Genomic DNA, 57,671 nt, shown 5'->3' with positions numbered 1-57,671 from the left:
ATGTTACAGTTTCACCTGCGTTAGTATCAAGCTTTTCGATGTAGATTGCTTGACCTTCTTCAACTTTGATTTGTTTACCACCAGTTTCAATAATTGCGTACATAATTGCACCTCCTCAATAGTCTAAGACTCGCCACAAATAGGCATGCTAATAATAGCAATTTAATACCTATTATGCGCGGTTGTAGCACGGGTGCGCTACAAACAATAACATTATGATGTTACCACGACGTATGTCGAATGTCAACAACTACTTCAGTTAATGACAGTTTCTAAATAGCTTGTTATTTCCTTGGTCGTACCAGTTCTAACTATATTATAAAATGGTGTTTTTGATGATATAATTTTTAAACAGATTTTTATAAACATTGCTTTTTCTAGTCTTTGAACATGATTATTTTGATCTCCATTTAACGCTTTCGCAACATCCTCACTACATTCAACAAGTAATGCCTCAATATCACGACTTGTTGAGAGTTCCCAAAGCGCTCTTTCTAGCTCAAAAACTGTCTGAACTGTGTTTTTTACAAGCCCACTACCATTACACTCAGGGCACTTTTGATGTGTTGCTTCGATATGTGAATGAGCTGTTCTTTTGCGTGTAAGTTCAAATAAACCAAGGTCAGAAAATCCAAATAGCTTTGTATATACTCGATCATTTTTAAACGCTTCCTTTAATAGATCGCCTATGCTTTTTTGCTGTTCAATGGACTTCATATTTATAAAATCAATAATAATCATTCCACCAATGTCACGAAGTCTTAATTGGCGAACAATCTCAATTGCAGCTAATTGATTTGTATGATACAGAGTTTCTTCACGATTATTTTTCCCGCTAAATTTACCTGTATTTACGTCGATTACTGTCATAGCTTCAGTTTGCTCGATTAGTAGAAATGAACCATTTTTTAACCATACAATTTGTTTAAAGGATTTCTCTATTTGTTCTTCAATTTTAAATGCTTCAAAAATATTTTCATTTCCTCTATAACTAATTATTTGAAGATCTTCAGGCAAATAATTTTGATAAGCAGCTAAATCATCAATGATTAATTCACTGATTGTATCTTTAGGATGCAATTTAAAAAACTTAGTAAACAAGGAATTCGCTTCCCATATACAAGTGATTTTTTTAAAACTTTGATTTTTTAATGACTCAAAAAATAGTTGAAAGCCTTTTAACTCATTTAAAATCTCGTCCGATTCGGCATTTTCACATGAAGATCTGAAAATTAGCCCCTCACTATCACTAGTGTAATCTCGACCTAATGAATATAATTTATTTCGTTTCGATTCTTTTTTTATTTTATTTGATACAGCAACTTGTTTTGTAAGAGGGAAATATACTACGTAATCACCAGAGAACTCAAGATTATTTGTTAGCTTAGGACCTTTCTCATCAAACGCATCCTTTATTACTTGAACCAAAATATATTGTCCTTTTTGGAACTTTTTTCGTATTAATTCATCTTTATTGATTTCAGATTCTTTACCCTCGATTGTATCTTCCAATCTCATGAAGCCATTTTTATTTAAACCAATATTTACAAAAATGGCATTCAATTTCGGCATCACTTCTTGGATTTGACCTACATATATATTTCCCACATGTGTATTTTTGTCAGCAGAAGAAAACCATTCTACTAGCTGGTCATTTTCAGTTACAGCAATTCTTTTCTCTGAATGTTTTACATTCATAATAACTTTCTTCAAATTCATCTTCCTAACTATGTATAGTATCTATCATTTTATTCATTTAAATAGAAAAAAGCTAGTTAATATAATCTAATTAGTTAGTCTACTCACATGAATATTAGAAATTGAATATTATATTAAGATTTCCCTTACGTTCATCTTTAAAGAGACGTTATTTTTCTCTTTGCTTTTGCTGTATTACCCTTTCTTTTACTTAATCCTGATATAGATAGGAGCGATTATATGGATATAATTCTATCAATTCTTATTCCAACCGTCCCCGAAAGAATGGGGTATTTAAATCGTATTATTAATGAATTAGATAAACAGAGTAAAACATATCCTGTTGAAATATTAGTACTTTTGGAAAATAAAAAAAGAAGCATAGGTGAAAAAAGAAATGTTCTAATTGAGCAAGCAAAAGGAGACTATGTAGTATTTATAGATGACGATGATCGGATAGAACCAAATTATATCGAATTATTGTGCTCAGCAATAAATGAAACGCCAAATGTTGACTGTATTGTATTTGACGTTTTAGTAAATTTTAATAACCAATATTCTAAAGTTTGTAAATATGGGAAAGAGTTTGCACATGGAGAAGATGATAATTATTATTATCGAAAACCAAATCATTTAATGTGCTATTCAAAAAAGATAGCCTCCACACATAAGTTTCTTAATATCAGTTTTGGTGAAGATGATGAATGGGGCAGACGAGTTTCAAACGATATAAAAATTCAAAAGAGGATCCCTTCTATATTGTATTACTATGACTATATTCCAAAAGACTCCTCGTGGTATGTATAGAAAGAACTGAATAAAACAAATTAAAAAAATGGCCTCACATAGAGACCATCTTTTTTTGTGCAAACTTTTATATTTTTTGGGAGTTAAGTAAAATTTATCAAAGTTGTTGGGAAAATCTTAAAATAAATGAAATCTAACTAATTAGTTCTTCAAGCGAATAGGTTGCTTTCTTCTCAGTAAAATAAGCATGTAATAATTCATTTTCATCTAACATTTGTTGATTTTTTTTATCAAGAGAAAAGACGACGTTGTATTTATACCCTTTTTGAAAATTAGAAAAAACTTGAAATAATTTTGTTTCTTTATTCAAGGAGATCGATTTAATTTTTTGGATATATTGTTCGTTTCCATAAAACCGTTCCATTAAAAATCGTATAACAACAAAATGCCTATTTTTCCATTCTCCCCATAAGGAAACGATTAAAAATAATAGACAAACCCAAATTGTAATATTCATAGGCTGAATTATGATCGTAAGTATTGAGGATAACACTAAAAATACAAATGATGAGTACAAGCTATATATATGGGCTCTAACGAACGGAAAGATCAATGAAAATAACTGATATATTAATTTCCCACCGTCTAATGGCCATATTGGTAATAAATTAAAACAAAGAATACTAAGATTGTAATTGATAAAAAGTGTATAAAGGTTTTCAGGCATTAAATTCATTTGAAATAGGAAGTTAGCGATTATATATAAAGTTAAATGTTGAATGGGGCCAGAGATTGTAACAATACACTCCTCGTAAGTTGGGCGATTTCCATGTTCATCAAGATCTACAACTCCACCAAAAGGAAGTAGCGTAATTTTATTAATTCTCCAATTAAATGAAGTAGCAGCAATGGCGTGACCTAATTCGTGACAGAAAATAATAATGGATACAAACAATACTGACCAAAAATTAGCTGTCATAATACCAATACATGCAATTAATAAATACAGTGGATGAACTGAAATTTTGGAAGGAAGAATTAGCCATTTATTCAAATGAAATCACCTGTTTCGGATCAATAAATTTTTCCCCCATTTTAATTGCAAAATAATAAGTTCCTAGATTCCCTTCATCATTAGATGATACAGTTCCGATAACCTTTTTACTATCCACTTCGTCGTAAACTTTTACGTTAGTTGTTCCTAATTTTCCGTACCAAGATTCTGAACCATCGGCGTGTTGAATAATGACCGTATTTCCTAAATTATCTTTCTTTCCTACAAAAAGGACTCGACCTTTTTTGATTGACTCTACTTTTTGGTTAGCTTCAGTTTGAATCAATATCCCTTGGCCGTCCGTTTTAAAGCTTTGTAGTACTTTACCGCTTGCAGGTACAGCATAATTATCATTTCCAACATTCTCTTTTTGATCATTTAATTGCGGTAAAAAAGCAATTGGACTTCCAAACCGATCTTCATACCATTTCTGTAATGAAGCAAATTGAAATTCACTTTCATAAACTTGTGATAGACCATGCCGAACTTGAGATGCCATAGGTGAGTTACTTTTTAAGATGATGGCTAAAGCTAGTACAATAATCGCGCATAATAAACTTCTAAACATAAAGTTAGAGTTATTCATTATTTTCTTACCTTGCTCTTCTACCAAATCATCATAAGTATAAGTGTATCCGCCCTCAGTATTTTGCATTTCTTTTACCGGAAATTTGCTCATCAATTGATTCTGATTTCCCCATTTTTCTTCTTGTTCACGCCGTTTAGCGATCCGCTTTCTTATATCATCTACGCGCTTACTCAAAGTGTCACCTCTCCTCGCAAACTAGTTAATTAATTTATATGAACGGGTAGGACAACTTATGAGTAGATAATTTAAAAAGTGGACAAAGGCATTAGGCAGAATTTAAGAGGACATTTGAAAAATGGATAAAAGAAAAACACTTCGTTTTTTACGAAGTGTTATCGGATACCAAATAATTTTTTCACTTTAAAGAAAATGCTCTTTTCAGTTTCTAATGATTGTAATGGTACAGATTCCCCTAGCACCCTTCTTGCAATATTTCTATATGCAATAGAAGCTTTTGAATTTGGATTCATAGCTACAGGTTCACCACTATTAGTTGCCTTAATAACGCTTTCATCATCTTGGACAATACCAATTAAATCTACAGCTAACATTGAAGTAATTTCATCAACATCTAAGCTATCTCTATTTTCCATCATATGACTTCTAATACGATTGATTACTAGTTTAGGAGGTTCAATATCCTCTTGATCTAATAATCCAATAATTCGATCTGCATCACGAATTGAAGAAACTTCAGGAGTTGTGACAACGATCGCTTTATCTGCACCTGCTACTGCATTTTTATATCCTTGCTCAATACCCGCAGGGCAGTCTATTAATATATAATCATAGTCCTTTTTTAATTCATCAACAAGCTCTCTCATTTGTTCAGGAGAAACAGCAGTTTTATCGCTTGTTTGTGCAGCAGGTAATAAATATAAGCATTCAAAACGCTTATCCTTTATTAGTGCCTGATGCGTTTTACAGCGACCTTCAACAACGTCCACTAAATCATAGACGATGCGATTTTCTAATCCCATGACAACGTCTAAGTTACGTAGGCCGATATCAGTATCAATTAAGCACACTTTTTTTCCAAACATCGCTAATGCTGTTCCTAAATTTGCTGATGTAGTTGTTTTACCAACTCCACCTTTACCAGATGTAATTACTATAGCCTCTCCCACAGTTACATCATGCCCCTTTCTAACCTTGTCAAACTAGGTCTAAGATGAGTCAGAAATTGTATGCGATCGACAATGATTTGGCTATCTTCGTTTATATACGCACATTCCATCTCATTGCCTTCATCACCATAATGATCCGGTGCTCTGTTCATTATGCTGCAAATTCTCAACTGCATTGGTCTCATTATTGATGCCGCAATAACTGCCTCCCTATTACCATTAAAGCCGGCATGAGCAGTACCTCTTAGTGCTCCCATAATAAAGATATTTCCACCCGCAATAACAGTTCCACCTGGGTTAACATCACCGATTAACAGTAAATCACCTTTCACTTGGAGAATCTGACCGGATCTTACCATTCTACAAATAGGTACAATTTCCTCCCTTTTCATCCATTCAATAGCATCTTGCTTCGAAATCACATTACTTTCGATTGTTTCAACCACAAGATTATTCTTTTTACGAACAATTGAACGAATAATTTCATCTTGTTCGGGAGATAAAAAACGATTTCCTATTTTTAATCGAACTGCAAGTAAGGGACGATCATTGCTCTCAAACAAGTGGGTAGACAGTCTTTCTTCAATTTCATCTACTAAAATTTGAAAAGAACATGTATCATCGAGGTGCAGTGTTAGACCATCTTTCGTTCCTTTTATTGTAACATATTGTTGCCTCTGTTCCATGATAAGTGTTCACCCCGATTGTATAATTCGACATGCACCCGAAAAATCCTTTATTTTTCCTCATTATTTTCACTAATCGTTCTTAATAATGATGAGAAAGGATATGCAAAAATTAATATAAATAGTGCATTCAGTAATAGTGTCGGAAATAATCGATGATTCAAAAAGTATGTATTATTCATATTAGTAAATCCGAATAACGCATTTAATCCGTATACTAAATATTCTAAGGCCGCTGTCCATATTAAAACAAGAATACTTCGAACGAATAAATTCGCGTAAAGTATTTTAATTGCTTGACTTATTAAAAAGATAAATAACGGAAAAGCAGCTAAATATATACCTATAATCTCTGTATAAACAATATCATAAACGAATCCAAAGATAACACCATAAATAAGTGCTTTCTTCGGATTGTAATATAATGTAATAAATAATAAACCAAAAAATAAAAAATGTGGAACAATTATCGTATTATGACCAAGAATGTTTGGCGATACAGTTGATACATAAATATTTTCTAATATAAACAGAAATGTTAAAAGGAGAGGTAAACCATACTTACTCATTTACTAATTACTCTCCTTTCTTTGACTGATCAATTGAACGCTTAACAGCTAGTACATGATTTATGTCATTAAAATCTGCTTGCGGTTTAATATAAGCTGTTTGTGTTAGCCCATGTTCATCAGGCACAACTTCCTCAACTTTACCTATTACTAGATTAGCTGGGAAAACACCACCAAGACCTGAAGTCACAACTGTTTGTCCTTTTTTCACTTTTGCATTTGAAGGAATTCGTTTAAATAATAAAGCTTGTTTCTCAACATCATAACCTTCTATCAAACCAAAAACCGTATCTTTTTCCTGAATTTTAGCAGAAATTCGATTTGTTCGATCTGAAGAACTTAATAATTGTACAGTTGATGAAAATTTAGAAACATTTTTAACTTTACCAATTAAGCCTTTAGAAGTGATAACTGCCATTTCTTTTTCAATTCCACCTATAGATCCTTTATCAATTGTAATGATTTGTTGCCATTTATCAGGATCTCTTATTGTTACTGTAGCTTGAAAAGTATCATAATCACTTAAACTTCTTTTGATTCCAATCGTGTCTTTTAATTCTTTGTTTTCTTTTTCTAATGCTTTTTCACGTACAGATAATTCAACATATTTATCGAGCTTACTTTTCAAAACTTGATTTTCTTCATATGTATCCTTTAAGTCCGCCATATTGTTAAATAAACCCGCAATAAGTTGTGCGGGCTTATTAAATACTTTTTCAGTCAAACTTACTGTATCTTTAATAAACTGCTCAGGAATTGAAAGGTTTCTATTACTTCTTAAAGAATAACCTAGAAGTGCCACTAGTAAGATAATAGCAGCTAAGACAATCATTAAACGTTTATTTTGAAAAAATTGTGGCATTCTTACACCCTCTTATAACAATTCAACTTTTTGTTCTAACGATTTCATGAATGTAATCCTCACTATCTGTAGCGAGGATTACAAATTTTAATTAATCTTCTTATTAAAGAACTTATTTGGTAGTTCAACTTTTTAGAAAACTAGCCAAATTTATTTATCACCAATCAACCTTATCGATATGAAGAGCTTGAAGAAGAATAATTCTTTTTGAAAATATCGATATTATCTAATGCTTTACCTGTACCCATTGCAACACAGTCAAGAGGGTCTTCCGCAACTATTACAGGCATATTTGTTTCTTGAGCAATTACTTTGTCAATATTACGAAGAAGTGCTCCACCACCAGTAAGAACGATTCCACGATCAATAATGTCCGCTGCTAATTCAGGTGGCGTTTTCTCTAAAGTATTTTTAACAGATTCAACAATTGCTTCTACTGTGTCACTTAAAGCTACTGCAATTTCTTCTCCATGAATTGTAATTGTTTTAGGTAAACCTGAAATTAAATCACGACCACGAATATCCATTTGCTCATCTGAATCAGTTTTAATAGCTGAACCAATTTCAAGCTTTAACTGTTCGGCAGTACGTTCACCAATTGATAAGTTATAGTTCTTTTTAATATATTGGATAATCGCTTCGTCCATATCATCACCAGCAGTACGAATCGATTGGCTAGTAACGATTCCACCTAATGAGATAATTGCAACCTCAGTTGTTCCTCCACCAATATCAACAACCATACTTCCAGTTGGTTCCATAACCGGTAAATTAGCACCAATTGCTGCAGCAAAAGGTTCTTCAATTAAGAATGCATCACGTGCACCAGCTTGTCTTGTTGCATCAATAACAGCTCTTTTTTCAACAGCAGTAATACCTGATGGCACACATACCATTACATAAGGTTTACGTGAGAAAAATCCGTTGCTCTTTTGAGCCTGATCAATATAGTGCTTCATCATTGTTGCCGTTGTTTCAAAGTCAGCAATAACTCCATCCTTCATTGGTCTAGTCGCAACAACGTTTCCTGGAGTACGACCAATCATAAGTTTTGCTGAACTCCCTACAGCAACAATTTGTTTCGTATCTGTTTTTAAAGCAACAACAGAAGGTTCTCTAACTACTATTCCTTTTCCTTTTACAAAGACTAAAGTATTCGCAGTACCTAAGTCTATTCCTAAATCACGAGTAAATCCACCTAATCCAAACATATGTATCTTCCTTTCTAAAACGTACAACTTAAATTCATATTTAAAGTATCTATACTATATTCTCTTATCGTTAGTAAATAACAGGTTTTTATCCATAACTTACATTATAAAACAATTAGCTACTAATGAACACCCTTAAACGTAACCTTTTTCTTTTAAACTGACATACTTATGTTCACCAATTATGATATGGTCTAGTAATTCAATTCCAATTATTTTTCCACATTCAACTAATCGTTTTGTTACTTCGATATCTTCTCGACTTGGAGTTGGATCCCCACTCGGATGATTGTGTAAACAAATAATCGAGCTTGCAGATCTACGAAAAGCTTCTTTAAAAACTTCACGCGGATGGACAATCGACGCATTTAAACTACCTTTAAAAATAGTTTCGCGGGCAATAACTTGATTTTTCGTATTTAAGTATAAACATACAAAATGCTCTTGTTCAAGAAATCGCATTTCATCCATCATAAATTTAGCACAATCATCTGGACTTTTAATCATAAATCTTTCGTCATATTGAAGTCGGTTAATCCTTTTTCCTAATTCAAAGGCAGCAATCAGCTGTACAGCCTTTGCTTCACCGATCCCTTTAATATTTGAAATTTCTTCAACAGACGCATTCATTAATAATCTTAGTCCATCAAATTTCAATAAAAGTTCGTTTGAAACTTTTAAAACCGATTCATTTTTTGTCCCTGTTCTTAATAAAATCGCAAGTAATTCCTGGTTAGACAAACTACCGGGACCAAATTTTAACAATCGCTCTCTAGGCCTTTCATCTTTCGGAAAATCTTTAATGAGAAGCGAATTTGGCAAAGTACCACCTCAAATCAAAAGTTAAAAATTTAGTTCACTTAGTTTTTTCTTAACTTTATTGATCGGAAGTCCAACAACAGAGTAATAGTCGCCGTCTATTTTCTCTACAAATGTACCACCATATCCTTGTATGCCGTAAGAACCAGCTTTATCCATCGGTTCATTCGTGTTGATATAATCAATTATATCTTGATCACTTAGTTCACTAAAGGTAATTTTTGTACATTGATAAAAACTACTACTTTTACCTTCATTAATAATTGAAACTCCAGTAAAAACCTCATGTGTTTTTCCAGATAACATTTTTAACATTGCAAATGCATCTTCTTTTGAGGTAGGCTTACCTAGTTTTTTATCATTATAAGTAACGATCGTATCAGCACCGATTACGACTGCATTTGGAAATTTATTGGATACATCTATTGCTTTTTCTTCCGCCAATTTCATTACAATCTCAGAAGACTGCAAGTTTTGCTCCATTACTTCTTCAACATCACTAGTTTCAATGATAAAAGGGATATTTAACATGCTAAGAAGTTCTTTTCTTCGAGGAGATGCAGAGGCTAATATAAGTTTTTTCATTTCATTCACCTATTATTTTTTTTTAAGAGGAAGGATACATGACTATCCTACCCAAGTAATCACTATAACACAAATTAGTAAAAAACACTTTTCGTTGTCTATTCGTTATTAAAATGTAATAAAAATGAAAGTTTTGTTAAGTATTAAAATACCCTAATAATAAAATTTCATTTTTAAATTTTTTATGTCTAAATCCCGTCTTTTCAGAATAAAATTTGCTTTAAATTTGAATAGATATAAATTACAATAAGAAATTTTTAATGATAAATATTAATTTCTTTGATTCAATTTGTAATAAAAAATACACAAACAAAATTTAATTTGTTAGTGTATTCAGGCTCTTGAAAAACAATCTTATCAATTAATTACCAAATTTTCGTAAAGGAGTAGTGAGGTTGGAATAAAAAAATTGCACAAACATATTAAAATTTAAAAGAATATATCAAACAATGATTTTTATTATTAATAAATGTTCACTTAATGCACGTTTTCCCTATTGTCCGTTTTAAATTTCAACAAATTAAAAATACACTAACAAAAATTAATTTGTCAGTGTATTTTTTTGTTCTTTTAATATTTTAAATAAGGATAACAAATCATCTTGGACTGATAGGGTTACTTTATTTAGATTTTGCTTACTACTTGAGGACATAACTTTTTCGATGTTTTGTAAATGCTTAAGTCCACTTAGCAATTGCTTATTTTTAATATAATCTTTTTGATTACTCAAAATTAACATCGTTGAGCTTATTTGTTCAAGCTGTTTCTCATTATTAAAGTTTTTTTCTGTTAAATACGATAACATAAAATTAAATGTTTCCACTTCAGCTTTATACATTTCTACTGATTGTTTTGGGCCTTTGTAAACTTGCCCACCAACTGTTTCTTCTTTTAAATAAGTACTTTTTAATTTTTTCTTAACTTCATCAGCTAAAAACGTGCTATCTTTCCCACTCAAAGCAATAACGACAAAAAACTTATCATTTTTTTCATAAATGACAGGGGTTAAGCCATTTGTAGATAATTCTTTTTCATTTTTCTTCGCTGATTCCATACTTTTATACATTCCAACTTGTGCCAAATCAAACTTCACTGCTGGAATCTTCATTTGTACTTGAGACGTTGCTGCATTAGAAACCGATACACTATTTTTAGTTGGGGTAAGTGCATCTGGCTTTGATTGTTTAAATATCCCTAAAAATACAAAACCAAAACATAGTCCTATTAAACTTGCACCTATGATCGAAATAATAATACTTTTCGAAGGTGACTTCTTTGTGAAAAAAGAAATCTTCTTTTTCACTTTTACCTTTTGCTCTGGCTTAATCTTTTTCTTCTTTTTAACATCATCTAAAACGATTACTTTTTTACCTAACCCATCAGGAGTTGGTAAAACCCAACCAAATTCCCAGTCCTTCTCTACCTGATCTTGAGATGTCACGGCACCTTCTTCAAACGCTTTTTCCTCGCCATTAATTTTTATTGATATCTTTGAGGACTTGTCCATATGAATCCTCCTACTACTTTATTTTAAAACGTAAAAAAATACTAACATATAATTCCAGAAAAACACGCCGACATTTGTCGAGGACAAACAGGTATCGTGCAACAAAAAATTACAAAAACTTGCCCGTTTCTTCTCTACACAAAAAAACCACCGTAGGATTCATGGTGGTTATTTGCTATACATTGCCACTTTATTTCTACCAGCATTTTTTGCTTTTGAATACATAGCTCTGTCTGCACATCGAATTAAGTCTGACGATTCACTCGCCACAAATGGTGCAACTGCTGCACCTATACTTGCTGTTATTGTTAATTTAATCTTTTGATCTTCGTTAGTCATATGATTTGTTATGTAAAATGGAATAATTTCAAGCGATTTTCTAATTTCTTCTGCTAAATCATATGTTTCTCTTTCACTATGATTTACAAGTAGAACTGAGAATTCTTCTCCACCAAAACGAGCAACTAAACCACATTGATTCACTACCATTTTAATCCGTCTAGCAACTTCAAATAATACTTCATTACCTGCTTGATGACCGTACCTGTCATTCACTCTTTTAAAATAATCTAAATCAAGTAGAAGTAATGAAATTGACTTTATCTTGAATGTTTTCAAACGTTCAAATTCATCTTTAATTTTAGATTCGAGATATTCAAAATTATTTAAGCCGGTTAAAGAATCAGTTTCACTTCTGATTTTTGTTTGTAAGTAAAACCTTGCATTTTCAATCGCAATTGCGAGATATAAAGCAAGTATTTCGATCAGCACTACTTGGTATTTCTTATAAGCACTTTTTTGTTCTGATGCAATTATGAGTACACCAACTACTTCTTGATTTTTTATAACCGGGATTGATAATAAACTTTCTGCTTCTAAAAATTTCAAATGATCATTTGTGTGCCATTGCGATCGTCTGTTAAAACTAAATCTTCTTTTTTCAAAAAATACTTTTTCAGATATTGAGCCTTCAAGCGTATCAAAGTAAGGACAACTAAATATTTTTTCATCACATTTATTTTGAAAATATCTTTTTAATTTAAGCGATTTATCTTCAACTATAAATAAATTTCCATATGAAACTGGAATTAAAGTAGTTAATTGTTCAAAAAATTCATCGATTACTTTCTCTTCTTCCATTCTTTGAGACAGTTTTTCGACTTATTTTCATCGCTTTCTTTAAATATTTGTTCATATTTAAAGCAGAGGATAAAGAGTTTAAAATAATCATTAAAATAATATAGTAAATTGTTATGTAAATGATCGTAATATATCCTTTTGTCTCTAACATTAAATAAAGACTTATTCCGATTGGATACATTAATAGATAAATAAACAAATCCCACTTAAATTCCCTATTAATCAATTTCATTTCTCTTTTATACAAGTAAATTGTAATAAAATAAATAACGATTTGATTAATCCAAAAAGAAGCAAGTGTGTAAATGAGGATTGGAATTAAGTTATTCAATATTTCCTTAGTCCCAGTAGGTTCATCTTTCCCCCAACTAAATAATAAAGTAGCGCACTACTAATAGAACAAAGTGCAAACATCATCGAATTAAGCGGCATTCGGAAGAGAGTTTTTTTTGTAATACTCAATCTTATATACAGAATTGTATAGGCTAATTGACTAATTAAAAGTTCTGCAACTAAACCATACGATAAAAAAACTAATATTGAGATTCCGAAAATAAAAGAAAGTGTAGCATCATTAATTTTAATCGGCATATTTGCTACAATTAGAAATAATACAATTATAATCAAAAAATTTGAACGATCTATCTGTCTAAGAGGGCTAACCATATTAGCATAATAAAATATGACAGGCATTAGAACAATCCATGCGATCCTAATCAACCAATTACTATGCTTACTAATCAAGAATATGGGGCGCCTCCTTTACAATTCTAAGCGAATTTTTTTAGCAAATATCTTCTTACTACTGAAATAAAATATAAAGAACCGGTTATTAACAATATCTCGTTTTCCTGGCTATCATTTATATTCTTTTCTAATGCAATAGATAAATCACTTTCATATTTTATATCAAGTGTATTAGCATTCGAAATTAATTCGTCTTTATTCATCGCTCTAGGAAAATCAAAAGTTGTCATTACAATATTATTTGTTATTTCTCGTAATTCTTTTAACATATCTTCTACTTTTTTATCTTTTAAGGCCGAGAACAGAATTTTTATTTCCTTATCATAAAAATGGTTATTCATCGTCTCCACTAAACTTTTAATTCCTTCAACATTATGTGCGCCATCAATATAAATGACAGGATTAGAGGCTATTTGTTCTAATCTACCTGCTTTATGAGCTATTTTTAATCCCCTTTTGATATTGTCTTCACTAAATTTCATTCCATATTTATTTTGTAATAATTGAACAACACAAATCGCGCAAGAAGCATTCCTAATTTGATGGTGTCCAAGCATTGATAACTCAATATTTTCAATTAACCTGTCAATGCCTTGGTAATTAAATTTTTCATTAAGTGAATCTTTCAAAGGAGAAGCAAAAAAATGTTTGCCATATTCAAAATAATCAGCTTCATTTTTGAATGCAGTATTTTGAATAATTGTTAAAGCTTTATCTTTCAATTCTGCTGTCACAATTGGAATTCCCTTTTTTATAATTCCTGCCTTATGAATAGTGATTTCTTCTATTGTTTCACCAAGAATTTGTTGATGATCATGGCCAATACTCGTAATAATACTAATTAAAGGTGTCATCACATTTGTGCAATCCTCTAACCCACCTAAACCAGCTTCTACTAAAAATATGTCATGTTCTTTTATTTTACCGAAATAGTAAAAAGCCATTGTTGTAATGATTTCAAATTCAGTTGGAGCACCACAAGGCAACTGTTCAACTTCTTCAACAACTGGAATCATACAGTTTACTAGTTGAATAAACTCTTGTTCACTAATCATTTCACCGCAGAACATGATTTGTTCACGATAATCTAATATATATGGTGATGTAAAAGTTCCTACAGTATACCCTGCATCTAATAAAATACTTTGAAGAAAAGTAATTGTAGAGCCTTTCCCATTCGTGCCTGCGACATGAATTGTTTTGACACTGAACTGGGGATTTCCTAGTCTAGCAAGCATTTCTTCCATTCTTTGTAATCCAGGTACAATGCCAAATTTTGTTCTGTTATACATCCATTTCAGAGCTTCCTCATATGTATTAACCATCTTAACCCTACCTTTATAGTAAAAAACGACGAATCATTAACTCAATTCGCCGTTTTTATTTTACTAACTTATATTACAGTCAATAGATTGACTGCTTAAACTACTTATTTACTTAGTTCTGCAATTCGAACTCTTACAGATTCTTGTTTTTCAAGATAATCTTTTTCTTTACGACGCTCTTCTTCAATAACTGCTGCAGGAGCTTTCGCTACAAATCCTTGGTTACTTAATTTCTTTTGAACTCGTTCAACTTCACTAGTCCATTTTTCTAATTCTTTCTCTAAACGTTTTTTCTCTTCTTCAAGATTAATTAAACCTTCTAGAGGAAGATAAAGCTCAGCCCCACTAATTACTGCAGACATCGATTTTTCAGGTGCAGTTAAGTTAGTAGAAATTGTTAATTCTTCTGGATTACAGAAGCGCTCAATATAAGAACGGTTTTCTTCTAATGCAGCTGCAATCGTTTCATCCTTTGCAGAGATCATTAGTTGAACTTTTTTGCTCATTGGCGTGTTTACTTCTGCACGAATATTACGAACTGAACGAATTAACTCAACTAATATTTTCATCGTTTCAGAAGCTTCTTTATTTGTTAATTCCTCTCTAACTGTTGGCCAAGCAGAAACTGTAATAGATTCCCCTTGGTGAGGTAGTGATTGCCAAATTTCTTCAGTAACGAAAGGCATAAATGGATGTAAAAGCTTCATTGTACTTTCTAATACGTGTGCTAGAACTGAACGAGTCATATTTTTTGCATCTTCATTGTCACCGTATAAAGGAATCTTTGCCATTTCAATATACCAGTCACAAACATCGTCCCAAATGAAGTTATAAAGTACACGGCCAACTTCACCAAATTCATAACGATTGATTAAAGCTGTTACACTTTCAATTGTTTCATTTAAGCGAGTTAAAATCCATTCATCAGCAACAGATTTTTCTTTCGTTAAATCGATATTTTCATATGTGAAGCCTTCCATATTCATTAAAGCAAAACGAGAAGCATTCCAAATTTTGTTTACAAAGTTCCAAGTCGCTTCAACTTTCTCAATACTGAAACGTAAATCTTGGCCTGGTGAGCTTCCTGTTGTTAAGAAGTAACGTAATGAATCTGCTCCATATTTCTCAATAACATCCATTGGGTCAACACCGTTACCAAGTGATTTACTCATTTTACGTCCTTGCTCGTCACGTACTAAGCCATGAATTAATACATCGTTAAATGGACGTTTACCTGTAAATTCAATACCTTGGAAAATCATTCTTGATACCCAGAAGAAAATGATATCATAACCAGTTACTAATACATTAGTTGGGAAATAAGCTTGGAAATCCTTACTTTCTTCATTTGGCCAACCTAAAGTTGAGAATGGCCATAATGCTGAACTGAACCAAGTATCTAAAACGTCGTTATCTTGATTCCAATTTTCAATATCAGCTGGTGGCTCTTGATTTACATAAATCTCACCAGTTTCTTTATGGTACCAAGCCGGAATACGATGTCCCCACCATAATTGGCGCGAAATACACCAGTCACGAATATTTTCCATCCAGCGTAAGTAAGTTTTTTCAAAACGATCCGGTACAAATTTTACGTTATCATCAGAATTTTGTAATGCTACTGCAGCATCAGCTAGTGGTTGCATTTTAACAAACCATTGAGTAGATAAATATGGCTCAACAACCGCTCCGCTACGTTCACTATGACCTACAGAATGCATATGCTCTTCGATTTCAACAAGAACACCCATCTCTTGTAAATCTTTAACGATTTGTTTACGGCATTCAAAGCGATCCATACCATTGTATTTTCCTGCTTTTTCATTCATCGTACCATCTTCATTCATTACAAGAATGCGAGGTAAGTCATGACGGTTTCCAACTTCAAAATCATTAGGATCATGAGCAGGAGTAATTTTTACAACTCCAGTACCAAATTCCATATCAACATAATCGTCAGCAATAATTGGAATTTCACGATTAACGATAGGAAGTGTAACTGTTTTACCAACCATTGATTTATATCTTTCGTCCTCTGGATGAACCGCAATTGCAGTATCCCCAAGCATTGTTTCAGGACGAGTAGTTGCAATTTGAATTTTTCCAGTTCCGTCTGTTAACGGATATTGCATATGGTAGAATGCACCTTGAACATCCTTGTAAATAACTTCGATATCAGATAAAGCTGTTTTTGTTGCTGGATCCCAGTTGATGATATATTCACCACGATAGATTAATCCTTTGTTGAATAGCTTAACGAATACTTCTTTTACTGCATCAGATAGACCTTCATCTAATGTGAAGCGTTCACGAGAGTAATCTAAACCTAAACCGATTTTTTCCCATTGAGAACGAATGTGGGAAGCATATTCTTCTTTCCACTCCCAAGCTTTTTCTAGGAATTTTTCGCGTCCTAAATCATATCTTGATAAGCCTTCTTCACGTAATTTCGCTTCAACCTTTGCTTGTGTAGCAATACCAGCGTGGTCCATACCAGGTAAGTAAAGTACGTCATAACCTTGCATACGTTTAGTACGAGTTAAAATATCTTGTAATGTTGTATCCCAAGCATGACCTAAGTGTAATTTTCCAGTTACGTTTGGTGGAGGGATTACGATTGTATATTTCGGCTTTTCTGATTCCACTTGTGCTTCAAAGAATTTCCCATCTAACCAAAATTGGTAACGATCTTTTTCAACTAAATTTGGATCATATTTTGTTGGTAATGATTTTTTTGTAGTTTCCATTCGGATTCATCTCCTCTAATAATTATTGAAAAATAAAAAAACTCCACTCATCCTTGAAAAGGACGAATGGAGTTGAATTCGCGGTACCACCTTTTTTTGTCAGAAAAAACTAGTGTTTAACTGACACACTTAAAAAAGATAACGGATCATCCGGTAACTTCTAATCACAAAAAGCTTTCGAAGTCACTGCTCAAGGGCGACATTCCAACTCTATTTTCTAGAAACCTCCCACCAAATGGTTTCCTCTCTGAAGAACTAGTTCGTTGTACTCTTCCCTATCAAAGCATTTCATTATGAATATATGTAATAGTCTACAAAATTTACTTAAGCTTAGTCAACAGTATTTCTTATTTCTTTCTAGATTATTCAATATGTGTCAATATAGTACCATATTTTTTAATACATAAAAAAAATACGAAAAATAATTGTAATGATTATTTAACATTCTGGTATACTAGAACTTATTTAATTATGCGATAATTATATAGTATGTAGATATAATTTTTAGGGGGATATTCATGGGTTTATTTAAAAATACATTAGCTCGTGTTCTCGGAATCGGTGGAACGAGAATCGATACAAAGCTTGAAAAAACAGAATATCAAGCTGGTGAACGAGTAAAAGGTGAATTATATATAAAAGGTGGACGAGTTAAACAAGAGCTAGATTCCGTCTTTTTACATGTAATGACTGAATATCAAGTTGAATCAAATGATAAGATTATTAATAAGAATGGTACTTTACAAAAATTTATCGTATCAGTTGATCGTATAATAAATGCAAATGAAGAAGTTGTTATTCCTTTCTTTTTCACCTTATCTGAAAATACACCAGTATCACTTCACAAATCCCATATTTGGATTAAAACTCATTTAGAAATAGAAAAAGCTGTTGACCAATATGATGCTGATGGAGTTCAAGTAGTTCCTTCAGTTGGCTTAAAAACAGTAATCCAAGCACTTCAAGAAGAAGGATTTGTATTAAGAGATAGTGAAAACAAAAAGAAATATGGAAAAATTATTCAAGAATTTGAATTTTATCCAATGAATGGCGAATTCCGTGGAAAATTAGAGGAGGTTGAAGTTAACTATTTAAGCTTTGACAAAACAGTTGACATAATTCTTCAACTTAATCAAAAACAAAAAGAAACAACAAGTAAGTTTTCTAAGTTATTTGGTACTGATGAAAATAATGTTCGAATCTCTTTTTCAAAGGATCATATTACGGACAAGGATTTTGTACGTAAAAGTGTAGTAAATGCTATTAAACGTCATGTAAAATAATAAATATAAAAAAACATCTATCCATGTACTCTCCAACACCATTAGTTGTTGCTAACATTAATGCGGTGATACATTTTTTGGATAGATGTTTTTATTTTTTCTAAACTATGCAGTCTGAATTCATAAATCATCTATAGATTTCGCTGCTTCAATATCCTCTTGAATTTTAGAGACAAAATATTCAATATTAATCATATGCCAATATGCATTTAATAAATCTCTTACATTATCTTTTTCATTATTAACCTCTGATCGCTTTAAATATTTGGAAATTTTTGAAGCAAACTGAGTTGGATATGCCATATAGCTTAAAAATAACATTCTTTCCTCTTCTCTTAATGAAAAATTCTTCTCATACATATTAAGCCAATTATTACGATCAGATTGCTGAATAGGATAGGTTTTAAAAGAATTCTTATAATAGTTAGCTAAGTCTTGAATTGGTGTAGTTTCTTGTGCATTTTCTAGATTGATAAAGACGCCTTCACCTCTTTTATTTACAAGAAAGTGCGAAATAGATAAATTTCCATGGTTCATGACAACTCTAGTATTTTCAGTTTCCTTCATTTTTTTAAACCATTCATCTAACTGCCCCTTAGCAAATTGATGTGCACTTAATATTTTATGAAAATACGTACAATAACTTAGTTCATAAGGTGACATATACCAATTGCCTTCAGCAGCTTCAATGAAATTTTCCAATACATCTTTATCTTTACTCCATCTTTTTGTTAACGTATCATAATGGATTTGTAATTGATCTTTATCTACCTTTTTCTCTTTTTGTGTACTGTTGTGCATCTTACCTAGTGAAGTAAACATTCGTTGAAAATGTAAATTCTCATCTGACTTTTCATCAACACTTTCAATCCATGGCATTAAATAATAATGCTTCGTATTAAATTCAACAATATAATCTCCGCTTTGGGTATGATAAATTGGTACAACATTTCGAAAGCCTTTATCTTGTAAAGAACGAACATTATCAATTAAATTATTTCTATAAACTCGATTTACATTTGCCTCTTTTAGTGCAAATACACCTTGATTCGTATAGATCTTAACTACTTTACCAACCGTTTCAAAATAATTTGGGACAATATGATACTGTGCTAAAATGACGCTTATTTCATCTTTAGGTTTTCTATACAAGATGCGTCACTCTCACTTTCTAAATGCGTAAAAGCCTTGTATTAGTAGACAAGTGTCTTAACTAATACAAAGCTCTCACCATATTGTTATTGTTTTATAGCAGTTACAGGAATATAAATGATTTGCCCTTCTGATAAAAATTCATCATTCAAGTTATTAACACGATTTAACTGTTGAGTTTGAAGGTTATATTTTTTAGCTACGGATTCAATTGTATCTCCATTTTGAGCTAAATATAATTTTAATTTAGTATAAGAATCTTCTCTTCCTTCGCCAGTAAACAAACTTGAAAGTAGATTGTCACTTTTAACACTTCTTGCTTCGCTTACTTCTTCTTTTACTTCCTTGTTTACAACTGGTTCAGCTTTTATTTCTACTTTTGGTAATTCAGGTGGTGCTACTTGATGCTCTACTTGAGCTTGATAATAATCCGCATAATAAGGTGGTGTTTGACGAACATCATTTGGATTCGCAAAAGAATTTTCTTGATTTACTTGAGGGAATGGATTTTGATAGAATTGTTGCTGATTTTGATTAGATGCAAATGGTGCTTGCTGAAATTGTTGGTTAACATATGGTTGATAGTTTTGCTCTAAAGTTCGATTATATAGTTCTTCATATTTTTCAATTTCTTTTTGTGCATTGCTTTCGTTATTAGCATTTTGCAAAGTGCTAAAATCATTATCTAAGAAGCTAGGTCTACTATTTAAAGAATTGTTTAAATAACTGTGTACATTAAAATCATTATTCAAGAAACTAGGTCGTTCATTATACGGATTATTTACATTGTTAGATACCTGTGCATCATTTTCACTTTGACTAGCTTCTGCATCATTATTATTCATTAAGAAGCTCGGGGTTTGATCAACGGCTTGTGGTTCCATTGCTTGCGGCTCCACTGCTTGTGGTTCCATTGCTTGTGGTTCCATTGCTTGTGGTTCCATTGCTTGTGGTTCCATTGCTTCAGCTGATATATTAAAGCCCCTAAATACTTCTTCATATTCTTCTTCCTCTTGAGCTTCTGATTGTTCTTCAAACTGTTCTGATTGCTCTGACTGAGCCATAATTTCAACATTAAATTGTTCTTCTACTTGGTGTTCCTCTTCAAAACTTTGTTCATTACTTTCTTCTAACTCATAGTAATGTTCCACTTCATTTTCAACTGCTTCGACTCGATCATCAACTACTTCTTCAGGCTGAAAAACCTCTAAGTAAGTAGGTTGCCCAGGATATGTGTCTTGTTCTTCTTGTTCATCATTTTCTTCAAGGGATTGAATCCAATCACTGCCATAAAGATTATCTTGTTCACTTGTTTCCTGTTCCGAAGTTGGTTGATGAAAGAACTGGAATTGTTCTTCTTGTTCTCTTTCTTGCTGATACTCATATCCTTCATTTCCTTCATTACTTGAGCGATATTCATTTTCGTATGAGTAGCTATTATATTGCTCATACCCTCTTTGTTCTTGATAAGTTTCTACTGCTCTATTATGGTCATGTAGACCAGAAATACATAAATCAGCAGCAATTTGAATACTTCCTTTTTCAGCTAATTGATAATCAAATGTCTCTACAGAAACACATAGATTTTCAAGATCAGTAATTCTAGTTAATGGTATTGAAATATCTACAGGGAACTGATGACTCAATTCACAACTTCCATCTTCAAGAGCGACTACATTTTCAATCATTCTTGAAGGTGCTAATTCTCTTAATGAGTAATAATCACCTTGATTCGCCAAATCAGGTGTGTAATTACCTTCTAAGGTTAAGACACCCTTCACCTGAACATATTCTTCAAATTGCTGTATAGTAATGTCTGGATTTAACGAGAGTGACCTAACCTCTTTAACTTCCTGTCCTTTTTGGAACCAGACAGTTTCTTTCAATGAAAAGCGAATATTTGTTTGATTTTCTGAAGACACCTTAATGTCCTCCTCTCATCGTCCAATTTGGTCTATGACATTACATTTTTATGAAAGAAACGGAAAATTTATGAAGAAAAGATTGTTATTTTATATTAAGAAAGGTTTAATAATCGCAGGATTAAAGAAAAACAGTGAAAAAGGAATAGGAAAAAGAAAAATCAAAAGCAAGATTTAGGAAGCACTGGACGAATTGTATCAGGAAAACTAAAGAGAAAAATGTCTAATCATATTAGCGATTCCATAATTTTATTTTTTCTTTGTAGTTTCACCTCAACTTTTTGCATAGATCGTCATCTTATTTGCAGCTTCTCCTCATCTATTTTTGCACAGATCGTCATCTTATTTGCGATTCTCTATATCTATTTGTTGCTTGAACTTCTCTATTTTTCTCTACAATCGTTCTACTGAAGCTTTACCAACTCTATTTTTCTATAAAAAAATGGTGCCTCTAAAAAGAGGACACCACTTTAAATTAAACTAATTGCGAAAATGCGTATTCAGCAGCTGCAATCGTTTTTTGAATATCTTCGTCTGTATGTGAAGTTGATAGGAATAGACCTTCAAATTGGGATGGTGGTAAGAAGACACCTTGTTCAGCCATTAGTTGATAGTATTTAGCAAACATTTCTAAATTAGAAGTTTTTGCTGCTTCGTAATTTTCAACTTTTTCATTTGTGAAGAAGAATCCAACCATTGAACCTGCACGATTAATACAATGTGGAATATTGTATTTTTCAGCTGCAGCTTTATAACCTGCTTCTAAAAGATCAGCTTTACGGTTAAATTCTACATAATCTTCTTTAGATAGCTGACTTAATGTTTCGAAACCAGCCGTCATCGCTAAAGGATTTCCTGAAAGAGTTCCAGCTTGATAAATTGGGCCACTTGGAGCAATTTGATTCATGATTTCAGCTTTACCACCATATGCACCTACTGGTAAACCTCCACCGATCACTTTTCCTAAGCAAGTGATATCAGGTGTTACACCAAAATGACCTTGAGCACAATTATAACCTACACGGAAGCCAGTCATTACTTCATCAAATATCAATAATGTACCGTATTGAGTTGTAATCTCTCTTAAGCCTTCTAAGAATCCTTCAACTGGTGGAACAACACCCATATTACCTGCAACTGGCTCAACAATAACCGCTGCTAGGTCATCTCCAAATTGTTCAAAAGCATATCTTATACTTTCTAAATCATTATAAGGAACAGTGATTGTATTAGATGCAACACCTTCAGGTACACCAGGGCTATCTGGTAATCCAAGTGTAGCTACACCAGAACCAGCTTTAATTAATAAGGAATCACCATGTCCGTGGTAGCATCCTTCAAATTTTAAAATTTTGTTTCGACCAGTAAATCCGCGAGCAAGACGTAATGCACTCATTGTCGCTTCTGTTCCTGAGTTAACCATTCGAACAACTTCTATCGAAGGTACTCTTTCGATCACAAGCTTAGCTAATTCTGTTTCTTTTAATGTTGGTGCCCCAAAGCTAGTTCCAGTTTCTGCTGTTCGTTTTAAACCTTCAACTACACGCTCATTTGAGTGACCTAAAATTAGAGGTCCCCATGATAGTACATAATCAATATACTCATTTCCGTCAATATCATATATTTTAGAACCTTTTCCATGGCTCATAAAAATTGGTGACATATTAACACTTTTAAAAGCACGTACAGGACTATTTACTCCACCAGGAAGTACTTGTTTTGCCTCTTCAAACGCTTTAATTGACTTGTTATATGATCTCATTTATTATTACTTCCCTTCTGATAACCATCTGCAAGCATCTTTAGCATGATAAGTCATAATCATATCTGCACCAGCACGTTTCATACTAATTAATTTTTCCATTACTACCTTTTCTTCTTCAATCCAGCCATTTAAAGCAGCAGCTTTAACCATTGCATATTCTCCACTAACATTATAAGCAACGATAGGTTGGTGATAGTTATTTCTGATATCACGAATGATATCTAAATACGAAAGAGCTGGTTTAATGATTAAGAAATCTGCACCTTCAACTGTATCTGATTCTGCTTCACGGAACGCTTCTAAACGATTTGCAGGGTCCATTTGGTATGCCTTACGATCACCTTGCCCTGGAGCACTTTGAGCTGCCTCACGGAATGGTCCATAAAATGCTGAAGCATATTTTACTGCATATGACATAATTGGAATATTATCAAATCCAGCTTCATCTAATGCATGACGAATTGTTGCTACAAATCCATCCATCATATTTGAAGGGGCAATAATATCTGCGCCAGCTTGTGCTTGGCTTACTGCTGTTTTTGCTAATAGTATTAACGATTCATCATTATTAACATACCCATCTTCTAAAACTCCACAATGTCCATGATCTGTATACTCACATAAACATGTATCTGCAATAACAATCATTTCAGGATATTGTTCTTTCGTTTGTGAAATCGCACGTTGAACGATTCCAGTTGCACAGTAAGCTTCTGAACCTACTGCGTCTTTTACATCAGGAATACCAAAGAATATGACAGATTTTATTCCTAATGATGCAATTTCATCCATTTCTTTTTTTAATTCATCTAACGAAAATTGAAATACACCGGGCATTGAACTAATAGGATTTTTTACCCCTTGTCCTTCAACAACAAAAAGTGGATAAATAAAATCTTCTTTATGTAAATGTGTCTCTCTAACCATAGAGCGTAATGCTTGTGTGCTTCTTAAACGGCGGTGACGATCAAACGGAATAGAATAAGTCATTTTTTTCTCCTTCTTTTTAAAGACGATCTGATCACTCAATATCATCTACTATTTTTTTAATTAAAGCCTCTGTTGTAAATTTACTAGGAACAATAATATTATTCAAACCTTTTTCTCTAGCTTTTTGTGCGGTTACTTCGCCGATACAAGCAATTTGAATGTTTTTTAAATCTTCCATACTAATTGCATTTCCAATCAAAAAACAAAACTGTTCTACACTAAATGGATTCAAAAATGTAATCACATCTAGCTTTTTATTTATTAATAAATTTAACAGTTCATTTTTAATACCTAGATTTGCAATGGTCTCATAAACAGTTAATAAATTAACTACATGACCATTTTCTCCTAGTATTTTGGGTACGTTATCACTCGCTAAAGAGCCACGTAAAAATAAAAATTTTGTTCCTTTTTCTACTATGTAACTTAACTCAGAAGCAAATGTTTTACCAGTAAATTGACTTGGAAGGAAAGCTACTTCAAATCCTTCTTCAATTAATCGATTCTTTGTTTTTTCCCCAACAGCACCAATTTTTTTTTGAAGAGTTTTTTGTTTAAGATCCTTTGTAATGTTTTGCACAAAGTAATTTACTGAATTAATACTTGTGAATAAAATCCATTCTGAATCAATAACTAATTTTTCCAATTCATTAATTGAAATATCACTTTTAACTATCTTTTGAAGTGGAAGATTAATAGGACATCCACCAAACTGATGAATTAATTGATTGAATTCATCAGCTTGTTGCTCTGCCCTTGTCACTAATATTTTCATTCCATTTAAGGAATTATTCATCCGCTGCCTCTTTTACAGTATCAATAATATCCTTTGCTCCACGTTCAATTAATAGATTTGCAGCTTTTTCACCAATTTCAGTTGGGTCAGTACCTTTTACAGTTTCTTTTAAGATAATTGTTCCATCTGGTTTAGCTACTAATGCAGTTAACGAGATTTCATTATTGTCATCGATCGTTGCAAATCCAGCAATAGGAACTTGGCAACCACCTTCCATTTTATGAAGAAATACACGTTCAGCTTCTACTGTTGTATATGTTAATTCATCATTCAGTCTATTTAATAATTCACGGATTTCTGTATCATTTTCACGACATTCGATAGCAAGTGAACCTTGGCCTACTGCTGGTACACAGATTGTTTCATCAATGTATTCAGTTATACTTTCTTCAGCCCAACCCATTCTTGTTAAACCAGCTGCTGCAAGAATAATCGCATCATATTCATGATCCTTTAGCTTTTGAATACGTGTATCAATATTTCCACGAATCCATTTGATTTGTAGATCAGGACGAACTGCTTTAATTTGAGCACTTCTCCTTAAACTACTTGTACCGACAATTGATCCTTCTTCAAGTTCCATTAATCCTTTTCCACTATTTGAAAGTAGTGCATCTCTTGGATCAACACGTTTTGGAGTACATCCAATCATCAAACCTTCAGGTAAAATAGCCGGCATATCCTTCATACTATGTACAGCTAAATCAATTTCACTCGTTAGCATTGCATGTTCAATTTCTTTAACGAATAAACCTTTTCCTCCAACCTTTGAAAGCGTTACATCAAGGATTACATCACCTTTTGTAACGATTTCCTTTAACTCAAATTCATAATCAGGTGCTACTTCTTTTAGTTTCTCTACAAACCATTTAGTTTGTGTTAATGCTAGTTTACTTCTTCTTGTACCAACTATTATTTTACGCATAGTTACATCTCCTTACGTACTCCATAAATGAAACTTTGAATATAGATTTGAAACAACATAATTTCCGAACAAAACTAAGAAGCAACAGATGTTAAATATGCAAAGAGATTTGCCATAGAAACGGTTGCTTACCTTTAAATACATAAATGTACTATACATGATTAAAACGAAAAATGAGCCTATTACTTTCATATCATACCAAACAAATGTGTGTAATCGAATACTTGCCCAAATAACACCTAAAATAAGGGAAGTTAGCATTAGTGGAACTCCAAATAAGTTAAATGTAATAAACATTTTTTCCAACTTACCTAAACTCCCCAATTTCTTTAAATGTGTAGACCATTTCTTCTTTTTTAGTAATACATATTGAAAAATGTACATAACTGAAAAAATAAAGGACAGGGTAAATGCACCGTATGCTAAGAAAGCAAGTCCAATATGGATATATAATAACTCCGATTTTAACTGATCGACTAATGTAGCTGTTTTACCCGCCTTCGGAATTAAAATTGATAATGAAAATACTAAAAATGAAACAACATTTGTAAAGAAAACTAAGTACTCTAGTTTTACTACCCAATTAATCACCATTGATAGTGATATTATGATCCATACATAAATATATAGCCCTTCCCTGGAAGTAATAAAGGAATATAAACTGTATTGGCTAATGGTGTAAATCATTAAAACAGAAGAAAACACCCAAACAATCGCTAGCAAATAAAATGCTACTCGACTTGCCATCCTATTTGTATCTATGAAATCTATAAAAGAAAAAACAATACTCCATGCAAACAATAAGATTAATAAGTGATAGATAAAACTACTTTCCAAAAGCGCCACTAGCTAAACCTCATAAAAAACCTAAGTTTTGTTTTAAAGAAATAGTCTCTTTTTCTTTGTTAGTTTGCATGTGTTTTTCATCTTTAGATTCTTGTAAAATTTCATCTAGACTAAATATTTCTTTAAAAAGGGCAATTTGTGCTTCTGAGTGTTTAGATGTACCCATTTCTTTTGCTTTCATTATTGGATCTCGTAAAAGTTGATTTACGATACTTTTTGTGTGCTTTTGAATAATTTTTAAATCTCTTTCAGATAAATGAGGCAGTTTTCTCTCTAGACTACTCATTGTATCTGCTTGAATATCTAGCGCCTTATCACGTAATGCAGAGATTACAGGAACAACACCTAGCATTGATAACCAAGATTGAAAATTATCAATTTCTTCAGTTATTGCCTTCTTAATTTTTACTGCCTCACGTTCACGTTCTGCTAAATTCTCTGCAACAATTCCTTGAAGATCATCAATATCATACAAGAATGCACTATCAATATGATGAATTGATGGTTCAATATCTCTTGGAACAGCGATATCAACTAAGAATAGAGGGTTACCTTTTCTTGATTTTTCAATTCGACGAATCATTTTTTCCGTAATCACGTATTCTTTTGATCCAGTTGAACTAATAACGATATCTGCTTCTTTTAAAGCATTTTCAAGTGATTCTAACCCTTTTCCGATTCCATTAAATTGGTCTGCAAGTCTAACAGCATTTTCGACAGTTCGGTTAATAACTGTAACTTTCCCTACACCTTGGGAATACAAGTTTTGTAAAGCTAAGTTACTCATTTTCCCTGCTCCAACAATCAGTACATTGCAGCCTTTTAAATTGCTAAAAATCTTTTTTGAAAGCTCTACAGCAGCATAACTTACAGATACAGCATTTTCACCGATTCCAGTTTCTGAGTGAACTTTTTTTGCAAATGTAATTGCTTGCTTAAATAATTGATTAAAAATCGTACCAATTACATTATTCTCTTGAGCAAGTAAATAACTATCTTTTACTTGTCCAAGAATCTGAGTCTCACCAATTACCATTGAATCTAAACCACTTGCTACAGTGAATAAATGGTTGATTGCATCATCTCCGGTTTTAATGATTAAATATGGTGATAATTCCTCGTCTTTTAAGTCAAAACGTTGTAATAAAAAGCGTTTCATATAATATTGACCAGTATGAATCTGATCGACAACTGCATAAATCTCCGTACGATTACAAGTAGAAACAATAATGTTTTCCAAAATGCTTTTTTCATTTTTTAATGAGTCCATTGCGTCCTGTAGTTCATTTGGAGCAAATGCTACCCTTTCTCGCACTTCAACTGGGGCAGTCTTATAATTAATCCCTATTGTTATGATGTGCATGCCCTAAAGCCCCCCTAAAAACTTTGTACAAACTATTATATCTATCTTTACTTATCAAAATATCATATCTATGTTCTACATCAATATGCTATCATAAATGTAATATTTTGTAGAATTTTTAATCCGATTTATACTATTAAATGTACACAAATTTTATTATACAATAATTTTAAAATAAAAGTGATTACAAATAATGTTAAACAGGAGTTGTTATGAAAAAAAATCGATTATTTATTGGAATCCTATTAATTGGCTTTGGCATTTATTATCTTCTTTCAAAATGGCAAGTCCCAGCTTTACACATATTTACATTTTGGACGACTCCGATCTTGATTACTGGTATTGCACTTCTCGTTCAAGCCTTTAAAGGAAGAGAAACCCACTATGTATTTCCGGGAATTGTCGTACTTGGATTTGGAATTCATTTTTATGCCATCGAACATTTTCAAAACTGGCCAAACCATTGGTCCGTTCTTACACTCATCATTTCAATCGGAATGTTACTACAATCTCGAAAAGGACAAGGTGAGCTATTACCTGGTTTACTATTATTTATTATGTCTTTATTTTTCCTTTTTAATGAAAAGCTTGCAACAATGCTTGGTTCGCTCCAATCACAAGTCTCTTATTTCCAGCAATATTGGCCGATATTGATTGCTGTGATTGGTTTATTTCTTCTATTTTCTAAAAAATAAACATACTTTTTTATACATAACGAGCAGTTTTAAAAGGAGGAATATCTTTGTTATACTTCCTTGCACTATGGAAAAAATTTGTATCTTTTAATTATGTTTCAATTTTAATTCTATCTATTCTAATTGTTTCTTTTGGCTCAATAACTATACATATTTTAGAACCAGAAACCTTTCCAACTTTATTTGATGGTTTGTGGTGGACAATGACTACTTTGACGACAGTAGGCTATGGAGATTTCTTTCCAAAAACTGTTGCAGGAAAATGCTTAGGAATGTTTTTATTTATTTTTGGAGTCGGTATTATAGGCTTACTCGTATCTAAAACTGTTGATTCCTTTTCTAAATATCATCGTTTAAAGTTGGAGGGAAGAATTGTGTATAAGGATCATGATCACTTTATTTATATTGGTTGGTCTAAAAAAACTAGAGATGCTATTGAGGAACTATTCGACTCTTCACCGAATGCAAAAATTGTATTAATAGAAAATCTAGAAACTTCACCTTACGAGCACTCTCAAGTTCATTTTATTCAAGGAGACCCTTCAATCGAAAACACCTTACTAAAGGCAAATATATTTGGGGCAAAACGGGTATGTATATTTGCAGATTCTACAATAGAAGACAGTGTTTTAAAAGATGGAAAAACTCTATTAATCGCTTCTGCAGTCGAATCACTATCATCTACGAAAAAAATGCCTATTCATACAATTGTCGAAATATCGAAGGAAAGCCATATCATTAATTTTAAGCACGTAAATGTAGATGATTTTGTATTATCGTATGAATCTGTTTCACGTCTAATCGCTAAGACAACATTACATCCTGGAACTTCAACCATATTTAGGCATTTTTTAAATACAAAGTTTGATGGAAGCAATATACATGTAATAGAGCCAAATACAGAATGGAAAACTTATGAAGATGCCTTTCTACAATTATTTGAAAAAGGAGCAACTTTGTTAGCGATAAATGAACAGTTAAATATTCCAAAGCTAAGAGAATGTAAATTGAATCCTACTGATCGTTTATATATTTATTGTGAAGAAAATTTACTAAAAAAGATAACTAATAAAGCTTTATAATAAGGACTATTTTAATATAAAAATACTAACAGGTTGCTCGAAACCTGAACACAAAAAATGCCGGTGGCCTTTTAGCCACCAGCATTTTTTATTTACACATACGATCAATTACTGACCATGCTTTTTCTTTACCCATACCAGTTTCAGATGAGAATAAAATTAATTCATCTCCTTCTTCAATCTGTAACTTTTCACGTACTACTTTTGCATGTTTATCCCATTTTCCTTTAGGGATTTTATCTGCTTTTGTTGCTACTATAATGACTGGGATTCCGTAATGCTTTAAGAAATTATACATCATTACATCATCTTCTGTTGGTGAATGACGTAGATCAACTAATAAAATAACAGCTCTTAATTGCTCACGAGTTGTAATATATGTTTCGATCATTTTACCCCATGCTTCTCGTTCCTTTTTGGAAACTTTAGCGTAACCATAACCTGGAACGTCAACGTAGAAAAGCTGTTCATTAATTAGGAAGAAATTCAATGTTTGAGTTTTTCCAGGTTTTGATGATGTTCGGGCTAATGCCTTACGATTTAACATTTTATTAATAAATGAAGATTTCCCAACATTTGAACGCCCTGCCAAAGCGATTTCAGGAAATTGTGTATCTGGATATTGATTTGGTCGGACTGCACTAATGACAATATCCGCTGTTGTTACTTTCATTTTTTCACTCCTACTATTGCATGCACAAGCACTTCATCTAAATGGGAAACAGGTATAACAGTTAAACCTTCTTTCACCATTGGTGGTACATCTTCTAAATCTTTTTCGTTTTCTTTTGGTATGATAACAGTCGTTAAACCTGCACGATGCGCACTAAGCATTTTTTCTTTTAATCCACCTATTGGTAATACGCGACCACGTAATGTGATTTCACCAGTCATTCCAACCTCTTTGCGGATTGGTTTATTTGTTAATGCCGAAATCAATGCTGTTGCCATCGTTATACCTGCTGAAGGGCCATCTTTTGGAACCGCACCTTCTGGAACATGAATATGAATATCATATTTCTCATGGAAATTTTGGTCAATATTCAGCTCTTCTGCTTTTGAACGAATATAACTAAACGCAGCCTGTGCTGACTCCTTCATTACATCCCCTAGCTTACCAGTTAAAGTTAGCTTACCCTTTCCAGGATATAGTGATACTTCAATAGAAAGTGTGTCTCCACCAAATGCAGTATACGCTAAACCTGTCGCTACACCAATTTGGTCTTCGCTTTCCATTTGACCATAAGAGAATGTTTTCTTACCTAAAAATTCTTCAATATTTTTATCGGTAAATATTATTTTTTGTCTTTCGTTTGAAACAATCAACTTAGCAGCTTTTCTACATAGTGTCGCTAGAACTCGCTCTAATGATCTTACTCCTGCTTCACGTGTATAATGACGAATAATTGCACTCAATGCACTTTCACGAATTTGTACAGTAGATTTATTTAAGCCATGCTCTGCTAATTTTTTAGGGAATAAATGCTTTTTAGCTATATTAACTTTCTCAAGTTCAGTATATCCAGATAAAGTAATAATCTCCATTCGATCACGTAATGGACCTGGAATTGTTGATAAATCATTTGCAGTTGCTACAAATAAAACTTGAGATAAATCAAATGGCTCTTCGATGTAATGATCACTAAATGTATGATTTTGTTCAGGGTCCAAGACTTCTAACATTGCTGATGCTGGATCTCCTCTAAAATCGCTAGACATTTTATCAATTTCATCAAGTAAGAATACAGGATTATTTGTTCCTGCTTTCTTCATACCTTGGATAATTCGACCTGGCATAGCTCCGATGTATGTTCTTCTATGTCCTCTTATCTCTGATTCATCTCTTACGCCACCTAGAGAAACGCGTACAAAGTTTCTAGACAAAGCGTTTGCGATTGATTTCGCTAAAGATGTTTTACCAACTCCAGGAGGACCAGCTAAACATAAAATTGGACCACGTAATGAATTCGTAAGTTGTTGAACAGCTAGATATTCTAATATTCTCTCTTTTACTTTTTCAAGACCTTCATGTTCATTATTCAGTATCTTTTCGGAACGATGTATATCCAGTGTGTCTTCTGTTTGCTTAGACCACGGTAGAGCTACCATCCATTCTAAATATGTACGAACTACACCTGCTTCTGCAGCATTAGGAGGTAGTTTTTCATATCTAGCTAACTCTTTTAGTACTACCTCCTTTGTTTCTTCAGGCATATTTGCCTCTTCGATTTTTGTTAAAAACTTATCAACTTCTTCAGTTTTACCTTCACGATCACCTAGTTCGCGTTGAATAACCTTTAATTGTTCTCTTAAGAAGTATTCTTTTTGAGTTTTATCAATATTTTTCTTAACCTGTAGGCCAATCTTTTCCTCAAGCTTTAGTAATTCTTTTTCATCTTGAAGGAAATTTAAGATAATATGTATTCGTTCAGTAACATCAATTGTTGCTAATATTTTTTGTTTTTCTTCTTCCCTTAATGGAATTGAATCGATCATTGCATCTGCAAGTTTACCTGGACGGTCTTGCTTAACAATTGAAGCAATTGTCTCTGGCAAAATTCGCTTTGATAATTTACTGTATTGTTTAAAATGCTGCAATAAAGTTCTCATTAAAGCACGTAGCTCTTTAGATTCGTCTTCTACATCTGGATATTCTTCTACCTTTGCAGTTAAGAAATCATTTTGATCAATAATTGATTTGATTTTTCCTCTGTGTAATCCTTCGACAGTAATACGAACAGTGCCATTTGGAAGTGTAATTTTTTGTGTTAATTTAGCTAAAGTTCCAAATTGGTACAATTCGTCTAACTTTGGATTTTCAGTATCTGCATCTATTTGAGTAACAACAAAAATTAAATGATCTAACTCATCAGCTTCTTGTATAGCTTTTATCGATTTCGTTCTTCCTACATCTAGATGTGCAATAGTGGCAGGAAATACACTAATTCCTCTTAAAGGTAGGAGGGGTACAACTTTTTCTTTTGTAACATTCATTACGTTACACCTCCATGTTTTTCATTCTATCTAGTTATTTTACCTTAACATATATATCATTTACAATGATATGCATTAAAAGAAATAAAGAAGCAACATAATCAATCAACAATTGCCTAGAACATAGCCTATATTATATGTTCAGAGTGTTGAAATATATTGTAGGGCAATATTGAAATATACAAACATTAAATGAATTTCTATAAAAAAAGAGTAATTTTTATTATTGTTTTATCTGTCTTCTTATTGATAAACAAGTGATTTTGGTTGATAGATATATGTTTTAGCTATTTTGCATAAATTAAATAATTTCTTTTTGACGATCAATCTTTTTAAAGATGTTTATTCGTCATCATAAGTTACAATTTGATTATTCAAGGATAATTCATGCGTTCAATTGACTATTCTATCGTTTTTAAGATTATTAATTTTTATAAAGAACTTGGTTGGAACGAAAGAGTGCTCGACTCCTATGGGATTAGCGGGAAGGCTGAGACCCCACAAGCGGCGCCGAGGAGGCTAAAGAATCTCGCCCCATGGAATGCGAGCACCATGTAGTGGAAATCATAGGACACAACTTACTTATCAATGATCAATCCAACAATTTTATTGACAAATTCTTTTTTCAAAAGCTTATAGAATGTATTTATACAAAATAAAAAGTGTTCGATCACTTCATTGAAAAATAGAATGCAAAAATAGTTTGTATTCTTTATTTATTCAAAATGAAATGATTCGAACACTTATTTTTATCTACATAGATTGCGATTGATTCTCCTCAAACAATGTTAATTGTTGGAAATCAGTTTTTGTTTGAGTTGGTACTTCAAATTTCCAATTATCTTTAAAGACTTCATGGAGAACTTTTTCAATGCGATCTACTGCTAATATTTCTACATCTTTATATTGATGTAATGTAGCTTGATCATTCTCTTTCGGTACAATAATTTTAGTCGCTCCTGCTTTAACAGCTGCCTTTACTTTTTCAGGAACACCGCCAACCGGTTTTACATCACCTTGAATGCTCATTTCGCCAGTCAAAGCGATTGTATTTAATACTGGAACATTATTAACTGCTGAAAAAATACCTACTACCATAGCAATCCCTGCAGATGGGCCGTCAATTAATGCGCCACTTGGAAAATTAATGTGAATCGTAAAGTCATCGATTGGTACACCAATTTTTCGTAAGATTGTCGTAACATTTTCTAAAGAGCCTTTTGCCATACTTTTTCTACGAATAGATTTAGCTTGATTACCTAAGCTTTCTTCTTCAACAATTCCAGTAATTGTTATTGAACCTTTACCGATTTCTTTTGCCTTCATTGCAATTACTTCAATCGGTAGCAACGCACCAATATTTGCACCATAAACAGCTAAACCATTTACTAATCCTACAGTTGGCGCTTCTGGAATTTTGTTAACAAGTCTTGGTGATAAACGACTTACAGAAACAACCCACCCAATATCATCTTCTATTAATTCTTTTCGACCAGAAGTTAAAACCATTCCGCCAGCTAACTGAATTAAGTTAATCGCTTCACGACCATTTTTTGCATATGTACCTACTAATTCTAATGCTTTTTCTGAAAGGCTTAATTCAATTTTTTCAGCAGATCGTTTAGCTACTGCTTGAATTTCATCCTGTTCTAATTCTCTAAAAAATATTTCTAAACAACGTGAACGAATTGCTGGTGGGATATCTTCTGGTGATCTTGTTGTTGCACCAACTAACCTGAAATCCGCTGGTAAACCGTGTTTGAAAATTTCATGAATATGTGCGGGTATAGAAGGATTTTCTTCTTGGTAGTATGCACTCTCAAATTTTACTTTTCGGTCTTCAAGTACCTTAAGCATTTTATTCATTTGAATTGGATGAAGCTCGCCAATTTCATCAATGAATAAAATCCCTCCATGCGCGTCGGTTACTGCACCTTTTTTAGGTTGAGGAACTCCTGCTTGCCCCATCGCACCTGCACCTTGATAGATTGGATCGTGAACAGAACCAATCAAAGGATCCGCAATTCCTCTTTCATCAAATCGAGCAGTTGTAGCGTCTAATTCTATAAATACTGCATCTTGTTTAAAAGGAGTATTCGGGCTCTTTTTCGCCTCTTCTAATACAAGTCTAGCTGCAGCCGTTTTTCCGATACCAGGTGGCCCATAAATGATTACATGTTGAGGATTAGCACTACAAAGTGAAGCTTTTAACGCTTTTATTCCATCCTCTTGGCCAACTATATCATCAAAAGTGGTTGGTCTAACTCTCTCTGCTAACGGAACAGTTAAAGAGATTGACTTTAATTTACGCAACTGCTCCATTTCTTTTTTAGATTCTCTGTCAATCGAGACTTTAGTTGTTCGTTGACCCTTTAATAAATGAATAAAATACAATGCAACGATTGTACCTAATGCTAATTGAGCTAATAATATAATAGTTGTTAAACTCATTATTTACCCCTCCACTGAAGTAGAAATTAATTTTAGTATCGCCCTCTAAATGAAAGGATAAACCAATTTTTAAAAATTAAAGGCAAGGTTTTCCGAGTAAAGTTCTTATGCATTTAAGAAAGATTAAAAAAACTCACTTAAAAAAAGTCAAAATAAAAAACCAAATGCAAATGCATTTGGTTTTTTTACTTAAGCTAATTTATTTTCTTTTTTCTTTAACTCTAATTCTGTTCCATCTTCTAATACAAGCTTAGGAGCTGCACCAGTTTTAACAGTTTCTGCTGAGATAATACATTTTTGAATATCCTCACGTGAAGGTAATTCAAACATAATATCTAACATAATCCCTTCAATGATCGAACGTAGTCCACGAGCTCCAGTTTTACGCTCAATTGCTTTTTTAGCAATTTCAGTTAATGCGTTATCCTCAAACTCAAGATTAACTTGGTCAAGCTCTAGTAATTTTTGATATTGCTTAATTAAAGCATTTTTTGGTTTAGTTAAAATTTCAACTAACGATGCTTCATCAAGTTGCTCTAAATTAGCTAAAACTGGTAAACGACCAATGAACTCCGGAATTAAACCAAAGCGTAATAGGTCTTCTGGTAATACGTGGTTTAAAATTTCTTTTGAGCTTAAATCGCTCTTTTCAGAATCACCACTGAAACCAATTACCTTTTTACCTAAACGGCGTTTGATAATTTGTTCGATGCCATCAAATGCTCCACCACAAATAAATAAAATATTTGTCGTATCAATTTGAATGAATTCTTGATGTGGATGCTTACGACCACCTTGAGGAGGTACGCTAGCAACAGTTCCTTCAAGAATTTTTAAAAGTGCTTGCTGAACACCTTCACCTGACACATCACGTGTAATTGAAGGGTTTTCAGACTTACGTGCAACTTTATCAATTTCATCGATATAAATAATACCTTTTTCAGCACGTTCTACATCATAATCAGCTGCTTGGATTAATTTTAAAAGAATGTTTTCAACATCTTCCCCTACATATCCAGCTTCTGTTAATGAAGTTGCATCTGCAATCGCAAATGGTACATTTAAAATTCGTGCTAAAGTTTGAGCCAATAATGTTTTACCACTACCAGTTGGCCCAATCATTGCAATATTACTTTTTGATAACTCAACCTCATCAATTTTGCTATTTGAATTAATACGTTTGTAGTGATTATATACTGCAACAGATAAGGCTTTTTTCGCATTATCTTGACCGATAACGTATTCATCAAGAATTTCGCAAATTTCTTTCGGTTTCGGAACGTCTTTAAACTCTACTTCCTCTTCTTTTGCTAGCTCTTCTTGAACAATTTCAGTACAAAGCTCAATACACTCGTCACAAATATATACACCAGGTCCTGCAACTAATTTTCTAACCTGAGACTGTGACTTTCCACAGAACGAACATTTTAGCTGTCCTTTTTCTTCGTTAAATTTGAACATATGTTCACTCCCTCTAAAAATTTCTAAAAACACGCAATATGTATGTAATCCCAAAAATATGTATCTTGTAGCTATATGATAGCATACAAAATAAACAAAGCAATTAATTACTACTCTAAAATTGTTTAAATTTTTAGAATATATATATTCTAATCTAAAGCTAATAATCCTTCTTTTAAAGAATTATTTTTAGTATAGCCACAATATTTTTTTAAAATCTGTATAACAGATTCTAACATATGTATATGTGTATTTTAAAGGAAACAGTTCTCTTTACCAAATATTTCATTATTTAAAAACAAGGCACGAAAAATCTCGCACCTTGTTTAAGTCAATATATGATTATTTAACGCTTATTTTTTTCTGCTATCTACTAATAACTCAACAGCTTTACGGATTTGAATATCATCACGTACAGCGTCAGTTCCACCTAGCATAGTTACTAATTGCTCAGAAGGAATGTTGTACATTGCAGTTAAACGAGCTAATTCTTCGTTCATTTCTTCTTCAGTTGCATCGATTTTTTCAGCTTCGATGATCGCATCGATTGTTAAGTCGATTCTTACACGAGCTTCAGCATCTTGACGCATTTGAGTACGAAGATCTTCTTCTTTAGTACCAGTGAATTGGTAGTAAAGCTCTAAGTTTAATCCTTGTTGTGCAATACGTTGTTCAAAGTCTTTAACCATACGGTCAACTTGGCTTTCGAACATTACGTCTGGGATTTCGATTTCAGCATTTTCAGCTGCTTTTTGAACTAAAGCATCACGTAAGCTACCTTCAGCTTGAGATTTTTTAGACTCAACTAAGTCATTTTTGATTTTAGCTTTAAGATCTTCTAAAGTTTCTACTTCGTCATTTACGTCTTTAGCAAACTCGTCGTTTAACTCAGGAAGTTCTTTCGCTTTAATTTCATGAACAGTTACTTTGAAAGTAGCAGCTTTTCCTGCTAATTCAGCACTGTGGTATTCTTCTGGGAATGTTACATTAACATCAGTTTCCACACCAGATTTAGTGCCGATTAAAGCTTCTTCAAATCCAGGAATGAAAGAACCTGAACCGATTTCTAGTGGATAGTTTTCACCTTTTCCACCTTCGAAAGCTACGCCATCAACGAAACCTTCGAAATCAAGTACAGCTGTATTTCCGTTTTCAACAGTACCATCTTCTTTAACTACTAACTCAGCTTGACGCTCTTGTAATGTAGTTAATTCAGCTTGTACGTCTTCGTCAGTTACAGTTGCATCCATTTCTTCAACTTCTAAGCCTTTGTATTCGCCTAATGTTACTTCAGGTTTTACAGTAACTTTTGCTTTGAAGATTAAAGTTTTACCTTTTTCCATTTGCTCAACGTCAACTTCTGGACGGTCAACTGGCTCAATACCAACCTCTTCAACAGCTTTGCTGTAAGCTTCTGGTAAAATTACATCTAAAGCATCATTGTAAAGTGCTTCAATACCAAATTTTTGTTCGAAAATTGGGCGAGGTAATTTACCTTTACGGAATCCCGGTACATTGATAGTTTTTACAACTTTTTTGAAAGCTGCATCTAAACCTTTATCTACTTCAGAAGCTTCAACTTCTACAGTTAATAGACCAACGTTAGCTTCTAATTTTTCCCATTTAGCAGTCATTGTTAGTTCCCTCCAAAATTATCTAAAAAAATATATGTGTTTACGTATTTTCGTACTATACATGCCTGTCCGTTTTTAATAAAGAAAATGCATGTATAATTAAGTAAATAGTCGTTACAACCATTCTATTATAACACATTCCTTTTTTGTTTCAATCTTTCCTATTTTTATAAGGAGAAAATATTAGGATTTTTTAATTTAAGAAGTAAATTATTTTTATTTCTAGATCGCTTTTTTCCTTGGCTGTGACTTGAGCCTTCTAGTCAAGTTTGCTCATATGAATTCTAGGCCTTCTTACATCGCCCGTAGGAAGGAGTTCCCCCTACCAACCAAACTTACTTTAAATGTACTTGTTTTTTTCGTTTTTTAACTAAAAAAAACATAGAAGACCGAATGGATCATCTATGTTTTTTCCAACTATGTTATTTAATGGTAAAGTATCCTTCATCTTCAAAGCGTTTTACTAAAGCAATTGCACTTTTTACTGGAAAATATTCTACATTAAACAAGTCTTTTAGTTCCTCTTCATCTATATAGCGATCAAAAAATTGTTGGACGATGCAATAGAAACAAGCTGCCCATGTAGTTATATCCGCTGGTATTGGGATAAACGGGAAGTAAATTGTTATAAAGTGCTGGAAGTGTGTTTTTGCGATTTCGAAAGCAGAAGGGTCTTCACTTTCTAATACGTCACTTAATTTTTTTAATATAGCATCTACAAATGTTTTATGTTCATCGACTGAAACCGATGTATTCCAAATCATTCTTTGGTTTACTTTGTTAAGTTCAAAATCTTTATCGATTGATTGTTCTTGTAAAATAAACAAAATAAAACTTTGAATTAGCGGATTTGCTTTAGGGCTTTTTAATATTTCGCTAATTTGGTCGATAACAAGATTACAATCCAATCCCCTTAATTCACTAATTAATTCGAGCTGTTTATCAATCGGCTCAGTATTTTCAACTATCATATGTAAATTAAGAACTTCACCCTTAATGCCTTCACGATCTGAAATTACTTTCTTTGATAATGATAGCATCGCCTGAAACTTATCCATTTGATTTTCATCAATCCGTTTTTGAGTGAGTAGTCTTTTTATATTTTTTTGTAATTCTTCATATTCCTTTAATTGGAATAAAATGCTTATGTATACTTCAATTGCTTCATCACTTTCAAATGGCCCGAAAACTAAATCCTCACATCTTTCCTTAGCTTCCATAGCCCGATTCCCTTCTAAAAGACACGCGACTGCAGCAAGCTCTGTTTGTGAATTATGCTCATTCATTTCTTTTAATTGATTACATAACATTAAAGCTTTACTAAAATTTTTTTCTTCTAATGCTTTTTTACCTAAATTTATGATCCGATCCTTCAGTTTAGGAAAAAAGACAATATTGTCTTCCATGTTACTCTCCCCTAACATTTGTTATTTCCTGCACAAACTAGTTATGAAAAAGTGTATCATGAATTAAAATTATTTAAAATATTAAAGATACGAGTATGGATGAATCAGTTTTTAAGTTATCATTTATTCCAACTACTGCATTTAGCTATTTTTTAGTACCCTAATGGTTTATTGCCAAATCTTTTCCATAGTTTTGGAAACTTAGCTTTTAATTCCTCTTTCGACTTCCAATCGATTGTTAATTGTTGTTCAGGATAATGGTAGCCTTTGCTTTCAATTAGTGAATTGAACTCATTCCACAATTGATCATCCCAATCATCATCACCTTTACGCTTGACTGTATATGCTTGTAAAGCTAGATCTAACATATCTTCTAATTCTGGCGTAAGTCCCTCTTCTTCATAAATAGGAAAGATGTATTCAGCTAAATAATCTGGGTCATGTAACGTTTTCTTGTAAACTTGTTCTCCTTGACCGATTAACCACGCTCTAAAATGTGCAAATGAATCCTCAGAACAGCCATCCATGATGATCCATGCAGCTCCTAAAAGATTTACGGTATACACTTTTGAAAAAAAAGTTTCAAATTGAATTTCAAAACTAGCTATCTCTTCCTCTGATTGTTTAGCTAAATGATTTATTACCCATTCATATGGTTCTTCAACAATATGCATTTTGGATATTAAACTCCAAAATTCTTTTTCGTTCATTTATACCACTCCACTCTTTTATTTATACTAGAATAACATATCTAGTATAAACTCTATGATGATCTAAGATTTCTATTTATTGATCAGAATCCATACTAACTTATATAGTAAACGGAATTCATCATTTTATTTCTAAGGTTGTTAAATTAAAAGTAGTTAAAACACAAAAAAACACTTACCCCAAATTCCTTGTATCTGTTGTCCCATATGGAAGAATCTCGTATATTTTTGCAGCAAGTGCCTGGGGAGATTCCCTTGCCCCTCTTTTAATCCAATCGGTAACAATATTAAAGATACCGCCTGCTAAAAACAGGATTTGCATTCTGCTTATGTCATGATTGCGCGTAATATCCGCTTGAAAGACCTTTTCCATTGCATAATTCAAATAATCAAGCAGCATACTTGATATATTTGCATCAATTAAGTTTTCTGACGGCTTATATGCAGACACAAAACCCTCTATGATATATTCAATAATTAGCTGCATACTATCATACGGATCCAAACTATCAACCTCTTTCAAGAATTGTTGAACAATTTCATCCACAGATGCTTGCACAACGTCGTAAACGTTGCGGTAGTATTTATAGAATGTGACTCTGGCAACTCCAGCCTTTTTGCAAATAGCTGTTACGGTTATATCTTGTAGTTTATGTTCATGCAACAGTGCGCTTAATGCCTCCATAATGTATCTCTGAGAGTGTACACTATCTTCTCTTGAATTCCTCAAAGCTAACACGTCCCTTCATTCTGTTCGTTTTAAGTGTAAATCATCACATAGTGCTTGAAAGATGAAAATTCACTGCTATACTTACACGTGTAAGCACAATTGTTAGTGTAATGATAATGTCATTTTATAAAAGGACATCGTGGCTGTCAATGTGTACCATTTTCTTTGTTTCCTACTGGCGATTTGCCGCCATTCTGCAAGCTATTAAAAGGGAGGGATATTCAGATACAAGTTATAATATACATTTTTAATTTTTTTATATGAATAATATATGATTTGGTGTTTATGCGTTTCTAGATTACAACGTAAGAACAAGACAAATTATCAATAAGAATAGGGTGAGATTCAATTGGCAAAATATCTGTATAAGTTAGGACATTGGGCAGTAAATCATAGGAAAAAGGTTGTATTCAGCGCACTCGCAATTCTTATTACATTAGTGCTTTTTGCAGTCAACATGGGTTCCTCCTTCATGGGTGAGCTGAGGATTCCGAATACACCGGCAGATAAAGCAGGAAAAGTAATTGAAAAAGAGTTTAAAGCGATGCAACCAGCAGGTGCCCAAGTAAAAGTGGTGTTTAAAGCACCCAAAAACGAAACCTTGGAGTCAGCGGAAGTACAACAGAAAATTGCAAAAGTTCTAGATGAGATTAAAAAAGATTCAGCTGTTGATTCTGTGGCAGCACCGATGCAGTTGCAAAACCTCAGTAAAGATAGGAAAATCGGATATGCAGTTGTTACGTACAAAGTCAAAGCGGAAAAGGTCACAAAAGCTTCTAAGGATAAGATTTTAAATAGTATTGAAACAACAAGGGATACCGGCATTCAAACGGAATTATCAGGAGGCGATATCCAATTTTCTGACTCCGAGACTTCAGGTATGACTGAAATTGTCGGAGTACTTGTTGCCTTCGTAGTCCTGGCATTTACTTTTGTGTCTTTCCTAGCAGCTGGACTGCCGATTCTCACTGCGATAATCGGATTAGCGATTGGAATGCTAGGAATCATGATCGGAACAAATTATGTGGAAATCCAATCTGTTTCCTTATCTTTAGCAGCCATGCTGGGACTCGCAGTGGGCATTGACTATGCGCTCTTCATTATCAATCGCTTTAGACAACAGCTTGCACAAGGAGATTCTGTTCCAGAATCTGTTGCTATCGCAACGGGAACAGCAGGAGGTGCAGTAATCTTTGCAGGATTAACAGTTATTATTGGTCTTTTAGGACTGTCTGTTACAAAGATTCCATTCCTGACAACGATGGGCGTATCCGCGGCCTTTACTGTGCTCGTAGCTGTGTTGGTTTCCGTCGTTATATTACCAGCCATATTGGGACTTGTCGGCGATAAGATTGCCCCATCTAAACAAAATCGATTCTTACAAAAGATGGGTGGGGCAGGTAAGAAACACGTTGGTTCAAATAAATGGGGGGAATTTGTCACAAAGCGTCCTCTTATTGTTACAATTTTCGCAATCGGAATACTTGCAGTAATTACGATTCCATTTTTCCATATGAACCTTGGACTACCTTCGGATGGAACAACAAAATCCACAGCAACGACAGAAAGAAGAGCATATGATTTATTGACGGAAGCATATGGAGAAGGATTTCATGCCTCTTTAGTGGTAGTGGCAAAATCAGAGCAAGCAACAGCTGAAACTCAAAATGCTTTGAACACCATTTCAAAAGAATTGGGTACACTATCTGATGTAAAAAGTGTGACACCAGCTATCCCTGGGCCTTCTGGAAAGATTTATATGATTTCCGTCACACCAAAAACAGGACCAGACGATACAAAGACGAAGGATTTGGTAAAAGCAATCCGGGACAAATCGAACCAGACAGAGAAAGAAAATGGAATTGAACTAATGGTAACGGGCTCAGCAGCGATGAATATTGATATTTCACAAAAGCTGAGTGATGCCTTGCCGGTTTTCGCTGCCCTCATTGTGGGACTTGCATATATACTCTTAGTTCTAGTGTTTAGGTCTCTGCTCATTCCATTAAAAGCAGTTTTAGGGTTTCTACTTTCTCTTGGTGCTACGTTGGGAGCCGTGGTATTTTTCGTGCAGGATGGGCATTTCCAAAATATATTTGGTTTCCCGGCTGCCGGTCCGATCTTAGCCTTCTTGCCTGTCATTCTCATCGGGATCCTTTTCGGACTCGCAATGGACTATGAGGTGTTCCTAGTGAGCAAAATGCGGGAAGTATATACGCATACTAGTGACCCAAAGAGAGCTATTTTAGAAGGAATGCGGGAGAGCGGGAGAGTCGTAGTCGCAGCAGGATTAATTATGATGTCTGTATTTATTGGATTCATGTTGGCACCTGATACTATCATTAAATCCATAGGCATGTCTCTTACGTTCGGTGTTTTCTTTGACGCATTCATTGTGAGAATGACAATCGTACCTGCGGTTATGACTCTTATGGGTAAGTCAGCCTGGTACTTGCCAAAATGGCTAGATAAAATTTTGCCTAACATTGATGTTGAAGGAGAAAGCATTATACAACGCATGGACAACAAAAGTGAAAAGATATATAAACAGAACCCGCTTCCTATAAAATAGGAGCGGTTTTTTTAAGAGAAGGTATAAGTCCTCCTTCATCTATTCGAGTACATCTATGGAACCCAGGTAAGAAAAAATGCAATTAGTATAGTTTGTGAAGAACTCCGTACACTATTTTCTCTCTCTTTGCCTTGTTTGTTAAAAGTCTAGTTACTACAAATTTAATGGTTGTAACTATTGCCAAAGTAAGAAGCATTGTTAAAACAAACTCATACAGCATTAACTTCACCTCTACTCAATTGTTAGTTCAATCGTGATCGGTTTCCGCTGATCTCCATTTGGCGAGTAATCGTTGTGAGTGCCTGTTTGATAGTCATTCGGTCTAAATCGACCGTTGTACGTGGGGTAAGATTTTCCGAGAACAAACCGCTTAAATCATCTGAAATCGATAAAATACTTTTCTTTTTCGTCATAACAAAAATAACCTCCTAGCTTACGCCTTATTTCGAGTCGTTTTCGGTTTTGACCGATGCACTGACCGTTTCATTTGGCGTCCTAGAAGGTTGATATATAGCGATTCATTTGGTATGTAGACAAAAAAAAACACTTATTTTACATTTCGTAAAACAAGCGTCTTTTGGACGTCCTGAGAGGGATTCGAACCCCCGACCGACGGCTTAGAAGGCCGTTGCTCTATCCTGCTGAGCTACCAGGACATATGGAGCGGGTGATGGGAATCGAACCCACGACCGAAGCTTGGAAGGCTTCTATTTTACCATTAAACTACACCCGCATATGTTTTATTTTTTTATTTCTTTGCGACATCACCCTGTCGACAATATTTATTATAGTCACTATGCAAATTAAAGTCAACACTATTTTAAAACTTTTTTTCCAAAATAAAGGAAAAAATTTAAAAGTTGTTTAATTACCTTAGTTTATTAGGGTTTTTCGGCTTTTAGTACTCAGAAATTTTTTGTTTTCAGGTAAGGTTAGTAGCATCAAAAGCTACTAACCTCCTTTTATTCATTATAATTCAAATGAAGTAGTTATAAGCTCCGTTCCATCTGTATTATAAAAAGTAACATTAGCTTTCTTACCAATTGTTTCAAGAATAGCATAAGTCTTTTCTTTTCGCATTCTCGGTAATAATATGCTGCCAGGGTTAATAAAAAGTACACCATCAATTACCTCGGCTCCTAATACATGTGAGTGACCGAAACAAGCAATTGTTGCCCCAACCTCTTTACAACGATAATACAGCTTTTGTAATGACTGTTTTATTCCATGTAAATGACCATGTGTTGCATAGATTGTATATTCATTCCCACGGTGAATAAATTCTTCAGGGAATTCTCCTCTGAAATCACAATTTCCTCTTACAACATTATAATCCTTTAATTCCTTAGCATTTTCTTCTAATTCAGAATCTCCACAGTGTATCATTAAATCTACACTGTCACGATATCGGTCGGCGATTTCTTGCAATGGTTTCGTCAATCCATGGCTATCACTTACAATTAGTACTTTCATTAATTTGAACCTCTAAATAAAAAGTCTTTATCTTCTTTATTTATAACATTCATTAATGATTTAATTGCATTTGCACGATGACTTAAGCCACCTTTTTCATCTGTTGTTAATTCAGCCATCGTTTTATCTAATTCTGGCAAAAAGAATATTGGATCGTAGCCAAATCCGTTTGTTCCTCTTTTTTCATTGGCAATATATCCTTCAACTGTACCATAAACAGTGATTGTTTTTTTACTAGGAACTGCTAGAGCTAAAGCACAATAAAATCGTGCAGTTCTTTTGCCAGGAAAAACGCCTTCTAGTTCACTTAATACTTTTTGCAAATTATCTTCGTCACTTTTATGTAATCCAGCATATCGAGCAGAATAAACGCCTGGTCTACCTTCAAGTGCATCCACTATTAATCCAGAGTCATCTGCAATTACAGGCGTATCTAGCTCTCTCGCTAAATACTCAGCTTTTAAAATCGCATTTTCTTCAAATGTAGTTCCTGTTTCTTCAACTTCTTGAATTTCAGGAAAGTCTTTTAAAGATTTAATTTGAAATCCCATCGGGTTAAAAAGCGCTTCAAAATCCTTGACTTTGCCTTGATTATTAGTCGCAATAATGATTGTTTCCATCCTTAAAGTCTCTCCTCGAAATGATTATTGAAATTTAATACCTTCTTGTAATAACACTTCTTTTTGTTTTTCAATTAGAGATTTAATTCCTAATTCACCTAAAGATAATAACTCATTTAATTCTTCTCTTGAAAATGTTGCTTCTTCACCAGTCCCTTGAAGTTCAACAAACTGCCCTTTTCCAGTCATAATAATATTCATATCAACACTTGCAGCAGAATCTTCTACATAATATAAATCTAGTACTGGTCCAAGCTCATCTAAAATACCAACTGAAGTTGCTGCTAAATAATCTTTTACAGGATACGATTTTAATTTATCCATTTTAATTAATTTATCAAAAGCAAGCATCATTGCAACAAATGCACCAGTAATTGAAGTAGTTCTTGTTCCACCATCTGCTTGAATTACATCACAGTCGATCCAAATTGTCTTTTCACCAAGAGCTTCTAAATCAACTACTGCTCTTAACGCTCTTCCTATTAATCGTTGAATTTCCATTGTTCGACCAGTTACTTTTCCTTTAGATGATTCACGTATTGTACGCTCTTGAGTAGCCCTTGGTAACATAGAATATTCTGCTGAAATCCAACCTTTTCCACTATTTCTCAAAAATGGTGGAACACGGTCCTCAACTGTTGCATTACAAATTACCTTCGTATCACCAATACTTATAAGTACAGAACCTTCTGCATGTTTTGTATAGTGAGTAATTATCTCAATAGGTCTAAGTTCATTATTTAATCTTCCATCTGTTCTTGTCATGTTTGTTCCTCCTACAAAATCTTCCAAATACTAGTATAGACAAAAATGTGATTTCATTTCTACTTATTAACTATAATTTAAAGATAAAATTAAAAACCTTGTACAAAAATCATCACAATTTTTGTACAAGGTTGATATTTAAAACATTTTTTTAAAAGACAATTATTATCTTTTTCTAACCACTAGCTTACAATTTTTTCGTATTTACATCCTTAGGCCTAGAAACAGGTTGGCTTAAAGGCTTGCCTTGTTGGTCTAGCGCAGTTAATTTACCATTGATTTGAATTTCAATAGACTTAACTCCTTTTTGCTCTGTTAAAGAAAGAACAAGCGGCTGTAATACATCGTTATTGATCATATTTTTTGCAATGTTTCCATAGATTCCATCGTTAAAATTAAGTACTAACTTACCGCCTTTGAAAACAGGTTGACTAACAAGTTTCGTATCAGTTCCAAAATCGGAAACTAAATTTGAATATTCAGAAGGACCTTTTACAAGTTCATTTACGATTGCTGAATATGAATCTGTTTCAGCATTTGAAATCCTAGCCGTTACAGGTACATAATAAGTGTCTCCCATTTCCCCTTGAGAAACATAATATAGCGTAACTGGTCTTGAGTTCATAATATCTACAATGTCACCTTTATCAAAGTTAATTCCATCATCTCTTGTTAACCCATCACCAATCAGAGCCTTATTTACTGGCATCGATGCAAGTTCTTTTCCGTTTACTCTAATTTTCACCTTTGTCACATTATCAAATTGAGTTAAAGTCCAAGTAACAGCTTGAAACACTTTTAATTCATCTTCAGCACGGTATTGCTTAAATTCTGGTGAAAAATCAGCAATAATTGTACCATCCTTTTGAGTTTGAACACCTAAAACTTCTGTATTCGGAGGTAAAACTGCTTGGAAACCATTCGGTAATTCATCTGTAACAGGACCATCTTTTACTAAGTACTCTAACGCTTGTTTAGCCAAGCTAGTAGACTTAGGTAATTGGAATGTTTGCGGTACAACATACCCGTTACGGTCAATTAAATATAATTCCCTTTTTACCGTTTCCTCCTTCTTTGCTACTTCTTTTGAAGGTTGATCACTTTTATAAACTACAGTTTTAGGTGGATCAATGTCAGTTGAAGATTTCGTTGGAAGTAAACTACATCCACTCATTGTTGCGATTCCACATACCGCTGCTGCTGTTACTAACAATCTTTTTTTCATCACCATACTCCCCCCACGCTTTTTTATTATTTATACGAGCCTGTACATTTTTTAGAACAAGCTAAATAGAAAAAAATAAATAATTTAAATCTAGCTCTAAATTCACTGGAAATATTCACCTAAAAGACCTATCGTTCATATGATAAAAAGACTAAATGAATACCCATCCGAAGAACAGCTCGGTCAAGCAAGGAGGGTTAGCACAGTTGAAGGATAGAGACTATCAAACAAAGCACACACTCACAAAGCGTGAAAAAGAAGTATTCGAGCTTCTTGTTCAAGATAAGACTACAAGAGAAATTGCTGAAGAACTTTTTATAAGTGAAAAAACTGTGAGAAATCATATTTCAAATGCAATGCAGAAGCTTGGGGTTAAGGGGCGATCACAAGCAGTTATAGAGCTTCTTCGTATGGGAGAGCTTGAACTGTAGTTATTTTGTAGAAACACTTCTACAAACCAACATACTGCCGGCATTCTAATCGACATGCCGGTTTTGGTATTTACATTGAAACTTAAGTTTTTCATTTCTCTATTTTCTAGCTTGTAATGAATCTGATTATTTGAATTGAAAGTTTTACTTTATATCCTACTTATAGTAGATAAAAAAGCCTATCCGTATATTAGGATAGCGTCTCTGCTATAGGGGGATTTTATTTTAGCTCTTTTTACCTATCTAAAATAAAAAAAATCGTTTCCAGTTAGAAAACGATTTTCTTATTTTATATACTATAAAACTTCTTAGTATTTTCATATAAAGTTTTATATGCAACTGATATATCTATGTCTTTTAACTCAGCTATCTTTGCAACCGATTGATGCATAAATTTAGGATGTGTCCACTCATTCTCAAAAGGCCCTTCAAATGGCCAAGGACCATCTGTTTCTACCATCATTAGTTCTAAAGGATACTTTTTCACTAAGTCTTGAATCTCATTTTCATATAATACATCTGGTGTAATTGAGATAAAATACTCATTTTTTATCATCCGTTTAATTGTTTGATCGTCTCCTTTAAACCAATGAAAATGAGCTTTTTGTATAAAATATTTTTCTAGTAGATTACATACGGTTTCGGCATCCTCATATACTGCATGTAATATGATCGGTTTATTTAACTCTTTTGCAAGCGAGATAAATTTTTCTAGTAATTGAATATAAGGTTCGTAATTAATCTGTTCTTCCAAATTCTTATAATATGGTAATCCAACTTCTCCGATAGCGACCATTTCATCCTGATGGATCTTAATCCATTCAATTAATTTATCAACCTCTTCATCAGAAGGGATTTGTTGTTCAGGATGAAATCCGAATGCAGGATATACACTATTATTTTGTTTTTTTAACTCTAAATTTTTCTTACTAGATTTTAAATCCATCGAAACCGAAATGATCGCCTCGATTTCGAGTCTTTCTATTTTAGTTAATATTTCTTCTTTTTGACTAGTATCATAAGAATCTAAATGAATATGAGCATCTATCATTTTCATCGTATTACTCCTTCTCTAAAGCCAAATAGATTTTTCTTTTATATTCCGTAAATTCGTCACTTAATAATAATTCTTTTTTGCGTGGTCTTGGAAATGGCACAATGATTTCTTTTTTGATTTTGGCTGGTTTGTCAGAAAATATATAGATTCGATCAGACATTAACAACGCTTCATCAATATTATGAGTAACCAATAAAATTGATCGTCGTTGCTCCTCCCAAATTGATAAAAGCCATTGTTGCATTTCAAGTCTAGTGAACTCATCTAAAGCTGAAAAAGGCTCATCCATACACATAAACGACTGCGGTGCTAGTAATGACCTTAAAAATGAAACTCGTTGTTTCATACCACCAGATAATTCATGAGGGTAAGCATTCTCATAGTTTTCTAAACCGGTTCTTTTAAGCCAGTCTCTTGCCAATTTTTCATCAGGTTTATGTTTTAATTCCTTTGACAAAACAATATTTTTTAATACTGTTCTCCAAGGTAGTAACGAATGATCCTGAGGCATAAAACTAATATGACCAAGTTCTCCATTTATTATCGACCCATTTAACCTTACTTCTCCAGAATCAGGTTTTAGTAAACCACCTATAAGATGAAACAACGTACTTTTCCCACTACCAGATGGACCTAAAATTGATACAAATTCACTCTCGTTTACATAAAGGGAAATATTATCTAACACTTGATGACCGCTATAACTCTTTGATAATTGTTCTACTTGTAATGTCATTTCCGTTTCTCCCCTTTAACTTTCCATTTAACAGTAAAACGTTCAATTACAACTATTAGGAAGAAGAAAAGCATACTTAAAAACATAATGATAAAAATTGAAACAAATACTCGATCTGTTCTAAATGAAGATGAAGCTAAAGTCATATATACACCAATTCCAGATTTCGCTCCTAGCCATTCAGATATGACTGCCCCCATAACACTATAAGTTGCTGAAATCTTTAAGCCGGAAAATATGGAAGGTAGAGAAAAAGGCAACTCAACTTTCCAAAAAATTTGTGATTTGGATGCTCCTGCCATTTTCATATAATCTATTAGTTCACTTGGTGTTTGTCGGAAACCATCCAGCGCTGAAACTGTAACAGGGAAAAAACAAACAAGAGAAATAATAATTAATTTAGGTAATACACCAAATCCAAACCAAATAATTAAAAGCGGTGCCAATACGATAATTGGTACATTTTGCGAAAGAATTAATAATGGGTAAAAAGCTTCCCTAACACTTGGAATTAAATGTAATAGAAATGCTATTAAAAATCCTAATAAACTACCAATTAACAAACCAATAATCGTTAATTGAATTGTAGAAGAAATATGAGGAAGTAGTGAATCAGATGATTTCATTCCTTCTTTAAAGATTGAGATCGGCCCTGGCAATAACCAAGATTCGATTTTCCAAATTTTAATACTTAGCTGCCAACAGATTAAAAAAAGCAGGATGACAACGATTGGTTGCCATCCTTTTATATTTTTAGATTTCATTAACGGTACTTCTCCGTTAACACATCCATCGTAATACCTTGTGGTTGGTAAAGTATTTTCATTTGAGTGATCACATTATGGCAACCTATTTCAATCATTCTTTCATTCATTTTTTGAACAACCTCTAACAATTGTTTCAAGTCACCTTCCATAGTTGTTTCCAATGGTTGAACTTGATATTTTACACCTGATTCATCAATAATTTTAATAGCTTCATCAACTGCTGGAATAACATCCTCAATATTATTTGTTTTCGGTATAATTTGGACACTCATTAAAGTAGTTTGCATATTAACTCCTCCTTATTTCGCTGGTAAGAAATCATTCGTAAATGCTTCTTTTGGCTTAAAGTTTCCTTCTAATAATTTATTTTCAGCTAAGAAATCTGCATAGTTTTTCCAAACTGATAATTTTTGCTCTCCCCAACGGTCTGCATCATCTTTATATTTAGATGCTAACCATTCTTGGCTTTTTTCCACTAATTTTTTATCTAAATCCGGATTATCCTTTATTAAAATTGATGCAGCTTCTTTTGGGTTATCAATCGCAAAATTATATCCTTTTGATGCTGCAGCAACAAATGCTTTTACTATTTTAGGGTTTTTACTAATCATTTTTTCGTTCGTAGCTAAAACTGGAGTATAGTAATCTAGCTTTTTACTATAATCAGTTAAATAAATCATGTTTAATTTTTCTCCACGAAGCTCTGCTTCAATCCCTGTCCATCCTTGATAAATCCACGCAAAATCGATATCTCTTTTTACTGCTGTAAAGAAATCAGCATCACCCATATTAACGATATTTACCTTATTAACATTCGCATTTTCTTCTGACATAAGCGATTTTAAAATAGCCTTTTCAACCGGTGAACCCCATCCACCATATGTTTTTCCAACGAAATCTTTTGGAGACTTAATTTCTTTTTTCACTGGTGATGCGAACCCAGAAGTATTATGTTGAATAATTGCTGCAATTGAAACAATCGGTACATTTTGAACTCTTGCTTGTGTAATTGACTCTTGATAAGAAACCCCAAAATCTGCTTTACCTGATGCCACCAATTGGTCTGCCCCTGTTTCTCCCGGACTGATTATATCTACATCAAGTCCTTGTTCCTTAAAGTAACCTTTTTCCTTAGCAACAAATAGCCCAGTATGATTTGTATTTGGCGTCCAGTCTAGTACGACTGTCACCTTTTTTAATTTCTTTGTCTTTTTAGTAGTGGCAGTTTTGTTTTGACCACATCCAGTTAACATTAAACAAATAGCCACTAAAAATACTACTAGTTTTTTCATTATCTATATCTCCTTTTTGTTTCTTGTTTATACAAAAAAAAACGCCCGGATACTAACCCGGACGTAAATGCGCTGTAAAAAACATATCTAAAAAGAGATACTGTTCCCTACGCTGGCATCACCCAGATCAGGTTCTAAGAGTCAACATCTTAAGGACGCTATCTCGGCCAGCAACACTGGCTCCTCCACATTTTTCTCATATATAAACTTTTCCTCATAAATATAACAGATAATGGTTGATTTTACGAATTATTTTTAACTTGCGTTTAATTGTTTTAATACTCAGTTAATAAGCGAAATAAAACTATGAAATTATAACATTTTTAAAAAGAGAATGATAAACAAAAATATCATTTCTTATAGTAAAATCTTAGATGGATAAAGAATATACTACATCAACAAATTATTAAGTAAAATGAGGGGATTTTTTGAATAAACCAATCGGAGTCATTGACTCAGGTGTTGGGGGCTTAACAGTTGCCAAACAAATTATAAGACAATTACCTAAAGAGGACATTTTATACTTAGGCGATACAGCAAGATGTCCATACGGATCACGACCATATACGGAAATTAGAAAATTCACTTGGGAAATGACTAATTTTCTATTGGAAAAAGATATAAAAATGTTAGTCATCGCCTGTAATACAGCAACTTCAATAGTCTTAAATGAAATGCGAGAAAAACTCCAAATCCCAGTCATTGGTGTTGTTCGCCCAGGTGCCAGAGCAGCAATCAAATTAACACAAAATGACCACATCGGTGTCATAGGAACGAATGCTACTATTAATAGTAAAGCATATCATTCTGCACTAAAGCGGATTAATGACAAAGTTTTAATTGAAGGTTTGGCATGTCCAGAGTTTGCTGGAATTGTTGAAAATGGGGACTACAATAAACCTGAAATATTTGAGATTGTTAAACACACTCTTGCACCGCTTATTGATTCAAATATTGATACCCTAATACTTGGTTGTACTCATTACCCATTACTCGGTCCAATCATTCAAAAAGTGATGGGACCATCAATCCAACTTATCAGCTCTGGCGATGAAACAGCTTTAGAAGTAAGTGCAATACTGGATCAACAAAATATATTATCGAACTCTGAAATCATTTCACACGAATTTTTTACAACTGGGGATCCAACCATTTTTAGTAAAATAGCTTCATCTTTATTCCAAGAACCGATGGAAAATGTAAAGTATATAAAACTATAAAAATTTATAGACTTCAATAAATGAAGAAAACCAACAAAGTAATCCTTTGTTGGTTTTTGTGTTTTTTTAAATTGCAAACGCTCTTCAATTTAATAAAGTTTATTCTTTTTTACTACTTGAAAAATAATCTTTAAGCATCGCATTGTTCTTTACAACATCTTCTAATGTATATTGATCTAATACTTGTAAAAATTGTTCTAATGCGTTATTAAATATATGTTTTAAAGAACAAACGGGCGTAATAACACAAGTACCACCGTGCTCAAAACATTCTACAATATTAAAGTCTTCTTCAGTTTTACGGATTATTTCTCCGATATTTATTTCTGTTGGCAATTTAGCTAAACGGATTCCACCGTTTCTACCACGTATCGTTTCGATATAGCCCATCTTTCCTAAATTATAAATTATTTTCATTAAATGGTTTTTAGAAATATCATAAGCTTCAGCGATGTCCTTAATTTTAACTAATTTTTCACGAGGCTCTGAGCTTAGAAATATTAATACACGAAGAGAGTAATCCGAATAAGTTGTTAAACGCATAACTTGTCCTCACTATTTTATTTAAAATTAATCATAGCATAATTGTGAACATTTTTTAAACTTTTATGTATTTTTTCGAAAAAATTCACAAAAGAAGTATTTTGTATATTGCTTTAAACGAATTCTAGGTCTAAGATTAAGATGTATTTACAATACTACTTTAAATCGTGATTAGGGGGATTTTTCATGTTATCTCAAAAAACAATTGATATTATTAAGTCAACAGTTCCAGTCTTAGAAGTAAAGGGTACAGAGATCACTAAAGTATTCTATAAAAATTTATTTACTAATCATCCTGAATTATTAAATGTATTTAATCATACAAATCAACAAAAAGGTAGACAACAAACAGCTCTTGCAAATACTGTTTTAGCTGCAGCACAAAATATTGATAAACTTGCAACTATTATTCCTGTTGTAAAACAAATTGCTCAAAAGCACCGCAGTCTTCAAGTTAAAGCAGAGCACTATCCAATCGTAGGTCAACATTTACTAGGAGCGATTAAAGAAGTACTTGGTGATGCTGCAACTGATGAAATTCTAGGTGCTTGGGCGGAAGCATATGGAATTATTGCTCAAGTATTTATCGATATCGAAAAAGAAATGTATGAGGAAGCTTCTTCTCAAGAAGGTGGATGGTCTGATTTTAAAGAGTTTAAAGTCATCGAAAAAGTTGAAGAAAGTGATGTAATAACATCATTCTACCTAGCTCCTAAAGATGGTTCTTCAGTTCCTACTTTCTTATCTGGTCAATATATTACTGTTCGTTCACAAATTCCTGGTGAAGAGTATTTATCAAACAGACAATATAGCTTATCTGATGCACCTGGTAAAAATCACTTTAGAATTTCAGTAAAAAGAGAAGCTGAAGAAAATCAACCTCTAGGTAAATTCTCAAACTACCTGCACAATCAAGTAAATGTTGGTGATACATTAGAAATTACTGCTCCAGCAGGTGAATTTACTTTAAATACTGAAGTTGATTCAGATGTTGTTTTCTTAAGTGGTGGTGTTGGAATTACTCCATTAATCAGTATGGCTAAGTCAATTGCAAGCAATCAACCACAACGTCAAGTCAACTTCATCAGTGCTTCAAGAAACGGTAAATTACAAGCATTTGAAAATGAACTAAACCAATTAAAAGATCAATTAACAAATTACAATTTATCATTTGTTTATGAGAATCCTTCTGAGGAAGATCTTCAAAACAATAACTTTAAAAAGCAAGGATATATTGATGCAGAATGGTTAAATAACAATATTAAATCAGACAATGCAGATTATTACGTATGTGGACCAGTACCGTTTTTAAAAGCGATTATTACAAGCTTAAAAGAATTAGGTATTAAAGATACACAAATTCATTATGAATTCTTCGGACCAGCAATGAATTTAGACACAGAACCTAAAAGCCCTGTACAACAAGGTTAATCTAATATTTAAAAAGGATGCTCAATTAAGAGCATCCTTTTCACGTTGTTGAAAAAAATCTTGCCAATAAATTTCCAAATTTTCGTAAAAGGAGCCTGCGAGGTTGATTTCCACTACAGGATGCTCGCTTTCCATGGGGCGAGACCTGAGCCTCCTCGTCACGTTCGTTCCTGTGGGGTCTCAGGCTTCCCGCATTTCCCATAGGAGTCGAGCACCCCTCCGTTCCAATCAACTAATTCATCAAAAAAAGCATACAATAAAAACCTAATCAAATAGCCTTTACTTAGAGTAAAATAACAGTTGTTTATTAAACAGTTTGTAGGTCAATTAATACTGAACATTAACTTATAAACTAATCGATTGAACTTGTTTTTCTAAAAATTAGCTCATAATATTTTTAACTTCTGAAATAAAACCATTTCTAGTGTTTGTTGGAATAATAAAATTTCTCAAATATATTAACATTTAAACCATTAATAGATTATCCAAAAATGATAACTTAATCATTAATAAATTTTCATTTAATGTACGTTTCCCTATTGACCGTTTTATATTTTCAATACTTTGAAAAGGATGCTCTATTAGCATCCTTTTTTATTTCCGTTCTAATAATACAGCCACTTTTTTTAAAACTGTCGGTATTGTAAAGCTACCGAAAATTGCGATTAGGTCACTTGAGTAGTATTTTTTTAGAGAGCCATATACTAAGCTGCTTATCATAAGATCGTACAAAAAGAATCGACCAAATTCACGTTTAGTTATGACCATAAAGATGATAGATGTATTTCTTGTTGTAAGAATAAGCCCACCTTCTTTTAGAAGAATTGATCATTCTAATAAGTGAAAATCACTAATTTATTTTTTATCTAACATCCAATAATATTTTTCAATTTCTTCTTTTACTTTTATCATTCCAATTTTCTCTAAAACCCTAATAGAGGCATGATTATAAATAGAACAAATAGCAGTTATTCTTGTAACATGATTATTCTGCAATCCCCACTCACAAAAAGCCCTACCCATTTCAGTTGCATATCCTTTACCTTGATAACTAGGTGCAATACTATAACCTATTTCCATAATCCCAGTTTCATCAGGACCACCTTTAAATCCCATGTCCCCAATAATTACTCGATCTTTTTTATGAACAATAATTCCTTCATATTTTTCTTCAGTAGGATGAGTTTGAAAACGAGAGATTTTATAAGGGAAAAGATTTTTATATACGAGAATTGGCCACCCATTAGCGAATCTATAAAATTGGTTTTCAAATTCTAACTCTTTATTTCCACTTAAAACAGAAACCATGGCTTCTGCTGTAAAAGTCATTAATAATAAGTTTTTAGTTTCAGTGATTAGCATTAACTGACTCCTGTATACTAAATTTCATTGATTTTTTGACTACTGCTTCCCCTAAAAAATATTCTAGAAATTACTAACCCAATCAAGCCAAGCAATATAAATAAACCAGCTCTAACCATCAATGTAATATTTGGTAAATCTATTAATACAAGTTTTCCTAGTGTCAGTAATAATAAACCTATCCCAGTATATGTCCAAACTTTAAACTTCTTAATGTAACCAAGTATCATAGCTAAAATTGAAAGCAAGATCCAACTTATATTAATTAATAATCGAATCATATTGTCAGACTGATCTACCGCAATTATTTGAACAATTTGTGTTATAAAAGTAATCAATATAACCGTAATTAATAAAGAACTGCTTAATAAGATAAATTGCTTTTCATCTTCATTTTTATAAGCCAAAATTGCAATCGTAATAAGAGCTGCAATTAATACAAGCCAATTCATCGTTTCAAAAGACCTAAAAGAATCTATTCCAACTGATAAAATGGATATGCCTACAGGAATGAATGTAAGGGCCGCTATAATTAATTTCAGTAGATCTCGATATTTTA

General features: G+C 33.0%; 54 protein-coding genes, 2 tRNA genes, 1 riboswitch and 2 other annotated features (2 of these 59 cut by a window edge). Of the genes, 8 read left to right on the top strand and 48 right to left on the bottom strand.

From position 1 onward, the window contains the following. Positions 1–103, bottom strand: the start of a protein-coding gene (gene rplU / locus ACFVR2_RS00550) for a 50S ribosomal protein L21 (RefSeq protein WP_025672164.1). 206 nt of this gene lie to the left of the window's left edge; only the first 103 of its 309 coding nucleotides appear in the window; it begins with the start codon at positions 101–103; the stop codon falls past the left edge of the window. Positions 104–116: 13 nt separating this feature from the next. Further along, positions 117–194: a sequence feature (ribosomal protein L21 leader region), on the bottom strand. Positions 195–255: 61 nt separating this feature from the next. Beyond that, entirely contained in the window at positions 256–1,713 is a 1,458-nt protein-coding gene (locus ACFVR2_RS00545) for an Rne/Rng family ribonuclease (protein ID WP_387357935.1), read from the bottom strand. Positions 1,714–1,938: 225 nt separating this feature from the next. Here ACFVR2_RS00545 and ACFVR2_RS00540 point away from each other — a divergent pair, with 225 nt between their 5' ends. Next, the gene (locus tag ACFVR2_RS00540) at positions 1,939–2,505 is read left to right on the top strand and encodes a glycosyltransferase family A protein (RefSeq protein ID WP_387357933.1); all 567 of its coding nucleotides are present in this window, start codon (positions 1,939–1,941) and stop codon (positions 2,503–2,505) included. Positions 2,506–2,638: 133 nt separating this feature from the next. Here ACFVR2_RS00540 and ACFVR2_RS00535 read toward each other — a convergent pair whose 3' ends face one another. The 15 genes from ACFVR2_RS00535 to ACFVR2_RS00465 form a co-directional block, all read right to left on the bottom strand. Then, the gene (locus ACFVR2_RS00535) at positions 2,639–3,499 is read right to left on the bottom strand and encodes a site-2 protease family protein (RefSeq protein ID WP_387357931.1); all 861 of its coding nucleotides are present in this window, start codon (positions 3,497–3,499) and stop codon (positions 2,639–2,641) included. Continuing rightward, positions 3,492–4,262, bottom strand: coding sequence for a peptidoglycan DD-metalloendopeptidase family protein (locus ACFVR2_RS00530; protein ID WP_387357929.1), 771 nt, complete (start codon positions 4,260–4,262; stop codon positions 3,492–3,494). Before ACFVR2_RS00530 ends, ACFVR2_RS00535 begins: the two co-directional genes overlap by 8 nt. A 158-nt stretch (positions 4,263–4,420) precedes the next feature. Beyond that, positions 4,421–5,215 carry a septum site-determining protein MinD gene (gene minD, locus ACFVR2_RS00525; protein WP_097978915.1) on the bottom strand — a complete coding sequence of 265 codons (795 nt, stop codon included), beginning with the start codon at positions 5,213–5,215 and terminating at the stop codon, positions 4,421–4,423. A 2-nt stretch (positions 5,216–5,217) separates the two neighbouring features. Then, positions 5,218–5,904, bottom strand: coding sequence for a septum site-determining protein MinC (gene minC, locus ACFVR2_RS00520; protein ID WP_387360409.1), 687 nt, complete (start codon positions 5,902–5,904; stop codon positions 5,218–5,220). Positions 5,905–5,951: 47 nt separating this feature from the next. Next, entirely contained in the window at positions 5,952–6,470 is a 519-nt protein-coding gene (gene mreD / locus ACFVR2_RS00515) for a rod shape-determining protein MreD (protein WP_387357926.1), read from the bottom strand. A 7-nt stretch (positions 6,471–6,477) separates the two neighbouring features. Further along, the gene (gene mreC / locus ACFVR2_RS00510) at positions 6,478–7,332 is read right to left on the bottom strand and encodes a rod shape-determining protein MreC (RefSeq protein ID WP_387357924.1); all 855 of its coding nucleotides are present in this window, start codon (positions 7,330–7,332) and stop codon (positions 6,478–6,480) included. Positions 7,333–7,502: 170 nt separating this feature from the next. Next, on the bottom strand, positions 7,503–8,543 hold the full coding sequence (locus ACFVR2_RS00505; protein WP_335409513.1) for a rod shape-determining protein: 1,041 nt from the start codon (positions 8,541–8,543) through the stop codon (positions 7,503–7,505). A gap of 135 nt (positions 8,544–8,678) precedes the next feature. Next, the gene (gene radC, locus ACFVR2_RS00500) at positions 8,679–9,365 is read right to left on the bottom strand and encodes a RadC family protein (protein WP_387357921.1); all 687 of its coding nucleotides are present in this window, start codon (positions 9,363–9,365) and stop codon (positions 8,679–8,681) included. 21 nt (positions 9,366–9,386) lie between these two features. Further along, positions 9,387–9,947: a Maf family protein gene (locus ACFVR2_RS00495; protein ID WP_387357919.1), complete on the bottom strand. Its 561-nt coding sequence runs from the start codon at positions 9,945–9,947 to the stop codon at positions 9,387–9,389. A 541-nt stretch (positions 9,948–10,488) separates the two neighbouring features. Further along, the gene (locus tag ACFVR2_RS00490) at positions 10,489–11,454 is read right to left on the bottom strand and encodes a hypothetical protein (protein ID WP_387357917.1); all 966 of its coding nucleotides are present in this window, start codon (positions 11,452–11,454) and stop codon (positions 10,489–10,491) included. 168 nt (positions 11,455–11,622) lie between these two features. Beyond that, complete coding sequence (locus ACFVR2_RS00485; RefSeq protein WP_387357915.1) at positions 11,623–12,594, bottom strand: sensor domain-containing diguanylate cyclase; 972 nt, start codon at positions 12,592–12,594, stop codon at positions 11,623–11,625. Further along, complete coding sequence (locus tag ACFVR2_RS00480) at positions 12,569–12,925, bottom strand: hypothetical protein (protein WP_387357913.1); 357 nt, start codon at positions 12,923–12,925, stop codon at positions 12,569–12,571. The genes ACFVR2_RS00485 and ACFVR2_RS00480 overlap by 26 nt, the downstream gene beginning before the upstream one ends. Then, the gene (locus tag ACFVR2_RS00475; protein ID WP_387357911.1) at positions 12,922–13,338 is read right to left on the bottom strand and encodes a hypothetical protein; all 417 of its coding nucleotides are present in this window, start codon (positions 13,336–13,338) and stop codon (positions 12,922–12,924) included. Before ACFVR2_RS00475 ends, ACFVR2_RS00480 begins: the two co-directional genes overlap by 4 nt. Positions 13,339–13,364: 26 nt before the next feature. Next, on the bottom strand, positions 13,365–14,666 hold the full coding sequence (locus ACFVR2_RS00470; protein ID WP_387357909.1) for a bifunctional folylpolyglutamate synthase/dihydrofolate synthase: 1,302 nt from the start codon (positions 14,664–14,666) through the stop codon (positions 13,365–13,367). A gap of 104 nt (positions 14,667–14,770) precedes the next feature. Continuing rightward, on the bottom strand, positions 14,771–17,413 hold the full coding sequence (locus ACFVR2_RS00465; protein WP_387357907.1) for a valine--tRNA ligase: 2,643 nt from the start codon (positions 17,411–17,413) through the stop codon (positions 14,771–14,773). Positions 17,414–17,468: 55 nt separating this feature from the next. Further along, positions 17,469–17,704: a binding site (T-box leader), on the bottom strand. 227 nt (positions 17,705–17,931) lie between these two features. Between ACFVR2_RS00465 and ACFVR2_RS00460 the strand changes: the two genes are divergently transcribed. After that, the gene (locus ACFVR2_RS00460) at positions 17,932–18,696 is read left to right on the top strand and encodes a sporulation protein (RefSeq protein WP_387357905.1); all 765 of its coding nucleotides are present in this window, start codon (positions 17,932–17,934) and stop codon (positions 18,694–18,696) included. A 120-nt stretch (positions 18,697–18,816) separates the two neighbouring features. Here ACFVR2_RS00460 and ysxE read toward each other — a convergent pair whose 3' ends face one another. The 8 genes from ysxE to hemA form a co-directional block, all read right to left on the bottom strand. Next, positions 18,817–19,848: a spore coat protein YsxE gene (ysxE, locus tag ACFVR2_RS00455; protein WP_387357903.1), complete on the bottom strand. Its 1,032-nt coding sequence runs from the start codon at positions 19,846–19,848 to the stop codon at positions 18,817–18,819. Positions 19,849–19,934: 86 nt separating this feature from the next. Next, positions 19,935–21,770: a LysM peptidoglycan-binding domain-containing protein gene (locus tag ACFVR2_RS00450; protein WP_387357901.1), complete on the bottom strand. Its 1,836-nt coding sequence runs from the start codon at positions 21,768–21,770 to the stop codon at positions 19,935–19,937. Between the two features lie 475 nt (positions 21,771–22,245). Further along, positions 22,246–23,532 (bottom strand): glutamate-1-semialdehyde 2,1-aminomutase, encoded by a 1,287-nt coding sequence (hemL, locus tag ACFVR2_RS00445; protein ID WP_387357899.1) that lies wholly within the window; start codon positions 23,530–23,532, stop codon positions 22,246–22,248. A gap of 6 nt (positions 23,533–23,538) precedes the next feature. Then, complete coding sequence (hemB, locus tag ACFVR2_RS00440) at positions 23,539–24,525, bottom strand: porphobilinogen synthase (RefSeq protein ID WP_387357897.1); 987 nt, start codon at positions 24,523–24,525, stop codon at positions 23,539–23,541. Positions 24,526–24,556: 31 nt separating this feature from the next. Then, a complete protein-coding gene (locus ACFVR2_RS00435) occupies positions 24,557–25,321 on the bottom strand; it encodes a uroporphyrinogen-III synthase (protein ID WP_387357895.1) in 765 nt (254 codons plus the stop codon). Continuing rightward, entirely contained in the window at positions 25,314–26,246 is a 933-nt protein-coding gene (gene hemC / locus ACFVR2_RS00430; protein ID WP_387357893.1) for a hydroxymethylbilane synthase, read from the bottom strand. Before hemC ends, ACFVR2_RS00435 begins: the two co-directional genes overlap by 8 nt. Before the next feature lie 12 nt (positions 26,247–26,258). After that, complete coding sequence (gene ccsA, locus ACFVR2_RS00425) at positions 26,259–27,092, bottom strand: cytochrome c biogenesis protein CcsA (RefSeq protein ID WP_088014403.1); 834 nt, start codon at positions 27,090–27,092, stop codon at positions 26,259–26,261. Positions 27,093–27,102: 10 nt separating this feature from the next. Beyond that, a complete protein-coding gene (gene hemA / locus ACFVR2_RS00420) occupies positions 27,103–28,455 on the bottom strand; it encodes a glutamyl-tRNA reductase (RefSeq protein ID WP_387357890.1) in 1,353 nt (450 codons plus the stop codon). A 212-nt stretch (positions 28,456–28,667) separates the two neighbouring features. Between hemA and ACFVR2_RS00415 the strand changes: the two genes are divergently transcribed. Both ACFVR2_RS00415 and ACFVR2_RS00410 read left to right on the top strand, forming a co-directional pair. Beyond that, a complete protein-coding gene (locus tag ACFVR2_RS00415) occupies positions 28,668–29,150 on the top strand; it encodes a LiaF transmembrane domain-containing protein (protein WP_387357888.1) in 483 nt (160 codons plus the stop codon). A gap of 47 nt (positions 29,151–29,197) precedes the next feature. Beyond that, a complete protein-coding gene (locus tag ACFVR2_RS00410) occupies positions 29,198–30,232 on the top strand; it encodes an ion channel (RefSeq protein ID WP_387357886.1) in 1,035 nt (344 codons plus the stop codon). Between the two features lie 88 nt (positions 30,233–30,320). Here ACFVR2_RS00410 and yihA read toward each other — a convergent pair whose 3' ends face one another. From yihA to ACFVR2_RS00370, 8 genes are all read right to left on the bottom strand, one after another. Further along, positions 30,321–30,905, bottom strand: a complete 585-nt coding sequence (yihA, locus tag ACFVR2_RS00405; RefSeq protein WP_387357884.1) for a ribosome biogenesis GTP-binding protein YihA/YsxC — start codon at positions 30,903–30,905, stop codon at positions 30,321–30,323. Beyond that, the gene (gene lon, locus ACFVR2_RS00400; protein WP_387357882.1) at positions 30,902–33,226 is read right to left on the bottom strand and encodes an endopeptidase La; all 2,325 of its coding nucleotides are present in this window, start codon (positions 33,224–33,226) and stop codon (positions 30,902–30,904) included. Before lon ends, yihA begins: the two co-directional genes overlap by 4 nt. Positions 33,227–33,979: 753 nt before the next feature. Further along, positions 33,980–35,677, bottom strand: coding sequence for an ATP-dependent protease LonB (gene lonB, locus ACFVR2_RS00395; protein WP_387357880.1), 1,698 nt, complete (start codon positions 35,675–35,677; stop codon positions 33,980–33,982). A gap of 189 nt (positions 35,678–35,866) precedes the next feature. Continuing rightward, on the bottom strand, positions 35,867–37,138 hold the full coding sequence (gene clpX, locus ACFVR2_RS00390; protein WP_387357878.1) for an ATP-dependent protease ATP-binding subunit ClpX: 1,272 nt from the start codon (positions 37,136–37,138) through the stop codon (positions 35,867–35,869). 353 nt (positions 37,139–37,491) lie between these two features. Beyond that, entirely contained in the window at positions 37,492–38,772 is a 1,281-nt protein-coding gene (tig, locus tag ACFVR2_RS00385) for a trigger factor (RefSeq protein WP_387357876.1), read from the bottom strand. A 422-nt stretch (positions 38,773–39,194) separates the two neighbouring features. Next, the gene (locus ACFVR2_RS00380; RefSeq protein WP_387357874.1) at positions 39,195–40,178 is read right to left on the bottom strand and encodes a hypothetical protein; all 984 of its coding nucleotides are present in this window, start codon (positions 40,176–40,178) and stop codon (positions 39,195–39,197) included. Positions 40,179–40,330: 152 nt separating this feature from the next. Then, positions 40,331–40,888: a DUF4240 domain-containing protein gene (locus ACFVR2_RS00375; RefSeq protein ID WP_387357872.1), complete on the bottom strand. Its 558-nt coding sequence runs from the start codon at positions 40,886–40,888 to the stop codon at positions 40,331–40,333. A gap of 175 nt (positions 40,889–41,063) precedes the next feature. Next, entirely contained in the window at positions 41,064–41,573 is a 510-nt protein-coding gene (locus ACFVR2_RS00370; RefSeq protein WP_387357870.1) for a TetR/AcrR family transcriptional regulator, read from the bottom strand. A 394-nt stretch (positions 41,574–41,967) separates the two neighbouring features. On the opposite strand from ACFVR2_RS00370, the gene ACFVR2_RS00365 reads away from it, so the two are divergent. Beyond that, positions 41,968–44,190, top strand: a complete 2,223-nt coding sequence (locus ACFVR2_RS00365; RefSeq protein WP_387357868.1) for an MMPL family transporter — start codon at positions 41,968–41,970, stop codon at positions 44,188–44,190. Positions 44,191–44,432: 242 nt separating this feature from the next. On the opposite strand, the gene ACFVR2_RS00360 is transcribed toward ACFVR2_RS00365, so the two are convergent. The 7 genes from ACFVR2_RS00360 to ACFVR2_RS00330 all read right to left on the bottom strand — a co-directional run bounded on the left by ACFVR2_RS00360 (position 44,433) and on the right by ACFVR2_RS00330 (position 48,279). After that, the gene (locus tag ACFVR2_RS00360; RefSeq protein ID WP_387357866.1) at positions 44,433–44,603 is read right to left on the bottom strand and encodes a hypothetical protein; all 171 of its coding nucleotides are present in this window, start codon (positions 44,601–44,603) and stop codon (positions 44,433–44,435) included. 169 nt (positions 44,604–44,772) lie between these two features. Next, positions 44,773–44,846, bottom strand: a tRNA-Arg gene (locus tag ACFVR2_RS00355). A 3-nt stretch (positions 44,847–44,849) separates the two neighbouring features. Then, positions 44,850–44,923 (bottom strand) — tRNA-Gly (locus tag ACFVR2_RS00350). Between the two features lie 236 nt (positions 44,924–45,159). Continuing rightward, entirely contained in the window at positions 45,160–45,663 is a 504-nt protein-coding gene (locus tag ACFVR2_RS00345) for a metallophosphoesterase family protein (RefSeq protein WP_387357864.1), read from the bottom strand. After that, entirely contained in the window at positions 45,663–46,283 is a 621-nt protein-coding gene (locus ACFVR2_RS00340; RefSeq protein ID WP_387357862.1) for an XTP/dITP diphosphatase, read from the bottom strand. Before ACFVR2_RS00340 ends, ACFVR2_RS00345 begins: the two co-directional genes overlap by 1 nt. Positions 46,284–46,307: 24 nt before the next feature. Continuing rightward, complete coding sequence (rph, locus tag ACFVR2_RS00335) at positions 46,308–47,048, bottom strand: ribonuclease PH (RefSeq protein ID WP_056472467.1); 741 nt, start codon at positions 47,046–47,048, stop codon at positions 46,308–46,310. Positions 47,049–47,235: 187 nt separating this feature from the next. Further along, complete coding sequence (locus ACFVR2_RS00330) at positions 47,236–48,279, bottom strand: GerMN domain-containing protein (RefSeq protein ID WP_387357859.1); 1,044 nt, start codon at positions 48,277–48,279, stop codon at positions 47,236–47,238. A 200-nt stretch (positions 48,280–48,479) separates the two neighbouring features. Here ACFVR2_RS00330 and ACFVR2_RS00325 point away from each other — a divergent pair, with 200 nt between their 5' ends. Further along, entirely contained in the window at positions 48,480–48,704 is a 225-nt protein-coding gene (locus ACFVR2_RS00325; RefSeq protein ID WP_056472461.1) for a helix-turn-helix domain-containing protein, read from the top strand. Positions 48,705–48,993: 289 nt separating this feature from the next. Here the strand turns inward: ACFVR2_RS00325 and ACFVR2_RS00320 are convergent, their stop codons facing one another. Genes ACFVR2_RS00320 through ACFVR2_RS00300 form a run of 5 tightly spaced genes read right to left on the bottom strand, consistent with a single transcriptional unit; the run spans position 48,994 to position 52,556 of the window. Beyond that, a complete protein-coding gene (locus ACFVR2_RS00320) occupies positions 48,994–49,761 on the bottom strand; it encodes a TatD family hydrolase (protein ID WP_387357857.1) in 768 nt (255 codons plus the stop codon). Between the two features lie 4 nt (positions 49,762–49,765). Then, on the bottom strand, positions 49,766–50,497 hold the full coding sequence (locus tag ACFVR2_RS00315) for an ABC transporter ATP-binding protein (RefSeq protein ID WP_387357855.1): 732 nt from the start codon (positions 50,495–50,497) through the stop codon (positions 49,766–49,768). Then, positions 50,494–51,261, bottom strand: coding sequence for an ABC transporter permease (locus tag ACFVR2_RS00310; protein WP_387357853.1), 768 nt, complete (start codon positions 51,259–51,261; stop codon positions 50,494–50,496). The genes ACFVR2_RS00315 and ACFVR2_RS00310 overlap by 4 nt, the downstream gene beginning before the upstream one ends. Continuing rightward, positions 51,261–51,551: a thiamine-binding protein gene (locus tag ACFVR2_RS00305; protein WP_387357851.1), complete on the bottom strand. Its 291-nt coding sequence runs from the start codon at positions 51,549–51,551 to the stop codon at positions 51,261–51,263. Before ACFVR2_RS00305 ends, ACFVR2_RS00310 begins: the two co-directional genes overlap by 1 nt. 12 nt (positions 51,552–51,563) lie before the next feature. Continuing rightward, positions 51,564–52,556, bottom strand: a complete 993-nt coding sequence (locus tag ACFVR2_RS00300) for an ABC transporter substrate-binding protein (protein WP_387357849.1) — start codon at positions 52,554–52,556, stop codon at positions 51,564–51,566. Between the two features lie 87 nt (positions 52,557–52,643). Beyond that, positions 52,644–52,753, bottom strand: a riboswitch (TPP riboswitch). Positions 52,754–52,984: 231 nt separating this feature from the next. Here ACFVR2_RS00300 and racE point away from each other — a divergent pair. Continuing rightward, positions 52,985–53,776: a glutamate racemase gene (gene racE / locus ACFVR2_RS00295; RefSeq protein ID WP_387357847.1), complete on the top strand. Its 792-nt coding sequence runs from the start codon at positions 52,985–52,987 to the stop codon at positions 53,774–53,776. A 99-nt stretch (positions 53,777–53,875) separates the two neighbouring features. On the opposite strand, the gene ACFVR2_RS00290 is transcribed toward racE, so the two are convergent. Further along, positions 53,876–54,319 (bottom strand): RrF2 family transcriptional regulator, encoded by a 444-nt coding sequence (locus tag ACFVR2_RS00290; RefSeq protein ID WP_387357845.1) that lies wholly within the window; start codon positions 54,317–54,319, stop codon positions 53,876–53,878. A 186-nt stretch (positions 54,320–54,505) separates the two neighbouring features. Here ACFVR2_RS00290 and hmpA point away from each other — a divergent pair, with 186 nt between their 5' ends. Further along, positions 54,506–55,750: an NO-inducible flavohemoprotein gene (gene hmpA, locus ACFVR2_RS00285; protein ID WP_387357843.1), complete on the top strand. Its 1,245-nt coding sequence runs from the start codon at positions 54,506–54,508 to the stop codon at positions 55,748–55,750. An 855-nt stretch (positions 55,751–56,605) separates the two neighbouring features. Here hmpA and ACFVR2_RS00280 read toward each other — a convergent pair. After that, positions 56,606–57,112, bottom strand: coding sequence for a GNAT family N-acetyltransferase (locus tag ACFVR2_RS00280; protein ID WP_387357841.1), 507 nt, complete (start codon positions 57,110–57,112; stop codon positions 56,606–56,608). 17 nt (positions 57,113–57,129) lie between these two features. After that, a protein-coding gene (locus tag ACFVR2_RS00275) for a DUF2339 domain-containing protein (protein ID WP_387357839.1) crosses the window boundary here: on the bottom strand, positions 57,130–57,671 show its 3' end. It continues 1,138 nt past the right edge of the window; the window shows 542 of its 1,680 coding nt (coding positions 1,139–1,680); its start codon lies off the right edge, out of view — the gene reads right to left on this strand; the stop codon is at positions 57,130–57,132.

Origin of the sequence: Gottfriedia sp. NPDC057991, from assembly GCF_042886615.1 — a bacterium.
GTDB lineage: Bacteria > Bacillota > Bacilli > Bacillales > Bacillaceae_G > Gottfriedia.
Note: the sequence above shows the minus strand (reverse complement) of the source record. Positions and strands in the feature narration are given on the sequence as shown.

Coding starts and splice junctions, on each gene's coding strand:
- ACFVR2_RS00490 (WP_387357917.1), bottom strand. CDS start 11,454: ATGGACAAGTCCTCAAAGATATCAATAAAAATTAATGGCGAGGAAAAA.
- ACFVR2_RS00360 (WP_387357866.1), bottom strand. CDS start 44,603: ATGACGAAAAAGAAAAGTATTTTATCGATTTCAGATGATTTAAGCGGT.
- ACFVR2_RS00375 (WP_387357872.1), bottom strand. CDS start 40,888: ATGAACGAAAAAGAATTTTGGAGTTTAATATCCAAAATGCATATTGTT.
- ACFVR2_RS00330 (WP_387357859.1), bottom strand. CDS start 48,279: ATGGTGATGAAAAAAAGATTGTTAGTAACAGCAGCAGCGGTATGTGGA.
- ACFVR2_RS00470 (WP_387357909.1), bottom strand. CDS start 14,666: ATGGTTAATACATATGAGGAAGCTCTGAAATGGATGTATAACAGAACA.
- hemL (WP_387357899.1), bottom strand. CDS start 23,532: ATGAGATCATATAACAAGTCAATTAAAGCGTTTGAAGAGGCAAAACAA.
- ACFVR2_RS00305 (WP_387357851.1), bottom strand. CDS start 51,551: ATGCAAACTACTTTAATGAGTGTCCAAATTATACCGAAAACAAATAAT.
- hmpA (WP_387357843.1), top strand. CDS start 54,506: ATGTTATCTCAAAAAACAATTGATATTATTAAGTCAACAGTTCCAGTC.
- mreC (WP_387357924.1), bottom strand. CDS start 7,332: ATGCCACAATTTTTTCAAAATAAACGTTTAATGATTGTCTTAGCTGCT.
- hemB (WP_387357897.1), bottom strand. CDS start 24,525: ATGACTTATTCTATTCCGTTTGATCGTCACCGCCGTTTAAGAAGCACA.
- ACFVR2_RS00540 (WP_387357933.1), top strand. CDS start 1,939: ATGGATATAATTCTATCAATTCTTATTCCAACCGTCCCCGAAAGAATG.
- hemC (WP_387357893.1), bottom strand. CDS start 26,246: ATGCGTAAAATAATAGTTGGTACAAGAAGAAGTAAACTAGCATTAACA.
- yihA (WP_387357884.1), bottom strand. CDS start 30,905: ATGAAAGTAACAACAGCGGATATTGTCATTAGTGCAGTCCGACCAAAT.
- ACFVR2_RS00290 (WP_387357845.1), bottom strand. CDS start 54,319: ATGCGTTTAACAACTTATTCGGATTACTCTCTTCGTGTATTAATATTT.
- ACFVR2_RS00300 (WP_387357849.1), bottom strand. CDS start 52,556: ATGAAAAAACTAGTAGTATTTTTAGTGGCTATTTGTTTAATGTTAACT.
- ACFVR2_RS00280 (WP_387357841.1), bottom strand. CDS start 57,112: ATGCTAATCACTGAAACTAAAAACTTATTATTAATGACTTTTACAGCA.
- tig (WP_387357876.1), bottom strand. CDS start 38,772: ATGACTGCTAAATGGGAAAAATTAGAAGCTAACGTTGGTCTATTAACT.
- ACFVR2_RS00460 (WP_387357905.1), top strand. CDS start 17,932: ATGGGTTTATTTAAAAATACATTAGCTCGTGTTCTCGGAATCGGTGGA.
- ACFVR2_RS00435 (WP_387357895.1), bottom strand. CDS start 25,321: ATGAATAATTCCTTAAATGGAATGAAAATATTAGTGACAAGGGCAGAG.
- ACFVR2_RS00415 (WP_387357888.1), top strand. CDS start 28,668: ATGAAAAAAAATCGATTATTTATTGGAATCCTATTAATTGGCTTTGGC.
- mreD (WP_387357926.1), bottom strand. CDS start 6,470: ATGAGTAAGTATGGTTTACCTCTCCTTTTAACATTTCTGTTTATATTA.
- ACFVR2_RS00380 (WP_387357874.1), bottom strand. CDS start 40,178: ATGGAAGACAATATTGTCTTTTTTCCTAAACTGAAGGATCGGATCATA.
- lonB (WP_387357880.1), bottom strand. CDS start 35,677: ATGAGTTTAACAACTATTATATTATTAGCTCAATTAGCATTAGGTACA.
- ACFVR2_RS00370 (WP_387357870.1), bottom strand. CDS start 41,573: ATGGAGGCATTAAGCGCACTGTTGCATGAACATAAACTACAAGATATA.
- ACFVR2_RS00505 (WP_335409513.1), bottom strand. CDS start 8,543: ATGTTTGGATTAGGTGGATTTACTCGTGATTTAGGAATAGACTTAGGT.
- clpX (WP_387357878.1), bottom strand. CDS start 37,138: ATGTTCAAATTTAACGAAGAAAAAGGACAGCTAAAATGTTCGTTCTGT.
- ACFVR2_RS00315 (WP_387357855.1), bottom strand. CDS start 50,497: ATGACATTACAAGTAGAACAATTATCAAAGAGTTATAGCGGTCATCAA.
- ACFVR2_RS00310 (WP_387357853.1), bottom strand. CDS start 51,261: ATGAAATCTAAAAATATAAAAGGATGGCAACCAATCGTTGTCATCCTG.
- ACFVR2_RS00345 (WP_387357864.1), bottom strand. CDS start 45,663: ATGAAAGTACTAATTGTAAGTGATAGCCATGGATTGACGAAACCATTG.
- ACFVR2_RS00320 (WP_387357857.1), bottom strand. CDS start 49,761: ATGAAAATGATAGATGCTCATATTCATTTAGATTCTTATGATACTAGT.
- ACFVR2_RS00485 (WP_387357915.1), bottom strand. CDS start 12,594: ATGGAAGAAGAGAAAGTAATCGATGAATTTTTTGAACAATTAACTACT.
- ACFVR2_RS00495 (WP_387357919.1), bottom strand. CDS start 9,947: ATGAAAAAACTTATATTAGCCTCTGCATCTCCTCGAAGAAAAGAACTT.
- rph (WP_056472467.1), bottom strand. CDS start 47,048: ATGACAAGAACAGATGGAAGATTAAATAATGAACTTAGACCTATTGAG.
- ACFVR2_RS00340 (WP_387357862.1), bottom strand. CDS start 46,283: ATGGAAACAATCATTATTGCGACTAATAATCAAGGCAAAGTCAAGGAT.
- lon (WP_387357882.1), bottom strand. CDS start 33,226: ATGAATGTTACAAAAGAAAAAGTTGTACCCCTCCTACCTTTAAGAGGA.
- hemA (WP_387357890.1), bottom strand. CDS start 28,455: ATGCACATCATAACAATAGGGATTAATTATAAGACTGCCCCAGTTGAA.
- ACFVR2_RS00465 (WP_387357907.1), bottom strand. CDS start 17,413: ATGGAAACTACAAAAAAATCATTACCAACAAAATATGATCCAAATTTA.